Genomic DNA, 57,140 nt, shown 5'->3' with positions numbered 1-57,140 from the left:
CGCCGAGAGCCTGCGCTTTTTCCTGATCGATATCCACTTTAAACTGCGGAGTATCTTCCAGTCCGTTTGGACGCACGCCGGTTAAGACGTCAGGATGCTGCGCGACCATACCAAAGAGCTGGTTACGTGCCTGGGTCAGTTTTTCATGGCCCAGTCCCGCCTGGTCGATAAGCTGGAAGTCAAAGCCTGTTGCGGTACCCAGTTCAACAATTGCCGGCAGGTTAAAGGCGAAGACCATTGCGTCTTTAATCTGCGAGAAATACCCCATTGCGCGACCGGTAATCGCCTCAACTTTGTTCTCTTCGCCCGGACGCTGGCTCCAGTCCTTCAGAGAAACGAACGCGATACCGGTGTTTTGCCCACGACCCGCGAAACCAAAGCCGTTTACGGCGAATACCGACTCAACGTTGTTTTTCTCTTTGGTGAGATAGTAGTCGGTCATCTCATCCAGAACTTTCTGGGTACGCTCCTGAGTTGCGCCAGCAGGCAGCTGCGCCATGCTCAGGAAGACGCCCTGGTCTTCGTCCGGCAGGAACGAACTTGGCAGACGAACGAACAGCCAGGCCATGCCTACCACGATGATCAGGTACAGCACCAGATAACGACCGGTACTGCGCAGGATGTTGCCTACGCTATCGGTGTAGTGATGCGTGCTCTTATCGAACATGCGGTTAAACCAACCGAAGAAGCCGGTGGTGGCGCCATGGCTGCCTTTCTGGATGGGTTTCAGCATCGTGGCGCAGAGCGCCGGGGTCAGAATCAGTGCCACCAGTACCGACAGCGCCATCGCGGAAACGATAGTGATCGAGAACTGACGGTAAATCGCACCGGTAGAACCGCCGAAGAAGGCCATCGGGATAAATACCGCGGAAAGCACCATCGCGATACCCACCAGCGCGCCCTGAATCTGGCCCATTGATTTACGCGTAGCTTCCTTCGGCGGTAGCCCTTCTTCGGCCATTACACGCTCGACGTTTTCTACCACAACGATGGCATCATCCACGAGCAGGCCTATGGCGAGCACCATACCAAACATGGTGAGGGTGTTTATCGAGAAGCCGAACAGCGCGAGGATAGCGAACGTCCCCAGCAGTACGACCGGCACGGCGATAGTCGGAATCAGCGTTGCGCGGAAGTTCTGCAGGAACAGGTACATCACCAGGAACACCAGAATGATGGCTTCAACCAGCGTTTTCACCACTTCGTGAATGGAGATCTGCACGAAGGGGGTGGTGTCATACGGGTAAACAATCTTCAGGCCTGACGGGAAGAAAGGTTCCATTTTCTTCAGTTCGGCACGAATGGCGTTGGCGGTATCCAGCGCGTTCGCGCCGGTCGCGAGCTTAATACCCAGACCGGACGCGGGCTGACCGTTAAACTTCGCAACGACGTCGTAGCTTTCGCCACCCAGCTCAATCTTCGCGACATCGCGCAGACGCACCTGGGAACCATCCTGGTTAACCTTCAGCAGAATGTTGCCGAACTCTTCAGTATTGGTCAGACGGGTCTGCGCCACGATGGAGGCGTTCAGCTGCTGACCTTTCACCGGTGGAGTACCGCCTAACTGTCCGGCTGCGACCTGGGCGTTCTGCGCTTTCAGGGCGCTGATCACGTCAACCGGCGTCAGCTGGAAGTTATTAAGCTTGTTCGGATCCATCCAGATACGCATCGCGTACTGGGAACCGAACAGCTGTACGTCACCGACGCCGCTGGTACGGCTAATCGAATCCTTCATGTTGGCGGCAACATAGTCAGAAATGTCATCCTGATTCATGGTGCCGTTGGTATTGATAACGCCGACAACCATCAGGAAGCTGCTGGATGCCTTTTCAACGCTAATACCCTGCTGCTGAACTTCTTGCGGCAGCAGCGGCGTTGCCAGCGCCAGCTTGTTCTGAACCTGTACCTGGGCGATATCCGGATCGGTACCGGATTCAAAGGTGAGGGTGATGGTTGCTGTACCGGTGGAGTCGCCATTAGAAGACATGTACATCAGGTGATCGATACCGTTCATGTTCTGTTCGATAACCTGGGTCACGGTGTTCTGCACGGTTTCAGCATCGGCACCGGGGTACATGGCTGTAATGGAAATTGCCGGCGGCGCAATCGTCGGATATTGCGCTATCGGCAACTTGAGGATCGATAACCCCCCAGCCAGCATGATGATAATGGCGATCACCCACGCAAATATGGGGCGATCGATAAAGAAATTAGGCATGTCTTAACGGCTCCTGTTTAAGTTAAGACTTGGGTTGTTCTGACTGAGCGTTGCCTGCGGCTTGCTGTTTATCGTCAGAAACGACTTCCTGCGCTTTTACCTGCACGCCTGGTCTGACTTTTTGCAGACCGGTGATGATGACGCGATCGCCCGTTTTCAGCCCTTCGGTGACCAGCCATTTATCACCAATAGCCTGAGTGGCGGTAATCTGGCGAACTTCGACTTTATCACCTTCGCCGACAACCATCGCGCTGGCATCGCCGCGCGGGGTGCGGGTTACGCCCTGCTGAGGAACCAGCAGTGCATCCGGGTTTACGCCTTCTTCCAGACGCGCGCGGACGAACATCCCCGGCAGCAGAGTGTGATCAGGGTTCGGGAAAATGGCGCGCAGCGTGATAGAACCGGTGGTCTGATCAACGGTGACGTCAGAAAACTCCAGCGTACCGTTCTGCGGGTATTTCAGACCGTCGTTCGTCACCAGCTCAACCTTCGCTTTACCGTTTTCCTGCTGCAGCTTGCCGTTGGCCAGCTCTTGTTTCAGACGCAGGAAATCGTTGCTCGATTGCGTCACGTCAACGTAGATAGGATCCAGCTGTTGCACGGTCGCCAGGGCGGTGGTTTGGCCATTTTGCACCAGAGCACCTTCCGTGACCGCGGATTTACCAATGCGGCCTGAGATTGGCGAGGTGACTTTGGTGTAGGCCAGATTAATGCGCGCGGTTTCAACCGCTGCTTTGGCGGCAACCACGGCGGCGTTGCTCTGTTGCGCGGTCGCGACGGCAGTATCGTAATCCTGTTGACTGATGTACTTAGTGCCTAACAGTTTCTGATAACGTTTAACCGTCAGCTGATCCATATTTGCCGCGGCCTGCGCTTTGGCTAAATCGCCTTTCGCGCTTTCATAGGTGGCCTGATAGGTCGCCGGATCGATTTGATAAAGAGACACCCCTGCCTGGATATCGCTCCCTTCGGTGAAGTTACGTTTAAGAATAATGCCACTGACCTGAGGACGAACTTCCGCAACGCGATAGGCGCTGGTACGGCCTGGCAGTTCGGTTGTAATTTGTAGAGGAGCGGATTTGAGCGTCACAATACCGACTTCCGGCATTTGTTGGGCTCCTTGCTGAGCCGGTTTGTCGTCACATCCTGTTAGCGCTAAGCTGCCTGAGAGCATCAGAACGACCGCCAGAGGCGTTAACCCTCTGTTTTTGTTCATATGTAAACCTCGAGTGTCCAATTTCAAATTGTTCAGTGGCTCAATCGACCACAAACCCACTGCTGTGTTTCTATTATGGTCATGCTATGGTACATACATTCACAAATGTATGTAAACGTAACCTCTGTAAACTCATCGACCTATGGCACGAAAAACCAAACAACAGGCGCTTGAGACCCGGCAACATATTCTGGATGTTGCTCTGCGTCTGTTTTCGCAGCAAGGCGTATCATCCACCTCGCTGGCCGCAATTGCAAAAGAGGCCGGTGTGACGAGGGGCGCTATCTATTGGCATTTCAAAAATAAATCAGATTTATTTAATGAAATATGGGTGCTTTCAGAAGCCAACATCAACGATCTCGAAGTTGAGTATCGGGCAAAATTCCCCAACGATCCACTGTCAGTTGTCAGAGAGATCTTAGTGTATATCCTTGAAGCAACGGTGACAGAAAAACGCAGGCGCTTGATGATGGAAATCATTTTCCATAAATGCGAGTTCGTCGGAGAGATGGTTACGCTGCAAGAAGCGCAGCGAAGTTTATGCCTTGAGAGCTACGATCGTATCGAGCAGACATTAAACGAGTGCATTGCGGCGAAGATGCTGCCCGCCAATTTACTCACCCGGCGGGCGGCGATTTTAATGCGCAGCTATCTTTCTGGCCTGATGGAGAACTGGCTGCTGGCGCCCAACGCCTTCGATCTGCAGCATGAAGCGCGGGCATATGTCGAAACGCTGCTTGAAATGTATCAATTGTGCCCCTCTCTGCGCAGTTCTGAAGGCGCGGAAGCTTAAGTATCCTCGCGGACAAAAGGGGTATTTTTCCTGCTGTCCGCCGCTATTCGCGCGATAACAGAAGTGCTATTCTTCGCGCTGCGACGATCCCCGGTATTCTCCGGCTTTTGCAATCACTCATGTTAACACTATGCTGCATACTATCCGTTGGCGAAACGCCATATCCGCTTTTGTTCTTACCCTGATGTTTTTTATCGGCTGTATTAGCGTTAACACGGCGCTGGCGGCTGATTTACCTGAACGTTCCGAGGTACAAAGCCAGCTCACGACGCTGAATAAGCAAAAAGAGCTGACCCCGCAGGACAAGCTGGTTCAGCAGGACCTGACCCAGACCCTGGAAACCCTCGATAAAATCGAACGCATTAAGTCGGAAACGACGCAGCTGCGTCAGCAGGTGGCTCAGGCGCCAGCGAAAATGAATCAGGCTATCGATAGCCTCAACGCGCTAAGCGATGTTCCCGATGATGAGGCGACGCGTAAAACGTTGAGCACGTTATCGCTACGTCAGCTGGAATCGCGCGTCTCTCAGACGCTGGACGATTTGCAAAACGCGCAGAACGATCTGGCAACCTATAACAGCCAGTTAGTCTCCCTACAAACCCAGCCGGAACGTGTGCAGAATGCGATGTACTCCGCTTCGCAGCAGCTGCAGCAGATCCGTAACCGCCTGAATGGCACCTCGACGGGCGAGGAGGCGCTGCGTCCTACCCAGCAGAGTTTGCTGCTGGCGCAGCAGGCTCTGCTGAATGCGCAGATAGACCAGCAGCGCAAAAGCCTGGAAGGTAACACGGTCCTGCAGGATACCTTGCAAAAGCAGCGTGATTACATCACCGCCTACAGCAACCGTCTTGAACACCAGCTTCAGTTATTGCAGGAAGCGGTGAATAGCAAGCGCCTGACGCTGACGGAAAAGACGGCTCAGGAAGCGGTTTCCCCGGACGAAACGGCGCGTATTCAGGCAAACCCGCTGGTGAAGCAGGAGCTGGAGATTAACCACCAGCTTAGCGAAAGACTGATTTCGGCGACGGAAAATGGTAATCAGCTGGTTCAGCGCAACATCAAAGTGAAGACCTGGCTCGATCGCGCTTTGCAATCCGAGCGTGACATAAAAGAGCAGATTTCCGTGCTGAAAGGCAGCCTGCTGCTGTCGCGTATCCTTTATCAGCAGCAGCAAACGCTGCCCTCTGCGGAGGAGCTGAGCGATATGACGAACCGCATCGCCGACCTGCGCCTCGAACAGTTTGAGGTTAACCAGCAGCGCGATGCGTTGTTCCAGAGCGATGCGTACGTCGCGAAGCTGGAGGAAGGGCACAGCAGCGATCTCAATGCCGAAGTGCATAGCGCGCTTCTCGAAATCGTTGATATGCGCCGGGAGCTGCTCGATCAGTTCAACAAACAGCTGGGTAACCAGCTGATGATGGCCATTAACCTGCAGATCAATCAGCAGCAGTTAATGAGCGTGTCGACCAACCTGAAAGCCATTCTGACGCAGCAGATTTTTTGGGTAAACAGTAACCGTCCGATGGACTGGGAGTGGGTTAAAGCCTTCCCGGAAGCGCTGAAAGGGCAGTTTAAGGCGATGAAAATCACCGTAAACTGGGAAAAAGCCTGGCCTGCGGTATTTATCGCTTTCCTTGCCGGCCTGCCGTTGCTGCTGATTGCCGGTCTGATTCGCTGGCGCCTTAACTGGCTGAAAGCGTATCAGGCGAAGCTGGCTTCACAGGTGGGGCAACTGCGCAATGACACTCAGCTTCATACGCCGAAAGCGATTCTTATCGATCTGATCCGCGCGCTGCCTGTGGTGCTGGTGATTCTGGCCATTGGCCTGATTCTGCTGACTATGCAGCTGAATATCAGCGATTTGCTGTGGGCCTATAGTAAGAAGCTGGCGCTGTTCTGGCTGGTGTTTGGCCTGTGCTGGAAGGTGCTGGAAAAAGACGGCGTGGCGGTGCGCCACTTTAATATGCCGTCGCAGTTGACCAGCCACTGGCGGCGGCAGATTGTCCGCGTCAGCCTTGCGCTGCTGCCGCTCAATTTCTGGTCGGTGATGTCGGAGCTGTCGCCTCTGCACCTGATGGATGACGTGCTCGGGCAGTTTGTTATTTTCCTCAACCTGCTGCTGATTGCGGTGCTTGTTCTGCCGATGTGCCGCGAGAGCTGGCGTGATAAAGAGTCCCACAGCCTGCGCCTTATCACCGTCACCGTGCTATCGATTGTGCCCATCGCCCTGATGGTGCTGACGGCAACCGGCTACTTCTACACGACGCTGCGTCTGGCCGGCCGCTGGATTGAAACCGTTTACCTGGTGATGCTGTGGAACCTGCTGTACCAGACCGTTCTGCGCGGCCTGAGCGTGGCTGCCCGGCGTATTGCCTGGCGCCGTGCGCTGGCGCGTCGTCAGCATCTGGTTAAAGAGGGCGCTGAAGGGGCCGAACCCCAGGAAGAACCGACGATTGCCCTGGAGCAGGTTAACCAGCAAACGCTGCGTATTACGATGCTGGTGATGATTGCGCTGTTTGCCGTGCTGTTCTGGGCGATTTGGTCCGATCTGATCACCGTGTTCGCCTATCTCGACAGTATTACGCTGTGGCATTACAACGGTACGGAAGCCGGCGTCAGCGCCGTGAAAAGCGTCACCATGGGCAGCCTGCTGTTCGCGATTGTCGCGTCGATGGTCGCCTGGGCGTTAATCCGCAACCTGCCGGGCCTGCTGGAAGTGCTGGTGCTATCGAGACTCAATATGCGCCAGGGGGCGTCGTATGCAATTACGACCATCCTTAATTACGCCATTATTGTTATTGGCGCGATGACGGTATTTGGCTCGTTGGGCGTTTCGTGGGACAAACTTCAGTGGCTGGCGGCCGCCCTGTCGGTTGGTTTAGGGTTTGGCTTACAGGAAATCTTCGGTAACTTTGTTTCCGGTCTGATTATTCTCTTTGAGCGCCCGGTGCGTATTGGCGATACGGTAACCATTGGTACCTTCTCCGGTACCGTCAGCAAAATCCGCATTCGCGCCACGACGATCACCGATTTTGACCGTAAAGAGGTCATTATCCCGAATAAGGCCTTCGTGACGGAACGCTTGATCAACTGGTCGCTCTCCGACACCGTCACCCGCGTGGTCATCCGCCTTGGCGTGGCCTATGGTTCCGACCTGGATAAGGTTAAAGAAGTACTGCTCCAGGCCGCGCATGAGCATCCGAAAGTGATGCAAGAGCCCGCGCCCTCGGTCTTCTTTACCACCTTCGGCGCCAGCACGCTCGATCATGAACTGCGCCTGTACGTGCGTGAACTTCGCGATCGCAGCTATGCGGTGGATGAGCTTAACCGCGCTATCGATCGTTTGTGCCGCGAGAACAATATTGACATCGCCTTTAACCAGCTGGAGGTGCATCTGCGCAATGAGAAGGGCGATGAAGTGACAGAGGTGAAGCGGGATAAGGGCGACGATGCCTCCCCGGCGATAAGCTAAGCATAACGGGGCGGTGGGTATCCGCCCCGCAGATGTTAATGGCTGAGCGAGGAGAGTTCTTCCTGGCTCAGACCGGTCAGTTCCATCACCATCTTCGGCTCCAGCCCGCAGGCGAGCATTTTCAGGGCAATGCTGCGCGAGATTTCTCTACGGCCCTCCTGCAAACCTTCCTGCAAACCTTCCTGTCTGCCTTCTTTTCTACCTTTTTTACGGCCTTTCTCTTCCAGCCATTCGGCAATTGTCATCAGTAGCTCCTTGTGCCTGGGCGACTGCTTCGCCAGCTCGCGAATCAGGGGCCCGGGTTTTTCCGTGGTTCCCGCCTGCAGCATATAGCTGATGAGGGTATTGATCTGGTTTTCCGTCAGATATCCTTGCGCCAGCAGCGTAATCAGCATCGGTTGCAGTTCGGCCAGATCGCGCTGGCGAATATGCTTTTGCAACAGTTCCAGCATCGCCATACGCTGGTGGCGGAGGATATGATTATCTGGCATAACGGTCAGGTCCACCAGCGGAAAATCTCCGCCGTACAGCGCGCCGGCAAGCTCAGGATGGTCAAAAAGCTGGAGCCAGTTGAGCGTATGTGGCCAGGGGCTGACGGTGCCGTGATAAAACAGAATCGGGACCACCAGCGGCAGCGTATTGTGGCCGGCATCCAGGTGGCGCTGCATGGCGGCCAGCGTATAGCGCATCAGGCGAAAAGCCATCAGCTTATCCGGCGAGCTTTGATGTTCAATCAGCGCGTAGATATATCCCGCGCCGTGCTGCGTTTGCAGGGAGTAGAGAATGTCGGAGTAGCTGGATCGCAGGTCTTCTTCGATAAAGCTGCCGGAAGCCAGCTGCAGCGTATTGAGATCGCAGATACTTAAAAACTGCGCGGGAAGATAAAGCTGTAAAAAATCGCGAGCGACCTCTTTCTGGGCCAGCATTTGACGAAAAATAGCATCGTGCGGCGTACGTGAGAATCTTTCCATGAGCATCTATCCGTTGTGGTAAGGGGCAGGCGACAACTCTGCCACCCCTACCGATCCGCCAACAGGCTACTCCTGTGCGTTTTGCGAGGCCTCTTCCGCACTTTTTACTTTGTTTTCATAGTCTCGACGGATAATTTCCAGCGCAGCTAGCACGGTTTGCGCAGGAACTTTATTCTCCTCAAGCAGCATAATTAAATCGACGGCCAGCTTGACCTCGTCAGGGGCATTTTCCAGCGACATACTTCTTCCTCCCGTTAGCGCGTTAAGCGGGCCAGTCTGTTTTCAATTTTTTCCAGCGCGTCGCGACAGCGGGCCAGGCGCCCGGTATAGGCTTCAACTTCCTTTGCCAGCCGCTGCTGGTCATCAAGGCTAATGGCTTGCGCCAGTCGTCTTTGTCGGTCGCTGCGCATGGCCAGCAGGCGCCGTTCATACTCCTGATGCTGTAGACGTCGGCGCTGCCAGCGGCTAAGCGTTGGCGACGCGCTATCCCAGGCGCGTAATGGCCAGGTCGCCGTTTCCCGATTAATCGCGGCGATTTGAGCAACGAGACGTTCCGCCAGCCAGGCGACCTGCGCAAGCTGCTGGCGTTCGGCCGCCTGTTTTAACGCCGTTAAGCCGTCTCTGGCCTCATTGAGATAAGCCTGCATCTGCGTGCTGCGGGTACGGAACAGCTGACGATCGAAGCGCGGGCTGAGGGTCGCGTGATTGGCCATGGGCGCCACCTGAGCGGCCAGCTCCGCAAGCTGGTTTTCCAGTGAATGTAAAAGCCGGGCGGTTTTCAAATAACTCCTCCATCCCCTGATAAGCAACTGTGCTACATTAGCGTTATCTTCGTGATAACGATTCGCATTATGCCACGTATTATTTTGATCATCATTGGCTGGCTGGCGGTAGCGCTGGGAACGCTGGGCGTGTTTTTACCGCTACTGCCGACGACGCCGTTTATCCTGCTTGCCGCCTGGTGCTTTGCGCGCTCGTCGCCGCGCTTTCACCACTGGCTTTTGTATCGCTCATGGTTTGGCGGCTACCTGCGTCACTGGCAGAAATACCGCGCCATGCCGCCGGGCGCGAAGCCGCGGGCGGTCGCGATGATTTTGCTGACCTTTGCCATTTCGCTGTGGCTGGTTAATCTTACCTGGGTGCGCATCTTGCTGCTGATCATTCTGACCTGTCTGCTGATATTTATGTGGCGCATTCCGGTGGTTGATGCAAAGCAACAAAAGCACTGATGCGCAATAATGATGGTTGCAATTGTCGCTGACAGCCAGTAAATTCTGGCGTTTTCGAGCGCGGGTAAGCCTGGTCAAAGGTTAAACAAAAGTTTCTTTGGCCCATTTGGCATGCCCGTGAGTAACACCGTTTTAATCAGGCATACACTTATGACCGCAACAGCACAGCAGCTTGAATATCTGAAGAACAGCATCCAAAGCATCCAGGACTATCCGAAACCTGGCATCCTTTTCCGTGATGTCACCAGCTTGCTGGAAGACCCGAAGGCCTACGCGCTCAGCATTGAGCTGCTGGCCGAGCGTTATAAAGACGCGGGGATTACCAAAGTGGTGGGCACCGAGGCGCGTGGCTTCTTATTTGGCGCACCGGTTGCGCTGGCGCTGGGCGTAGGCTTTGTTCCGGTACGCAAGCCGCGTAAGCTGCCGCGTGAAACTATCGCAGAAAGCTACGAGCTTGAGTACGGCACCGATCAGCTGGAAATCCATGTCGATGCGATCAAAGAAGGCGATAAAGTCCTGGTGGTTGACGATCTGCTGGCAACCGGCGGCACCATTGACGCCACCGTGAAGCTTATTCGTCGCCTGGGCGGTGAAGTGCACGATGCGGCCTTTATTATTAATCTGTTCGATCTGGGCGGCGAGCAGCGCCTGGAAAAACTGGGAATCAACTGCTATAGCCTGGTCCCTTTCCCGGGCCACTAAGCAAATCCCGCCACATAGCCTCGCTGATTGAGCGGGGCTGTGATAGCATGACCCCTCGTGATTTCACCTTCCAGCGTTTCAGAGCCAGCCCATGAGTTATCAGGTCTTAGCCCGTAAATGGCGCCCACAAACCTTTGCTGACGTCGTCGGCCAGGAACATGTGCTGACCGCACTGGCGAACGGCTTGTCGTTAGGGCGCATTCACCACGCATATCTTTTTTCCGGTACCCGCGGAGTCGGTAAAACCTCTATCGCGCGCCTGTTGGCAAAAGGATTAAACTGCGAAACCGGCATTACCGCCACGCCGTGCGGCGTCTGCGATAACTGCCGTGAAATAGAACAGGGGCGCTTTGTCGATCTGATTGAGATCGATGCCGCCTCGCGCACCAAAGTCGAAGATACCCGCGATCTGCTGGATAACGTCCAGTACGCGCCGGCCCGCGGTCGCTTCAAGGTCTATCTGATCGATGAAGTCCATATGCTTTCGCGCCACAGCTTCAATGCGTTGTTAAAAACGCTGGAGGAGCCCCCGGCGCACGTTAAATTTCTGCTGGCGACGACCGATCCGCAGAAGCTGCCGGTGACTATTCTTTCCCGCTGCCTGCAGTTCCATCTTAAGGCGCTGGACGTCGAACAGATTCGCCATCAGCTGGAGCATATTCTCGGCGCCGAGCAGATCGCTTTTGAACCGCGCGCGCTGCAGCTGCTGTCGCGCGCGGCGGACGGTAGCCTGCGCGATGCGTTAAGCCTGACCGATCAGGCCATTGCCAGCGGCGACGGTCGCCTGACGGCTGAATCCGTCAGCACCATGCTCGGCACCCTTGACGACGATCAGGCGCTTTCGCTGATTGAGGCGTTGGTGGCTGCCGACGGCGAGCGGGTCATGGCCGGCGTCAATGAGGCTGCCGCCCGCGGCGTGGAGTGGGAGGCCTTGCTGGTGGAGATGCAAAGCCTGCTGCACCGTATTGCGATGGTTCAGCTCTCGCCGTCGGCGCTGGGAGCGGATATGGCCGCGATTGAGCTGCGCATGCGCGAGCTGGCGCGGACGGTGCCGCCAACCGATGTTCAGCTGTACTATCAAACGCTACTGATTGGCCGCAAAGAGCTCCCGTACGCCCCGGACAGACGAATGGGCGTCGAGATGACGCTTCTGCGTGCGCTGGCTTTCCATCCGCGTATGCCGCTGCCGGAACCGGAGGCGCCGCCGGTGCAGGCTATTCAGGCCGCACCGGCCCAGCAGGCTGCCCCGGCATCCGCGCCGCCGTCGCCGCCGCCGAATTTGCCGCAGACCACCAGCCAGGTGCTGGCGGCCCGCAGCCAGCTGCAGCGTAGCCAGGGAGCGCCCACCCCAAAAAAGAGTGAACCGGCAGCCGCTTCCCGCGCGCGGCCGGTGAATAACGCTGCGCTGGAACGACTGAGTTCAATTACCGAACGCGTACAGGCGCGTCCGGCGGCGGCTGCGCTGGAGAAAGCGCCGGCGAAAAAGGAAGCCTATCGCTGGAAATCGACGACGGTTGTTGAAGCCGTAAAAGAAGAAGTGGCGACGCCGAAGGCGCTGAAAAAAGCGCTGGAGCATGAAAAAACGCCGGAACTGGCGGCAAAGCTGGCAGTCGAAGCGGCCGAGCGCGATAGCTGGGCGGCGGAAGTCAGCCGGCTTGCGGTACCCAAACTGGTGGAGCAGGTCGCCCTGAACGCCTGGAAAGAGCAGGAGGGCAATCGCGTCTGCCTGCATCTGCGTCCGAGCCAGCGTCACCTGAATTCGGCGGGCGCGCAGCAAAAGCTGGCGGAAGCGCTCGGTATTTTGTACGGTACGCCGGTTGAATTGACCATCGTGGAAGATGATAATCCCGCGATGCGCACGCCGCTTGAGTGGCGGCAGGCAATTTATGAAGAAAAGCTCGCGCAGGCGCGTGAAGCGATTATTGCGGATAATAACATTCAGACGCTGCGTCGATTCTTCGATGCGGACCTGGATGAAGAGAGTATTCGCCCCATTTGATTGCAAGTCTGACTTGCGGTCAGCATCCTTAACGATGACTTACTGAGAGAGAAGCCTATGTTTGGTGGAAAAGGCGGTCTGGGTAACCTGATGAAGCAGGCCCAGCAGATGCAAGAAAAAATGCAGCAGATGCAGGAAGAAGTGGCCCGACTGGAAGTGACCGGTGAATCCGGCGCTGGCCTGGTAAAAGTCACCATCAACGGCGCGCACAACTGCCGTCGCGTTGAGATCGACCCGAGCCTGCTGGAAGACGACAAAGAGATGCTGGAAGATCTGGTGGCTGCCGCGTTTAACGACGCCGCCCGCCGCATTGAAGAGACGCAGAAAGAAAAAATGGCGTCCGTGTCCGCCGGTATGCAGCTGCCGCCAGGCTTTAAGATGCCGTTCTGATGCAGACCAGTCCGCTGTTAACGCAGCTTATGGAAGCACTGCGCTGCCTGCCGGGCGTCGGCCCGAAGTCGGCGCAGCGCATGGCGTTTACCCTGCTGCAGCGCGACCGCAGCGGCGGAATGCGCCTGGCGCAGGCGCTAACGCGCGCGATGTCGGAAATCGGCCACTGCGCCGATTGCCGTACCTTCACCGAGCAGGAGGTGTGCAATATTTGCAGCAACCCTCGGCGCAAGGAAAACGGCCAGATCTGCGTGGTAGAGAGCCCAGCGGATATCTACGCTATCGAGCAGACCGGGCAGTTTTCCGGTCGCTACTTTGTGCTGATGGGCCACCTGTCGCCGCTTGACGGTATCGGGCCGGATGACATTGGGCTCGATCGTCTGGAACAGCGTCTGCGTGACGAATCGATGCAGGAAGTGATCCTCGCGACCAACCCAACGGTAGAAGGGGAGGCGACGGCCAATTATATCGCCGAGCTCTGCGCGCAGTATGGCGTAGACGCGAGCCGTATCGCCCATGGCGTACCGGTCGGCGGCGAGCTGGAAATGGTTGACGGCACGACGCTATCCCACTCGCTCGCCGGGCGGCATAAGATTCGTTTTTAATCAAACGGAGGCGCTTTTCGGGGCCTCCGCTTGAAAACTTCTCCCTCTGTCCCCATCTCACCCTCAACGGTTTTTTTACCATTAACAATGGCATTGTTGAGGTTGATTTAGATGAAAGGACAAGAAACTCGTGGTTTTCAGTCAGAGGTCAAGCAGCTTCTGCACCTGATGATCCATTCTCTTTATTCCAATAAAGAAATTTTCCTGCGTGAGCTGATTTCCAACGCCTCCGATGCGGCCGACAAGCTGCGCTTCCGCGCGCTGTCCCAGCCGGATCTGTACGAAGGCGACGGCGAACTGCGCGTGCGTGTTTCATTTGATAAAGACAACCGCACCCTGACCATCGCCGATAACGGCATTGGTATGAATCGCGATGAGGTCATCGACCATCTCGGCACCATCGCCAAGTCCGGCACCAAAGCGTTCCTTGAGTCCATGGGCTCTGACCAGGCGAAAGACAGCCAGCTGATTGGCCAGTTCGGCGTGGGCTTCTATTCGGCGTTTATTGTTGCCGATAAAGTTACCGTCCGTACCCGCGCGGCGGGCGACAGCGCCGAAAACGGCGTCTTCTGGGAATCCGCTGGCGAAGGCGAATATACCGTTGCCGACATTAACAAAGCCGATCGCGGTACCGAGATCACGCTGCACCTGCGCGAAGGCGAGGACGATTTCCTCAACGACTGGCGCGTGCGTTCGATCATCAGCAAATACTCCGATCACATTGCGCTGCCGGTGGAAATTGAAAAGCGCGAAGACGTTGACGGCGAAACCGTCATTAGCTGGGAGAAAATTAACAAAGCCCAGGCGCTGTGGACGCGCAATAAGTCGGAAATCAAAGACGACGAGTATAACGAGTTTTATAAGCACATTGCCCACGATTACAGCGATCCGCTGACCTGGAGCCACAACCGCGTTGAAGGTAAGCAGGAGTACACCAGCCTGCTGTATATCCCGTCGCAGGCGCCGTGGGATATGTGGAATCGCGATCATAAACACGGCCTGAAGCTGTACGTGCAGCGCGTCTTCATCATGGATGACGCCGAGCAGTTTATGCCGAACTACCTGCGTTTCGTCCGCGGCCTGGTCGACTCTAACGATCTGCCGCTGAACGTGTCACGTGAAATCCTTCAGGACAGCAGCGTCACCCGCAATCTGCGTACCGCGCTGAGCAAACGCGCCCTGCAGATGCTGGAAAAACTGGCGAAAGACGACGCGGAAAAATATCAGACCTTCTGGCAGCAGTTTGGCCTCGTGCTGAAAGAGGGGCCGGCGGAAGATCAGGCTAACCAGCAGGCCATCGCCAAACTGCTGCGTTTCGCCAGCACCCATACCGACTCCGCCGCGCAGACCGTGTCGCTGGAAGAGTACGTCTCCCGCATGAAAGAAGGGCAGGAGAAGATTTACTACATTACCGCCGACAGCTACGCCGCCGCGAAAAGCAGCCCGCATCTGGAACTGCTGCGTAAGAAAGGCATTGAAGTGCTGCTGCTTTCCGATCGCATCGACGAGTGGATGATGAGCTATCTGACCGAGTTCGACGGTAAGCCGTTCCAGTCGGTGGCGAAAGCCGATGAGTCGCTGGATAAGCTGACGGACGAAGTGGATGAAACCACTAAAGAAGCCGAGAAGGCGCTGGAGCCGTTCGTTGAGCGTGCCAAAACGCTGCTCGGCGACCGGGTGAAAGAGGTTCGTCTGACCCATCGTCTGACCGATACGCCGGCCATCGTCACCACCGACGCGGATGAAATGAGCACCCAGATGGCAAAACTGTTTGCCGCTGCGGGCCAGGCCGCGCCGGAAGTGAAGTACATCTTTGAACTGAACCCGCTGCATCCGCTGGTAAAACGCGCGGCGGATACCCAGGATGATGCGCAGTTCGGCGAGTGGGTTGAGCTGCTGCTCGATCAGGCGCTGCTGGCCGAGCGCGGTACGCTGGAAGATCCGAACCAGTTTATCCGCCGCATGAACCAGCTGCTGGCGTCGTAATCTTTACCCTCACTCTACCCCTCTCCCGCTGGGAGAGGGCCGGGGTGAGGGCATCAAACCGCACTCTACGTAAAATATCTCACCATTAACCGTTTCAGCCGCCCCGCCTTCCTTGAGCCATCCGCGTTCTGGTGGTATGGTTTAGCGTTTTTTGAAAAATTGAATCAACTTTTGAGGGGATTTTCGTAATGCGTATTATTCTGCTTGGCGCTCCGGGCGCGGGTAAAGGAACTCAGGCTCAGTTCATCATGGAGAAATACGGTATTCCGCAAATCTCCACCGGCGACATGCTGCGTGCCGCGGTGAAGTCAGGCTCCGAGCTGGGCAAACAGGCGAAAGATATTATGGACGCCGGTAAGCTGGTCACCGACGAACTGGTTATCGCCCTGGTCAAAGAGCGTATTACTCAGGAAGATTGCCGCAACGGTTTTCTGCTGGACGGCTTCCCGCGCACCATTCCGCAGGCTGACGCCATGAAAGAAGCGGGTATCACCGTGGATTACGTGCTGGAATTCGATGTTCCTGACGAACTGATCGTTGACCGCATCATCGGGCGTCGCGTTCACGCAGCTTCCGGCCGCGTTTACCACATCAAATTTAATCCGCCGAAAGTTGAAGGCAAAGACGACGTGACCGGCGAAGAGCTGACCACCCGTAAAGACGACCAGGAAGAGACCGTGCGTAAGCGTCTGGTTGAGTATCATCAGATGACGGCTCCGCTGATCGGCTACTATCAGAAAGAAGCCGAAGCGGGCAATACCCAGTACGCGAAAGTCGATGGCACCAAAGCGGTGGCCGACGTTCGCGTTGAACTGGAAAAAATCCTCGGTTAATTCCGTTAGTTCTCACCCCGCCGCGGCGGGGTGAGAACTCCTCTCATTTTACCTTTTTCTATGATTGGTTCCGTTTAGCGCCATTTCAGCTACAATTGTCAGCGATTCAAATGGTTAAGAGGCGGTAATGCATCAGACGAAAACAGGTATCTTATTAGCCAATTTAGGCACTCCCGATGCGCCCACGCCCGACGCGGTAAAGCGCTATCTACGACAGTTTCTTAGCGATCGGCGCGTGGTGGATACCTCCCGTCTACTGTGGTGGCCGCTGCTGCGCGGCGTGATACTGCCCCTGCGAGCGCCCCGGGTCGCTAAGCTCTATCAGTCCATCTGGATGGAAGACGGCTCGCCGCTGATGGTCTATAGCCAGCAGCAGCGGCAGGCGCTGGCCGCGCGGCTTCCGGATACGCCGGTGGCGCTGGGGATGAGCTACGGTTCGCCGTCGCTGGAGAGCGCGGTTGATGAACTGCTGGAGCAGGGCGTGGATCACATCGTGGTGCTACCGCTCTATCCGCAGTACTCCTGCTCCACCGTGGCGGCGGTCTGGGATGAACTAGGGCGTATCCTTGCCAAAAAGCGCGCCATCCCCGGCATCTCTTTTATTCGCGACTACGCCGATGACGTGGACTATATTCACGCGCTGGCCGCCAGCGTGCGCGCGTCCTTTGCGGTGCACGGTGAGCCAGATTTACTGCTGCTCTCCTATCATGGCATCCCTCAGCGGTACGCCCAGCAAGGGGATACCTATCCTCAGCGCTGCCGCGATACCACCCGTGAGCTGGTTTCAGCCCTGGGGCTGCCGCCTGACCGGGTGATGATGACGTTCCAGTCGCGCTTTGGTCGTGAGCCCTGGCTGACGCCCTACACCGACGAAACGCTGAAAATGCTCGGTGAGAAAGGGGTGAAGCATATTCAGGTTATCTGCCCCGGCTTTTCCGCCGATTGCCTGGAGACGCTGGAGGAGATCGCGGTGCAGAACCGGGAAATCTTCCTCGAAGCCGGCGGCCAGCAATATGAGTACATTCCGGCGCTTAATGCGGACACCGCGCATATTGAAATGATGGTCAACCTGACGGCGAAATATCGCTGATCGCGCGTGCGGCGGGGAGTATGCTACTATTCCCCGCTTGTTCACTGTCAATAAATCGCCACTATGAAATTTCCCGGTAAACGCAAATCCAAACACTATTTTCCCGTCAACGCTCGCGATCCGCTGCTGCAGCAAATTCAGCCGGACAATGAGTCTAACGTCGCCTGGGTGGTCGGCATCGATCAAACCCTGGTCGATATCGAAGCGAAAGTGGATGAGGCGTTTATCGTACGCTACGGCCTGAGCGCCGGGCATTCGCTGGTGATTGAAGACGATGTCGCCGAAGCGCTGTATCAGGAACTGGTTCGCAATGACCTGATTACCCACCAGTTTGCCGGCGGCACCATCGGTAACACCATGCATAACTACTCGGTGCTGGCGGATGACCGTTCGGTTCTGCTTGGCGTCATGTGCAGCAATATTGAAATCGGCGGCTACGCCTACCGCTACCTGTGCAACACCTCCAGCCGTACCGATCTGAACTACCTGCAGGGGGTGGATGGGGCGATTGGGCGCTGCTTTACGCTGATTAGCGACTCCGGCGAGCGCACCTTTGCGATCAGCCCCGGGCATATGAACAAGCTCCGTCCGGAAAGCATTCCGGAAAGCGTCATCGCCGGCGCCTCCGCGCTGGTGCTGACCTCCTATCTCGTGCGCTGCAAGCCGGGCGAGCCGATGCCGGACGCGACGATGCAGGCCATCGCATATGCGAAAAAGCACGATGTACCGGTGGTCCTGACTCTGGGGACCAAATACGTTATCGCCGATAATCCGGCGTGGTGGCAGGCGTTCCTCAAGGAGCACGTCTCTATTCTGGCGATGAACGAAGAGGAGGCGGAAGCGCTGACCGGACTATCCGATCCGCTGCTGGCTTCCGACAAGGCGCTGGAGTGGGTTGACCTGGTACTGTGCACCGCCGGGCCTGCCGGGCTGTATATGGCCAGTTTTACCGAGGATGAGGCTAAGCGCAAAACGCAGCATCCGCTGCTGCCGGGCGCGATTGCCGAGTTTAACCAGTATGAATTCAGCCGCGCGATGCGCCATCAGGATTGCGAAAATCCGCTGCGTATTTATTCGCATATCGCACCCTATATGGGCGGGCCGGAGAAGATCATGAATACCAACGGCGCGGGCGACGGCGCGCTGGCGGCGCTGCTGCACGATATCACCGCCAATAACTATCATCGCAACAACGTGCCGAACTCCAGCAAGCACAAATGCAAGTGGCTGACCTATTCCTCGCTGGCGCAGGTGTGTAAATACGCTAACCGCGTGAGCTATCAGGTGCTGAACCAGCACTCGCCGCGTCTGACCCGCGGCCTGCCGGAGCGTGAAGATAGCCTGGAAGAGGCTTACTGGGATCGCTAAGCCGGTAAGTAAAGCCGGCCCCGAGAAGTCGGGGCCGGAAGCATTAACCGGTAATAAGCTCGCCTGCTGGCGGCGTTTCGAGCAGTTGCAGCATGGCGCGGGCGATTTCCCGCTCGCCCATCACCACCTGGTTGGCGCCGCGTTCAACGATATACTCCACTTCATCGTCGTAGTGGGCGCGCGCGATGATCTCGATATTCGGGCACTTCTCGCGCGCGGAAGCCACGATTTCCCCGGCTTCATAGCCGTTAGGGATGGTCAGCAGCAGCCAGCGGGCGCAGTCAAGATGCGCCAGATTCATAATCTCTTCATTGGCGGCGTTGCCTAATACCGCGCGAATACCGCGTGCGCGCAGTTCGTCAACGCGGGTACGCGAGGTTTCGATAACCACCAGCGGCACGCCCTGCGCCATCAGTTTTTCACCGAGCAGGCTCCCGACGCGACCGAAACCGACCAGCAGCGCGTGGTTACAGATATCGACGGGGATCTGTTTCTCATCTTCAAGCACTTCTTCCAGCGTCTGTTCGTCCAGCGTCTCCGTTTTATCGAGATATTTTTCCAGCAGGGTAAACAGGACCGGGTTGAGCATGATGGAGATAATGGCGCCGGCAAGCACCAGGTTTTGCCCGGCCTGCGGCAGCAGATCCAGCGCCATTCCTAGTCCTGCGAGAATAAAGGCAAATTCACCGATTTGCGCCAGGCTGGCGGCAATGGTCAGCGCGGTGCGCGGCGAGTGGCCGAACATTCGTACCAGGAAGAAAGCGGCGGCCGATTTACCGAAAATAATGATGACCAGCGTCGCCAGCACCGCCAGCGGCTGATCGATCAGGATCATCGGGTCAAACAGCATTCCCACGGAAACAAAGAACAGTACGGCGAAGGCGTCGCGCAGCGGCAGGGTATCGTGGGCCGCGCGATGGCTGAGCTCGGATTCATTGAGCACCATACCGGCGAAAAAGGCGCCGAGGGCGAAGGAGACGTCAAACAGCTCAACGGCGCCGAAGGCGATGCCGAGCGCTAACGCCAGCACCGACAGCGTAAACAGCTCGCGCGAGCCGGTTGCCGCGCTGCGTGACATAATCCACGGCACCAGGCGGCGGCCTACCAGCATCATTATGGCGATAAAGGCAACGACTTTACCGATGGTAATGCCCATATCGAGGGCCAGGGTAGCCAGGCCAACGTCGCCTTTCTCGGTCATGCCGGCGACCGCCGGCAGCAGCACCAGCGTCAGCACCATCACCAGATCTTCCACAATCAGCCAGCCGATGGCGATTTGCCCCCGCTGGCTATCAATAAGCTGTCGTTCTTCCAGCGCGCGCAGCAGCACCACGGTACTGGCGGTAGAAAGACACAGACCAAAAACGATCCCGGTCATTAACGACCAGCCCAGCATGGCAGAGAGCGCCATACCCAACAGCGTTGCCACGGCGATCTGGGCGATAGCCCCCGGAATAGCGATGGCCTTGACCGCCATCAAATCTTTTAAGGAGAAATGCAGACCCACGCCGAACATCAGCAGGATCACGCCAAGCTCTGCCAGCTCCGGCGCCAGCTTGGTATCAGCAACGAAACCAGGGGTAAAAGGTCCGGCCAGCACGCCCGCTAATAAATATCCCACCAGAGGAGAAATACGTAGCTTATTGGCAATCATGCCGAGAATAAAGGCGAGCACAAGGCCGCCGACAATGGTGGTGATTAGCGGTGTTGCGTGGTGCATTCCGTCTCCTTGCAGTGGTGAGCTGATCCATTTTCGGCATATACCCGTCATACTTCAATTTGCATGGGCGTTGGCTTTCCTCGCTCACCCCAGTCACTTACTTCAGTAAGCTCCAGGGGATTTCCTGCGTCGCCGCCTTCCTGCAACTTGAATTATTTAGGGTATAAAACCAAAAAACCGAATAATAGTTTATGACAATTTCAGCGGTTTTGTTTATGAATAATCGTTGAATTTTGCAGAAAAATGGAATTGGCATGCAAAAAAGCACGGACCGCAAAATGGCAGCAGCTTATGCGGGGTAATGCTGGTGGAGTAAGGGATTGAGGCAGCCAAAGTTACACTTTGGCTGCCGAAGAATCAGGACTTTTGGTGGTTGTTAGGCAGAAATATCGTCAGGATGCCGATAAGAGGCAGGAAAGCGCAGATTTTATAGACCAGCTCGATACTGGTATGGTCAGCTAATAGCCCCAGCACCGCGGCGCCAAGGCCACCCATGCCAAAAGCAAATCCGAAGAACAAACCAGAAACCATGCCGATCCGCCCCGGCAATAGCTCCTGAGCGTAGACCAGAATGGCGGAAAAAGCCGACGCGAGGATAAAACCAATTATCACCGTTAAAATGCCGGTCCATTCCAGCGATGCGTAGGGTAAAACAAGAGTAAACGGCGCTACGCCAAGGATAGATCCCCAAATAACATATTTTCGCCCAATCTTATCGCCTACAGGCCCGCCAATCACCGTTCCCGCCGCGACGGCAAAAAGGAAAGCAAACAGATGAAACTGCGCGTTTTGCACCGATAATCCAAACTTTTGCATCAGATAAAAGGTGTAATAGCTGCTGATGCTCGCCATATAGAAGTATTTTGAGAAAATCAGCAGCAAAAGAATGCTAACCGCCAGAATGACTTTGTTTTTCGGCAATGGATTGACAATGACCGCTTTGGGTTTACCTTTGTTCATACGGTGCTGAGCGGCATACCAGCGGCTGATCTGCGCCAGCACGACGATCGCCAGCAGCGCCGCCAGGACAAACCAGCCAACGTTACCTTTGCCGTAGGGCGCGATAATCAGGGCCGCAAGCAGCGGGCCTAACGAACTGCCAAAGTTGCCGCCGACCTGGAATATCGACTGCGCCAGGCCATGGCGACCGCCGGAGGCCATTCGCGCCACGCGTGAAGACTCCGGGTGAAAGACCGAAGAGCCGGTACCGACCAGCGCGGCAGCCAGCAGAACCATCCCGAAGCTCCCGGAAATCGCCAGCAGTACCAGACCGCTTAAGGTAAAGCACATGCCTATCGGTAGCGACCACGGCATCGGGTGTTTGTCGGTCAGATAGCCGACGACCGGCTGCAGCAGCGATGAGGCCAGCTGGAAGGTGAGGGTAATCATCCCTATCTGCACAAAGGTCAGCGAAAACTCGGCCTGCAGCAGCGGGTAGATAGCCAGAATAAGCGATTGGATCATATCGTTTAGCAAATGCGAGAGGCTGATAGCGCCGAGAATGCGAAACGAGGTGCGTGCTTTTTGCGGCGCAGCAGCGGGGCCGGATAAGGGTCGTGCGGTCTGATTCATTGCCATAGGTTCGCTTAAGTATTTTTTATAGAGGATGCAGGTGGAATTATTATCTGCCTAACATACCTGCCCCTAAGGTTTGAAGGAAGTCGCAATTCTGAAAACATATTTGTCTAATCGGCTAACTCGCTATACTTTCGGCACTTGTCATTTCGTCAGGGAGAGAAATATGCACTTTATGAAGCAAGGCGTTGCGCTGGCGCTATTCACGGCGTTATCGCTGGGGAGCCTGTCTGCGCAGGCTTATGAGCAGGATAAAACCTATAAAATTACCATCCTGCATACTAACGATCATCATGGCCACTTCTGGCGCAGCGACTACGGCGAATACGGGCTGTCGGCACAAAAAACGCTGGTGGACGGCATTCGCAAAGAGGTGGCGGCAGAGGGCGGCAGCGTGCTGCTGTTATCCGGCGGCGATATCAACACCGGCGTGCCGGAATCCGACTTACAGGACGCGGAACCCGATTTTCGCGGGATGAACCTGATTGGCTATGATGCGATGGCGGTGGGCAATCACGAGTTTGATAATCCCCTTAGCGTACTGCGTCAGCAGGAAAAATGGGCGAAGTTCCCGTTCCTCTCCGCCAATATTTACCAGAAAAGCACCGGCGAGCGTCTGTTTAAGCCGTGGGCGCTGTTCAAACGCGGCGGGCTGAATATTGCGGTTATCGGCCTGACGACCGACGATACGGCCAAAATTGGTAACCCTGAGTTTTTTACGGATATCGAGTTCCGCAAACCGGCGGAAGAGGCCAAACTCGTTATCCAGGAGCTGCAGCAGAATGAAAAACCGGACGTCATTCTGGCCACCACCCACATGGGCCATTATGACAACGGCGCCCACGGCTCGAATGCGCCGGGCGACGTCGAGATGGCGCGCAGCCTGCCGGCAGGTTCGCTGGCGATGATCGTCGGCGGCCACTCGCAGGACCCGGTATGCATGGCCTCTGAGAATAAAAAACAGGTGGATTACGTTCCGGGCAGCCCGTGCGCGCCGGACAAGCAGAACGGTATCTGGATCGTCCAGGCCCATGAGTGGGGCAAATATGTGGGCCGCGCCGACTTCGAATTCCGCAACGGCGAAATGAAGCTGGTGCACTATCAGCTGATCCCGGTCAACCTGAAGAAAAAGGTCACTTACGACAACGGCGAGAGCGAGCGCGTGCTCTATACGCCGCAAATCGCCGAAAATCCGCAGATGCTCTCCCTGCTGACGCCGTTCCAGAATAAGGGCAAAGCGCAGCTGCAGGTCAAAATCGGTAGCGTAAACGCGCACCTGGAGGGCGATCGCAGCAAAGTGCGTTTTGTGCAAACCAATATGGGACGTCTGCTGCTGGCGGCGCAGATGGCGCGCAGCAATGCCGATTTCGCGGTGATGAGCGGCGGCGGCGTGCGTGATTCGATTGAAGCGGGCGATATCACCTATAAAGACGTGATGAAGGTACAGCCTTTCGGCAACGTGCTGGTGTATGTCGATATGAGCGGTAAGGAAGTGACGGAGTATCTGACCGCCGTGGCGCAGATGAAGCCCGATTCTGGCGCCTATCCGCAGTTTGCCAACGTCGGTTTTGTGGCCAAAGACGGTAAGCTTAATAATTTGACTATCAAAGGCGAACCGGTCGATCCGGCGAAGACCTACCGTATGGCGACCCTGAGCTTTAACGCCACCGGCGGCGATGGCTACCCGCATATTGATACCAAGCCCGGCTATGTGAATACCGGCTTCATCGACGCGGAGGTGCTGAAAGAGTATATCCAGAAAAACTCACCGCTGGACGCGGCAGCTTATGAACCGAAAGGCGAGGTAAGCTGGCAGTAACGTCAGAGCAGCGCCCCGGTGGCGCTGCGCTTACCGGGGCGACAGGTCTGAGCGGTTTTGGATTTTATAGCCCGGACAAGGCGCGTCAGCGCCGCCTCCGGGAGTGTCCTCAGACGAAAAACCGTCAATTAATCGCGACGCGCGATATCGGCGAATTTTGCCTCAAGGATCTTCGCCAGATCGCTGGCCGCCAGCTCAATATCCAGCCCGCGTTTGCCGCCGGAAATATAGATGGTGGCAAACGACTGGGCCGGCGCGTCAATCACCGTCGGCAGGCGTTTTTTCTGTCCAAGCGGGCTGATCCCGCCCACCAGATAGCCGGTGACCCGCTGTGCGACCATCGGGTCTGCCATATCGACTTTCTTAGCGCCTAAAGCCCTCGCCACCTTTTTCAAATCCAGCTGACCCGCTACCGGCGTCACCGCGACGGCCAGATGCTTCATGTCGCCGTTGACGGCGACCAGCAGCGTTTTATAGACCTGGTCCGCGTTGAGCCCCAGCTTACGCACCACCTCATCGCCAAAATTGGTTTCGTTCGGATCGTGATCGTAGCTGTGAATGTGAAAACTAATTTTGTTTTTTTCGAGTAATTTTACGGCGGGAGTCATCGTTATCCTTCTTACCAACCGATTTAATGTGACATAAGCATACGCCCGACGGCTGTCTAAAAAATAGTATCATCTTGCGCAATAGTATTGGCAGTGATGGTCACTTTGAGCGACAATCAGACGATCCGGGGCGCGAACCCCGGAATAATAATAATGATGAAATTCCTCTTTGACGGGCCAATAGCAATATTGGCCATTTTTTTACGTCAGCATGTCCGGCAGATTTCCTTCCCCGTACAAATGAAGCGCCCCTACGGCAACCACGTAGCGCCCCGGCGGCAGCGCCAGCAGCGTTTCGCGCCAGGCGAGATTGCGCTGATGCATCAGCACATCATACAGCGACTGGCTAAACGTTGTCGGCAGCGAGGTTGCGCCCGTTGACGGCGGCTGCTCCAGCCACCAGCCGATCATCACCTGCAGCAGACGCGCATTCGTGCGCCAGTGGGTGAGGGTATCCTCCAGCAGCGCCAGGCCGCCGTCGGGCAGATCCCGCAGCAGCGCTATCTGGCTGTCGGCTCCCTCCAGCTCCATCACGCGGATATTGCTCTCGCGCGCCGCCATCAGCAGTTGATAATCAATGCCGTAATCCGCCCTTAGGCCCAGTTTTTGCGCCTGTGTCGCCTGCAATACCATCGCCACCTGCCACAGCGGCTGGCTGTCGAACAGCGCGATGGACAGCCCCATTTCTCCCGCCCGCTCTTGCAGTTCAGCAAGCAGGGAGGCGCTCAGGCGTTCCGCCAGCGGCGGACAGGAGGGGAGGTTGCTGAACGGCGTTTCGCTGCCGCTAATATCCGCTTCCACAATCAGCGCATCGGCCTGGCGGATCTTTTTTAATAACCTGGCGGGCGGCGGCGACATGTCGCGGGTGCCCATATGAATACTGCCGACCAGGTGCAGATAGCGCTCGCCGGGAAGCGTGATATCCAGCGCGGGCCAGGAATAAGACGAGCCGACGGCGGCTTGCCACAGCATTTTTATTCGGTTTAACAGGCCCATACGTGCTCCGTAGTGTGAGGAAGCCATGCTAGCGCGCGGGGGGCTGGGGCGCAAGGGGACTCAACGTGCGCGACGGAAGAGGCGTTTTGCAATGTCACGAAAATAACAAAAAAATTTGATGTTCTCTTTTTCGTCATTTCTGTAATGGCGTTTTGAAATTAATTATCACTTAAAAAACAATGGAATGGCTATTTATAACGTGAATGACTATGGTGTTTTTTTCTCAAATATTCCTCTGTTGTGATAATAAAATAAAAAATCTGTAACAAAAAATAAACAAAACGCTTCTATATTGGCCCCTTCAATTTTTGGGGGGAGTGACATGCGTAACTGGAGTGAGCCTAAAAAGAATAAAGCCCATATCGAGCTGATCCCGATGATCGATGTGATGATGTTTCTACTGGTTTTCTTTGTCCTGATTAGCCTGAATGTGATCCCGGCTCTGGGCTTGAAAACGCAGCTGCCGTCGGCCGGCAGCGCCCAACAGCTTAAACCGCAAAAAAAAGCCATTATCACCCTCGGCGCCGGCGACCAGCTGCAGCTTGATGGCCAGCCGCTGCCCCTGAATGCGCTGGTCAATACCCTGAAGCAACAGCAGCAGGAAAACCAAACCACCACCATTATCGTGAACAGCGATAAAGAGGTTGCGGTGGAACGCCTGATCGCCGTGATGGATACCCTGCGTCAGGGTGGTTTCTTCTCCATTTCCATTGCCACACGGAAGCAGTGATATGTATCTGCTTTATCGCTCACGTCACGTTGTTAGCTGGCTACCCGCCCTTGTCGTCGCCGGATGTTTACTGTTTGTCAGCCAGCAGGCAGTGCTGCAGGTCAAACCGCATTACGACGATACGGTCATGGAACTGTCGCTGGCTGAACCCGAACCGCCGCAGCCGGAGCCTGTCCCGGAACCGCAGCCGGAAATACCGCCGCAAATTCAACCTGAGCCGGAACCGGAGGCGGTCGCTGAACCCGTCGTTTCTGCGCCAGAACCCATTATCCAGGCCAAACCGGTTGTTAAACCGAAAGCCAAACCCAGGCCCAAACCGGTTGTGAAGGAAAAAGCGCCGAAACCGCAGGCGATCGCGGCTCCGCAGCCCGCCGCCGTTCGTAGTCCGGTGAGTAAACCGGCCCCGCCGCCTTCTCCCCCGGCGCCGAAGGCGAACGCGCAGGCGGTGGAAAACGGCTATCTGCAGGCGCTGCGCCGGGAGCTGGAGCAGCGCAAGCGCTACCCGAGCGGCCGTCAGGCTTCGCTGGAACGTCCGCAGGGCAACGTGGAGGTCTGGCTGGAGGTTGACCGCAGCGGCAGAGTGCTGGCTTCCGGTATTGCCAGCAGGGCGCCGAACATGCTGCTCAATCGCGCTGCGCTTAGTTCCCTGCAAAGCATCAGCCAGCTGAAGCCCTTTCCTGAAGAGGCTTTTGCCGGACAAAGCAGCAAAAAATTTACCGCGACGTTTAATTACCAGGCGCCATAAGCCTAATTAATCATTTGTTTTTACAGGAAAAGAAATGAAAAACTTTAATTATTCTGGGATTGCGTTAGCCGTGGTGTCGGCCCTGTTATCGGGGGCCTCACTGGCGGCGGAAAGCAGCGACGTGGGGGAGATTAACGTTAAGGGGCAATCGCTCGGCGGCGGTCTGATGGTGCAGGAAGACAGCGGCAAAGCGCGTTCCACCCTGACCAAAGAGGCGATGGAAAAAGCCCCCGGCGCCAGCAACGCTATCGACATGCTGAAATATACGCCGGGAATGAACGTCAACAGCAATGACGCCAGCGGCCTGAGCGGTATCGACTACACCATGCGCGGGATGAACTCGGATCAGATCGGCCTGTCGATGGACGGCATCCCGATTAACGACTCGGGCAACTATGCGGTCTACCCCAACCTGCTGGGCGACGCGGAAAACCTTGAGCAGATCTTTGTCACCCAGGGCTCTTCCGAGGCTGACGGCCCGCATATTGGTTCCAGCGGCGGTAATATTGGCCTTGTGACAAAGCGTCCCTCAAAGGAGTTTGGCGGCTTCGTCAAACAAACGCTCGGCAGCCATAACCTCAGCAAAACTTTCGCTCGTCTGGAGACCGGGGAGTACAACGGTTTTAGCAACTGGCTCTCGTACTCGCATACTGAAGCCAAAAAATGGCGCGGGGAGGGGCGTAATTATTCCGATAAGTTCGAAATGAACTCGCTGTACGAGGATGGCAACGGCAACAGCAGCAACCTGATCATGAAGTATAACCGTCAGGATAACAGCAACTATAACACCCTGAGTAAAGCGCAGTTCGAAGAAGACCCGCGTCAGGACTACTCGACCACCCCGGTCTACAACAGCAAAGGTCAACTGAGCAAATATTACAAGCTGAACCGTAATCCGTTTGAAACCTTCACCCTCTCTTTTGCCCAGCGCTTACAGCTGCGCGATAACCTCGCGTTGACCGTTCAGCCCTATTACTACTGGGGTAACGGCGGCAGCTTTACCGGACAAACGGCCTCGGTGCTGTCCAATACGTCTGATACCGCCGGACAGTACGATCTCAGCAACCTGACTTCTAATACCTATTACCGGCCTTCGTGGACCCAGACCTGGCGGCCGGGCGTTACCACGAAATTGAAGTGGGATATTAACGACGAACACAGCCTGGATATTGGCTACTGGTACGAGCGCGCGCGTCAGTCGCAGACCCAGCCGTTTATTAGCATTCAGGACGATGGCAACCCGGCGAACGTTTCCGGCAAACCGGGCGGTTCCGATCAGGTTAAAGATGCGAACGGCAATACGGTACAGGGGCGTAACCAGTACACGGTGACTCCTGCGCACAAAGTATGGCTTCAGGACAGCTGGTTCGTGACGCCGGACTGGACGCTGGTGGGCGGGCTGGCTTATCAGTATGTTGAACGTAAAGGCGATAATAAAGGCAGCCTGTATAGCGCTGCGGAAAAACGCCAGGCGACCTACCATGAATTCCTGCCGAACTTTAGCATCAGCTATAAGCCGGATAGCGAAAATCAGCTGTTCTATAACCTGACGCGCAACATGCGTACGCCACCCAACTACGTACTCTACAACGTCGGCGATTCGATCAGCACCAAACCTGAGCTGAGCTGGAACCACGAGCTGGGCTGGCGTTTTCAGCGCGAAGATATGCTGCTGAGCGCGACGCTCTTCTATATGCGCTATACCGACCGGCAGATTTCGACCACCAATGCGGATGGTGACTACGAAATGATGAACATCGGCAGCGTGGAGAGTAAAGGTCTGGAGCTGGAGTGGAGCGGTAAGCTGCCGTACAACTTCAACTACTACACCTCTTATACCTACACCCATTCCGAACAAAAAGACGACATTGTGAGCAACGGCGGACATCCGCTGCCAACGGCGGGCAAAACGGTGCCAAACGTACCGAAAAACATGCTTAACGCGTCGCTGGGCTATGACGATGGTCTCTACTACGGCAGCTTCGGCGGCAAATACGTCAGTTCGTTCTACGGCGATTTGACCAACGACGAAAAAATCGGCGGGCGCACGGTCTTTGATGTCGCCGCGGGCGTGCATCTGCCGGTGGATAAAAAGATTGTCAAAAGCGCCACCCTGCGCTTTGGCATCGATAACCTGTTCGATAAACAGTACCTGACCTCCGTCCGCTCGACGACTTTTAACGCGGCGGCTTACGACGGCGTGAAGGCCAGTACCCCGTACTACAACGTTGGCGAAGAGCGCACCTTTAGCGTCTCGCTGGAAGCAACCTTTTAATTAACCGGAGGGCACTCTGATGGATGCCAATCTGATTCACGATATTATTTTCTACGTTATGTACGCCGCGCTGGCGATCGCCGTGGTGATACTGGTTGAACGCGGCCTCTATTTTTCGTGGGCCCAGCGTCAGGCTTTGCGCTTTGAAAAGGCGCTGACGCCGGACGTTCGCCGCGCGTCGGATCTGCCGGAATCGCTGACCGGCCGCAGTAGCCTCCCGCTGACCCTCATTCTGCCGGTGCTGGAGAAAAAGCAGACGGCGGAAGACCGTGAGGCGATGAGCGATCTGATCGACGCTCAGTATCTGCTCAGCAAACCGCAGATGTCGCGTGGGCTGTGGATGCTTGAAACCGTTGTCACCGCCGCGCCGCTGCTGGGCCTGCTGGGGACGATCCTCGGTATTATGGATACCTTTAAGGCCCTTTCCGCCTCAGGCGTCTCCGATGCCAGCATGGTTTCTGCGGGTATGGGGACCGCCCTGTATGCCACCGGCCTGGGCATTGCTATTGCGCTGCTGTGCCTGGTGGGCAATAACTATTTGCAAAGCCGCATGGAGCGAATCAACGAACTGCTGAAGGTGCTGCTGATCCGCGCCGGCAGCCCGGTCAGCCGTCCGGAGCAGGGCGGCAAACGCTGGGAAGGCCACGAGGCGCAGCGCTATGCCTGAACATGGTCAATGCGGGTGGCCGGCAGGCCGCCTGATGAGCGCACTGGCGGGGAGCTGGATGCTGTTAAGCCAGCCGGTATGGGCGGCGTTCTCTATACCCGGCTACGAGCTGGTGTATAACGCGCCGCAGGAAACCACCTTACAGGATAACGATTTACGTCATGCCGCCGAAGTCTGGCAGCAGATGTTCGATGCGGCGCGCAGCCATATCGATCTGGCGCAGTTTTACGTGGCGAATGAAAAAGGCTCTCTGCTGGATGGGGTTCTGGCACGTCTGCGGGCCGCCGGGGAGCGTGGAGTAAAAATTCGTTTTCTGATGGAGGAGAAGGGCGTGGGCCTTTCAACGCCGGAAACGCTGACGGCCCTGAAAGCTATCCCCAACCTGGAGCTGCGGGTGATTCCGTTCCATCGGCTGACCGGCGGTATTGTTCACGCCAAGTATCTGCTGGTGGATGGCAAAGAGGCTTTTGTCGGTAGCCAGAATTTTGACTGGCGCGCGCTGGAACAGATCCAGGAGACCGGTCTGCGCATCAGCGATCCGCAAACGGTGCAGCAGATTCAGGCTATTTTCGATCAGGACTGGCAGGCGCAAGCTCTGCTGGCGGAGAGTAAGCCGGTACCGAAGCCGGCGAGGCAGGCGGTAGCGTCGGCCCCGCAGGGCAATTATCTGGTTGCCAGCCCGCGCGATTATAACCCGGGCGGGGTGATTGATTCGCAGGTGGCGCTGCCGCGGCTGCTGGCGAGCGCCAAATCGCGGATCCGGGTGCAGGTGATGGACTATGCGCCGCTGGCGTGGGGAGAAAAGGGGAGCCGGCCCTTTTATGCGCCCATTGATAACGCCCTGCGCAGCGCGGCGGCCCGCGGCGTACAGGTGGAGCTGATGGTGGCGAACTGGAACCTGAAAAAGCCGGAGGTATTCTGGCTGAAGAGTCTCTCTCTGGTGCCAAACGTTCAGCTAAAAGTGGTGACCATACCTCCCGCCAGCCGAGGGTTTATCCCCTTTGCCAGGGTGGTACACAGTAAGCTGATGACCATCGATGGTACGACGGCGTGGGTCGGAACCAGCAACTGGAGCGGAGGCTATTTCGATAACTCACGCAACCTTGAGCTGGTGCTGAATAATGCGTCGATGGCCGCGCGCGTGGACGCGCTTTACAGCCAGCTGTGGAATAGCCGCTATGCGGCGCCGATCAAGGTTGATTTTGATTATCCGGTTCCGCATCCTGGCCGCGAGTTCGAATAGATAAATCGGCTGAGGCTTCCCCTCTCCCGAAGGGGGCGAGGGGAAGCCTGTTTTCGCCCTCGCCAGAGGCTGCCTTATGCTTTGGGCTTATAGCGCAGCAGGCGGTTGGCGTTGCTCACAACGGTAATCGAAGAGAGCGCCATGGCCGCGCCCGCCACCACCGGGTTGAGCAGCGTGCCGGTCAGCGGCCACAGGATCCCGGCGGCAATCGGAATGCCCAGCGAGTTATAAACAAATGCCCCCAGCAGGTTCTGCTTCATATTACGCAGCGTGGCTTTGGCGATGTCCAGCGCATCGGCAACGCCGTTCAGGCTATGGCGCATCAGGGTAATCGCCGCCGTCTCAATGGCGACATCGCTGCCGCCGCCCATGGCGATCCCCACATCGGCCTGCGCCAGCGCGGGCGCATCGTTGATACCGTCGCCGATCATCGCCACCTGATGCCCTTCGCTTTGCAGGCGCTTAATCGCATCGGCTTTCCCGTCCGGCAGCACCCCGGCAATCACCTCATCAATGCCCGCCTCTTTGGCGATAGCTTTGGCGGTGGTGGGGTTATCTCCGGTCAGCATCACCAGACGATAGCCCTGGCGGTGCAGCCTGGCTAATGCCGCCACGCTATCTTCGCGCAGCGGATCGCGGATGGCGAACAGCGCCGCCGCCTGACCATCTACCGCCAGCAGCACCGGCGTGGCACCCTGTGACGCCTGGGCGGTCATGTCGTCTTCTATTTCAGCCGTTGCAATCTTGTGCTCATTAAGCAGCGCCTGGTTGCCGAGCAGCAGACGGCGGCCTTCGGCTTCGCCGCTGACCCCCAGCCCGCGCAGCGTGCGGAAGTTTTCTACCGCAGGCAGGCGTTGGTCCGCGGCTTTGTCGAGAATGGCGCGCGCCAGCGGGTGGCTGGAACCTTGCTCCAGAGACGCCGCCAGACGCAGAGCGGTGGACTCATCCATGGCGGTAAAGGTTTTTATCGCCACCACCTGCGGTTTACCCTCGGTCAGGGTACCGGTTTTATCAAAGACCAGCGTATCGAGAGTGCTGGCGCGCTGCAGCGCATCGGCGTCGCGCACCAGTACGCCGTACTCCGCCGCGCGGCCCACGCCGGAGATAATCGACATCGGCGTTGCCAGCCCCAGGGCGCACGGACAGGCGATAATCAGCACCGTGGTGGCGATCACCAGGGTATAGACAATTTGCGGCGCCGGGCCAAAAAAGTACCAGATCGCGGCGCTGAACAGGGCTATCGCCACAACCGCCGGGACGAACACGGCGGAGATTTTGTCCGCCAGCTGGCCGATTTCAGGTTTACTGCTCTGCGCCTGGCGCACCATGCGGATAATGCGCGCCAGGGTGGTTTGACTGCCGACGGCGCTGGCGGTAAACAGTACGCTGCCGTCCTGCACTACGGTCCCGGCATGAACGGCGTCACCGTCGCCTTTTTGCTGCGGCACCGGCTCGCCGGTGAGCATCGCTTCATCGAACCAGGCTTCGCCCTGGCTAATGACGCCGTCGACCGGTACGCGATCTCCGGTGGTCAGACGCAGGACCATTCCCGCCTGAACCTCAGCCAGCGGCAGATCTTTTTCGCCTTCCTCGGTGACCACCCTCGCTGACGGCGGGGTTAAATCGAGCAGTTTTTCCAGCGCTTTCGAAGAGCGCTGGCGCGCGCGGGCTTCCAGCATATGGCCGAGGTTAATCAGACCGATAATCATCGCGCTGGCTTCATAATAAAGGTGGCGGGCTTCCATCGGAAACCACTGCGGCCACAGGTTGACGCTCATTGAATAGAGCCAGGCGACGCCGGTACCCAGCGCCACCAGAGTATCCATGGTCGCGGTGCCGTTTTTCAGGCTTTTCCACGCGCTGCGGTAGAAATGGCCGCCGGCAAAGACCATCACCGCCAGGGTGACAACACCGATAGCCAGCCACAGGGCGCGGTTATCATCGCTGACCATCATATTGTCGCCGATCATTCCCCAGCCCATGACCGGGATACCTACCAGCAGGGCGACGATAGCCTGCCAGCGGAAGCGCTTCATTGTGGCGACGGCGGTTTCCTGCTGGCGCTCGCGGCGTTCGAGGTCGTCTTCGATAGCTTCCGCGCCGTAGCCCGCTTTCTCTACGGCCTGGACTAATTCTGCGGCGGACGCGCTGCCCATCACCAGCGCAGTGCGTTCCGCCAGGTTGACCCGCGCCTGCGAGACGCCCGGCACCGCGGCGAGCGCGTGTTGTACCCGGGATACGCAGCTGGCGCAGCTCATGCCGTTGATTAACAGCTGCTGGCTGTCATCTTCGTCACGGGCTGCCGGAAGCTCAGAGGTGGCCGCTGTCAGCGCTTCCGGCGGGATTGATGATTCTGCCAGCGGTTTAGCCTTTGGGTGGCTGAGCTCCGCGCCGTATCCGGCTTGTTTAATGGTCTCAATCAGCGCTTCCGCGCTGGCGCTGCCCGTGACGTGGGCTTCGGTAACGGTAACTTCCGCCTGCTCAACGTCGGGACGCTGCTCCAGGCTCTCTTTCACCCGTTTAACGCAGTGGCCGCAGGAGAGGCCATCAAGCGCGAGGTCGATAGTGGTAGACATACATAACTCCTGAATAAATTTCCGGTTAATGATTGACCGAACACACTCTTTCATCGAGTATTAACAAGGTTAAACCTTCCAGCAAGGGGAAGGTCAAGGGGGAAAGATGAATATTAGCGATGTGGCGAAAAAGACCGGCTTAACCAGCAAAGCGATCCGTTTTTACGAGGAGAAGGGGCTGGTGACGCCGCCGCTGCGTAGCGAAAACGGCTACCGCAGCTACAGCCAGCAGCATCTGGATGAACTGACCCTGCTGCGCCAGGCGCGCCAGGTGGGGTTTAATCTGGAAGAGTGTCGCGAGCTGATATTCCTGTTCAACGATCCCTCGCGGCACAGCGCCGACGTGAAACGCCGGACGCTGGAGAAAGTCGCGGAGATTGAGCGCCACATCAGCGAGCTGCAGGGCATGCGTGCACAGCTGCTGGCGCTGGCGGACTCCTGTCCCGGCGATGACAGCGCGGACTGCCCGATCATCGATAATCTCTCGGGCTGCTGTCACCGCAAGGTGCAGGCCTAGCGGCCGTTAGGGAGCTCCCTGATCCGCAGCGTAATCCCCTCGACGGAGACCACTTCAACCTTGCTGCCCGCCGCGAGGTCGTCATCGGCAATAACCGGCCATGAACTGTCGCCCACGCGGACGTGTCCGCGGCCGTTAACCAGCGCCGTTTCCAGCGTAAAGCGGCGGCCAAGCAGCTGCTGCCCGCGCTGATTAAGCTGAGCGTCCGCCGGCTTCTGGCGCTTAACGCGGTTACGCAGCCAGCGCGACCACAGCCAGGCCGCCAGCAGAGTCAGGACGGCAAACAGCGTACCCTGCCACTCCCAGCTCAACGGCAGCATCCAGACCAGCAGCCCGGTTACGACGCCGGCAATGCCGCTCCACAGCAGATAACCGTTGCCGCCGAGCATTTCCGCCGCCAGCAGCAGCCCGCCGAGGCTGAGCCAGAAAATATGCGGGTGGGCGAGAATCAGCGCGATCATGATTTTTTCTGCGCGCCAGCGCCTTCTTTAAGCAGCTCGCCGATCCCGGCGATGGAGCCCATCAGGCTGCTGGCATCGAGCGGCATCAGCACCACTTTGCTGTTATTGGCCGCGCCAATTTGCTGCAGCGCATCGGTATATTTCTGCGCGACAAAGTAGTTGATGGCCTGAATGTCGCCGGAAGCGATAGCGGATGAGACCATCTGCGTAGCGCGCGCTTCCGCTTCCGCGGAACGTTCGCGCGCCTCTGCCTGTAAAAACGCCGACTGACGCTCGCCTTCGGCTTTGAGGATCTGCGACTGCTTCTCGCCCTCGGCTTTTAAAATTTCCGCCTGACGTATCCCTTCGGCCTCAAGAATATAGGCGCGCTTGGTGCGCTCGGCTTTCATCTGGGCGTTCATTGAGGCGATAAGCTCCGCCGGCGGGCGTACGTCGCGGATCTCAACGCGGGTGATTTTGATGCCCCACGGGTTGGTCGCTTCATCGACAATATGCAGCAGGCGGGTGTTGATGCTGTCGCGCTGGGAGAGCATTTCGTCCAGCTCCATGGAGCCCAGCACGGTACGAATGTTGGTCATGGTCAGGTTGATAATCGCCAGCTCGAGGTTGCTGACTTCATAGGCGGCTTTCGGCGCGTCGATAACCTGAATAAAGCACACCGCATCAATGGTGACGTTGGCGTTATCGCGCGAAATCACCTCCTGCGAAGGGATATCGAGCACCTGCTCCATCATATTAATTTTGCGCCCGATACGATCCATAAAGGGCACCACCAGGCTCATCCCCGGCTGCAGCGTTTGCGTATAGCGGCCAAAGCGCTCTACCGTCCACTGGTAGCCCTGAGGAACGATTTTTACCGCCGCTCCGACGATAACCAGCGCGACGAAAATAAGAATGGGGATAAAAATCAGCATCAAAAACCTCCTGTCTTGTTGCCTGTTGATGCGCCGGGAGAGTGGCGCGCGTTTAACCAGAGTATATCTTTCCGCGCATCCGGGTGAAAGAAAAGTGGAGTAAACTAGAGGCGTTGTCGAAAAACTGGGAATAATAATGACCGAAAGTAACGCTATTTTGCGCCTGGACAATGTGGGTTTTCAGGCCGATGGAGTGACCATCCTTAATGAGATGAGTTTTCAGCTCAGGGCAGGGGAATTTAAGCTGATTACCGGCCCTTCCGGCTGCGGAAAAAGCACGTTATTAAAAATAATCGCTTCGCTGCTGAGCCCCACCGCGGGAAGCATTTTCTTCGCCGGTAAAAACATTAATGACTTAACGCCGGAAACCTATCGTCAGCAGGTTTCCTACTGCGCGCAAACCCCGGCGCTGTTCGGCGATTCAGTGTATGACAACCTGGTCTTCCCGTGGCAGATCCGTCATCAACAGCCGGATCCCAACGCGCTGGTCGCCGATCTGCTGCGCTTCGGGCTGGCGGAGAATACGCTGGAAAAGTCAATCAATGAACTTTCGGGCGGGGAAAAGCAGCGCGTTTCGTTGATTCGCAATCTGCAGTTTTTACCGCAGGTGCTGCTGCTCGATGAAATTACCAGCGCGCTGGACGAGAGCAATAAAAAAAACGTGAATGAGATTATCCATCGCTACACAACCGAAAAAAATATCGCCGTTCTGTGGGTCACTCACGATAGCAATGAAATTGCCCATGCGGATGAAGTGATTACCCTAAAGCCTGCCGGCGGAAAAGCGCAGGAGGAGAAAAAAAATGAACGGGCATAATATTACTAACGAATCGCTGGCGCTCTCCATGGTTCTGGTGCTGGTGGCGATCGTGGTCAGCTACCGGGAAAAGCTGGCGCTGGAAAAAGATATTATCTGGAGTATCTGCCGGGCGATTGTGCAACTGATTATCGTCGGCTATGTGCTGAAATATATCTTTAACGTTAATCACGCCGTGCTGACGCTGCTGATGGTGCTGTTTATCTGCTTTAACGCGGCGTGGAATGCGAAAAAGCGCAGCAAATATATCGATAAAGCCTTTGTTTCTTCGTTTATCGCGATAACCACCGGCGCTGGGTTAACCCTGGCGGTACTGGTTTTTTCCGGATCGATTGCGTTTGTGCCGATGCAGGTGATTCCGATTGCCGGGATGGTGGCCGGTAACGCGATGGTGGCGGTCGGGCTGTGCTACAACAACATGGGGCAGCGTTTCAGCAGCGAGCAGCAGCAGATCCAGGAGAAGCTGAGCCTGGGCGCGACGCCGAAGATGGCTTCCGCAAGGCTTATCCGCGATAGCATTCGCGCCGCGCTGATCCCGACGGTAGATTCGGCGAAAACGGTGGGGCTGGTGAGCCTGCCGGGGATGATGTCGGGGCTGATTTTCGCCGGGATTGATCCGGTAAAAGCGATTAAGTATCAGATTATGGTGACGTTTATGCTGCTGTCGACCGCCAGCCTGTCAACGATTATCGCCGGGTATCTGACCTACCTGAAGTTCTTTAATGCTCGCCATCAGCTGGTGGTGACGCAGCTGAAAAAACGCGCGTAAGTTTTTTCCCCGGAGGCGGCGCTGAACGCGCCTGTCCGGGCTACCGTCCCGCAGACGGCGGGGAATCTGTAGCCCGGCTAAGCGCAGCGCGAGCCGGGTTTTTTACGATTAATAAAGCAGAGAGTAGAGCTGGCGGCGGTACTTCGCGGCCAGCGCGTCGCCGGTGCCGAGGGCGGAGAGGATCTCCTGCAGCAGCTTGCGAACCTCGCCGTTTCCGGCGCCTAAATCTTTTTGCAGATGGCTGAACAGCAGCGCCAGCGCCTCTTCGTTACGCCCAACCTGATGCAGCTGTAATGCCAGCTGGGAGGCCAGCGCCGCGTCTTCCGGGTTCTGCTCTACCTGCTGCTGCAGCTGCTGAATTTCCGGCGTGTCGGCGGCTTTTTTCAGCAGCTCGATCTGCGCCACCAGTCCCTGATAGCGGGTATCCTGATCCTGCAGCGGCACGGTTTTCAGCACCGTTTCCGCTTCATCGGAACGGTGGAGGGCAATCAGCGTTTCCGCCAGCAGCAGGCCAATCTGGCTCTCCTGGTTCGACAGCTGCCAGGCGTCTTTCAGCAGCGGCAGCGCTTCGGCGTAGTTCTCTTCCTCCATCAGCGCCAGCGCCTGCTGCGCTTTGAGCTCCTCTTCGCGCGGCAGGAACTTATCCAGCAGCGCGCGCACCGCTTCTTCCGGCTGCGGGCCTTCAAAGCCGTCGACCGGCTGACCGTTCTGGAACAGGTAAACCGTAGGGATTGCGCGCAGGCCAAACTGCGAAGCCAGCATTTGTTCGGCATCGCAGTCAACTTTAGCGAGGGTAAACAGGCCGTTGTACTGGGCGGCGAGGCTCTCCAGCACCGGCGTCAGCTGCTCGCAATGTTGGCTGCGCGCGGACCAGAAATAGAACAGCACCGGCGTTGTCGCGGACTGCTGTAGCGTCTGGTGTAGGTTAGCTTCGGTAATATTGACAATATTCTGTGCGGACATGAGCAAGTCTCTTTAATCGATATTTGTATAGATATATGGGGGCGACGGCAGGCGCTTCAACTTAGCCCTGGATAATTTTGTCCATCGCGCGGGTCGGCAGCAGGCGTTTCAGCAGGGCGACCGCATGCGCCACCAGAGTGACCCGGTAGCGCAGCTTCGGTTTATCGCTGACAAAAGCATGGCGCACTTTTTCCACCACCGCTTCCGGCCCGAGAGTAAAGCGGGCGGCGATGCCGGGGTTTTCCACCGGCTTATCGGTCTGGGTCTGGTTGACGTTGTTGGTGAAGCGGGTGTGGATCGGGCCCGGCTCAATCAGGATGACCTTAATTCCGCTGTGGCGCAGCTCCATGCGCAGCGCGTCTGACCAGGCTTCCAGCGCGAATTTGCTGGCGGCATAGGCGCCGCGGCCGGGGCTGGAGATAATTCCCATCACCGATGAGGTCATCACAATACGCCCTTCGCCGTGCGGCTCCATTGCCGGAAGCAGCAGCATCGTTAGCTGATGGACGCCGAAAAAGTTGGCGGAAAACTGCTGCTCCATCTGCTGGCGGCTGATGGTCGGCAGCGGGCCGTAGACGCCGTAGCCCGCGTTGTTAAACAGGCCGTACAGGCGGTTGTCGGTCAGGGCAATCACCTCGGCGGCGGCGCGTTCAACGCTCTGCGGATCGTCAAGATCCAGCAACACACCGGTCAGCCCCAGCTCCTGCATCCGTGCGACATCTTCCGCTTTGCGGCAGGCGGCCAGCACGTTAAAGCCCTGGCGCTTTAAATCAAGGGCGCTTTCAAGACCAATTCCGCTGGAACATCCTGTAACTAAAACCGATTTTTGCATAACTTTACCTGCAAATGACTCGCTGTTATCAGGAGTCATGATTAACTAAGGGAGCCAAACGCGTCGCCATCCAGTCGGCGATAAACGGCTGGGCGTCGCGATTAGGGTGAATTCCATCGTCCTGCATCCACTGCGGTTTCAGATAAACCTCTTCCATAAAAAAGGGCAGCAGAGGAATATCAAACTCTTTGGCCAGTGCCGGATAAATTGCGCTAAAGGCTTCATTATAACGGCGGCCATAGTTGGCGGGCAGGCGAATTTGCATCAGCAGCGGCTGGGCGTTCGCCGCTTTGATATGCTCAATAATGGTACGCAGCGCCTGCTCCGTCTGCTGCGGCGGGAAACCGCGCAGCCCGTCGTTACCGCCCAGCTCTACCAGCACCCAGCGCGGCTGATGCTGCTTAAGCAGAGCCGGCAGCCTTGCCAGCCCCTGCTGCGAGGTATCGCCGCTGATGCTGGCGTTAACCACCGGCGTTTTGGTCTGCCACTTATCGTTAAGCAGCGCAGGCCAGGCGGTATTGCCCGCCATGCGATAACCGGCGCTCAGACTGTCGCCGAGAACCAACAGCGTGTCGGCCGCCATCGCGCGGCAGGTAAACAGGACCAGAAACAGGAAAGGCAAATGCCAGCGGAAAACATACTTGAAGTTCATCATCTTAAGAAATCCGTCGGTCAGGGTGAGCATCAGCTTTCCATCCTTACCGGAGTTGAGCTGGTTGTCAAACAGGGGCAGACCATCGCCCTGATTGGCGAGTCGGGGTCCGGTAAATCAACGCTGCTGGCGATCCTCGCCGGGCTGGACGACGGCAGCAGCGGGGAGGTTTTGCTGCTCGGACAGCCGCTGCACCAGATGGACGAAGAGGCGCGGGCGAAGCTGCGCGCTAAGCACGTCGGCTTTGTGTTTCAATCTTTTATGCTGATACCCACCCTCAATGCGCTGGAAAACGTTGAGCTTCCGGCGCTGCTGCGCGGCGAAAGCGATAGCCAGAGCCGCGGCAGCGCCCGGGCGCTGCTGGAGCAGCTGGGGCTGGGCAAACGCCTGCATCACCTGCCGGTACAGCTCTCCGGCGGCGAGCAGCAGCGGGTCGCGCTGGCGCGCGCGTTTAACGGCCGCCCGGAGCTGCTGTTCGCCGATGAACCCACCGGCAACCTCGACCGTCACACCGGGGATAAAATCGCCGACCTGCTGTTCTCGCTGAACCGCGAGCACGGCACCACGCTGATCCTCGTCACCCACGACCCGCTGCTGGCGGCGCGCTGCGACCGACGGCTGAGGCTGGTGGATGGCCAACTGCGGGAGGAAGCATGATCGCCCGCTGGTTCTGGCGCGAATGGCGCTCGCCGTCGCTGCTGATCGTCTGGCTGGCGCTGAGCCTGGCGGTGGCCTGCGTGCTGGCGCTGGGCTCGATAAGTGACCGCATGGAGAAAGGACTCAGCCAGCAGAGCCGGGAATTTATGGCCGGCGACCGCACGCTGCGCAGCTCGCGCGAAGTCCCAGGCGCATGGATTGACGAAGCGCGTCGCCTTGGTTTAACCGTCGGCGAACAGCTGAGCTTCGCCACTATGACGTTTTCCGGCGATACGCCGCAGCTGGCGGACGTCAAAGCGGTTGACGACACCTATCCGCTATATGGTCAGCTGCAGACCCAGCCGCCGGGGCTGAAGCCGCACGCCGGCACCGTGCTGCTGGCGCCGCGATTAATGGCGCTGCTGAATCTGAAAACCGGCGACACCATCGACGTGGGCGACGCCACGCTGCGCATTGCCGGCGAGGTGATACAGGAGCCGGATGCCGGATTTAACCCCTTCCAGATGGCGCCGCGGCTGATGATGAATACCGCAGACGTGGCGAAAACCGGCGCGGTGCAGCCCGGCAGCCGCGTCTCCTGGCGCTATAAATATGCCGGAACCCCGCAGCAGCTGGCGGACTACGAAAAGTGGCTGCTGCCGAAGCTGGGGCCTGAACATCGCTGGATCGGCCTGGAGCAGGACGACAGCGCGCTGGGTAAATCGCTGCAACGTTCGCAGCAGTTTTTGCTGCTGTCGGCGCTGTTAACGCTGCTGCTGGCGGTCGCCGCGGTGGCGGTGGCGATGAGTCATTACTGCCGCAGTCGTTACGATCTGGTGGCGATCCTTAAAACCCTCGGCGCCGGGCGGGCGCAGCTGCGCAAGCTGATTGTCGGCCAGTGGCTGATGCTGCTGGCGCTGGCGGTGGTTGCCGGCGGGGCGATGGGCGTCGGGCTGGAGCATATTCTGCTGCTGATGCTTAAGCCGGTGCTCCCGGCGGCGCTGCCGGCGGCGAGCGGCTGGCCGTGGCTGTGGGCGATCGGCGCGATGGTGGTGATTTCCCTGCTGGTCGGGCTGCGTCCTTATAGACTGCTGCTGGCGACGCTGCCGCTGCGGGTGCTGCGCCAGGATGTCGTCGCCAACGTCTGGCCGCTGACGTTCTATATTCCAGTGGTGTGCGCGGTGGTGGTAGCCCTGCTGGCGCTGCTGATGGGCGGCAGCCCCCTGCTATGGGCGGTGCTGGCGGGCGCCGTGGTGCTGGCGCTGCTGTGCGGCCTGGCGGGATGGGGCGTTCTGTGGCTACTGAAGCGTTTGACGTTAAAAGCGCTGCCGCTGCGCCTGGCGGTGAACCGTCTGCTGCGCCAGCCGTGGTCGACCCTGAGCCAACTGGCGGCCTTTTCGCTGTCGTTTATGCTGCTGGCGCTGCTGCTGGTGCTGCGCGGCGATCTGCTTGACCGCTGGCAGCAGCAGCTGCCGCCGGAAAGTCCTAACTATTTCCTGATTAACATTGCGCCGGAGCAGGTGGTACCGGTGAAAACCTTCCTCGCCGAACATCAGACCCGCGCCACCGAGTTCTACCCCATCGTGCGCGCCCGTCTGACGCAAATTAACGGTCAGGTGACGGAGGGCAATAAAGATGAAGCCCTGAACCGGGAGCTTAACCTCACCTGGAGCCGCGAGCGTCCGGATCATAATCCGCTGGTTGCCGGTAGCTGGCCGCCGAAGGCGGGCGAGGTGTCGATTGAAGAGGGGCTGGCGCAGCGTCTGGGCGTCAAGCTCGGCGATAGCGTGACCTTTACCGGGGATACTCAGGACTTTAGCGCGAAGGTGTCCAGCGTGCGTAAAGTCGACTGGGAGAGCCTGCGGCCGAACTTCTTCTTTATCTTCCCGCAGGGGGCGCTCGACGGCCAGCCGCAAAGCTGGCTGACCAGCTTCCGCTGGGATAACGGCAACGGGATGCTGACGCAGCTCAACCGCGAATTCCCCACCGTCAGCCTGCTGGATATCGGCGCGATTTTGCAGCAGATTGGCCAGGTGCTGACCCAGGTAAGCCGCGCGCTTGAGGTAATGGTGATTCTGGTCACCGCCTGCGGCGTTTTGCTGCTGCTGGCGCAGGTACAGGTCGGGATGCGTCAGCGTTATCAGGAGCTGGTGGTCTGGCGCACGCTGGGGGCCGGGAAGTCTCTGCTGCGCACCACGCTGTGGGCGGAGTTCGCGCTGCTGGGCGTGGTGTCCGGCGTCGTGGCGGCGATTGGCGCTGAGGTGGCGCTGGCGCTGCTGCAAAGCAAAATCTTTGACTTCCCGTGGTCTCCGGACTGGCGGCTGTGGGTGATGCTGCCGCTGTGCGGGGCGATACTGCTGTCGCTGTGCGGCGGCTGGCTGGGGCTGCGTCTGCTGAAAGGTAAGGCGCTGTTCCGCCAGTTTAGTCAGGGATAGGGTTAGCTATGTAGCCCGGGTAAGGCGTTATCCGCCACCCGGGGGTTTCACTGTATGCGGGAAAGTAGCCCGGGTAAGGCGTCAGCCGCAACCCGGGGGGTTACCCGGTACGGATGCGCGTTGCTATTGCAGATGACCGTGGTTCAGCGCGGTGAGCGGCTCATTAACATCGAAAATTTTGCAGATAACCTCGTTTACGCCGAGAGATTTCAGACGCGCGGTGTGCTTGTTGAGATAAGCGAGCGCGGTTTCTTCATTCGCAAAAAGATAGATCCCGCCCGCCTCCTGATTTTTTTCGCTTTCCGTCCAGACCTTCCAGATAAACCCCGGCTCCTGATTGATGGACTCGGCCAGCTCCACGAGCTGACGGGACATCTCGCTGCCGAAGGGACCGTTAAAGGCAAAGTGCAACTGCAGTAGTTTTTTCGACATACTTCCTCCATGGATGATGTTTGCGCGGTAATAGACCATTTTAATGACATGGCGATGAAAAGATAACCACAGTTTTTTTAACGGCACAAAATGGTAAGTCACTGATTTTTAACCGCACGAAACATTAAAAACTCAACAACACGCCATACTCGATCGCAGTTAATATTCAACTGGCAAATATAAGGTTGCTTATTAATCAAGGAAAAAGTATGGCACATAAAATAAAAGCGCTGGCGATAACGATCGGCGCAGCCCTGGCGTTAACCTCTTTTGCATCCCAGGCGGAAATTACGCTTTTAAAACAAGATCCGCAGGCGGGCGATCCGTTAAGCCGGCTTAATTTCACCGTCGGCGGGAGCATCCGTCCCCAGTTCAACATGATGTCCGGCGACGGAGACAAAGGCTCTTATAAACGTAACGGCTTCGATGGCGGCACCCGTTTCCGCTTCGCCGCCGACTACTATCTGTTCGATGATATTAGCTGGATCAGCTACTACGAGCTGGGCGTCAATATTCCGGCGCTTTTCGACTGGGATAACCACTACGCCGAAGGCGCGAATAACACCAGCCGCCGTATGCTCTATACCGGCCTGAAAAGCGATACCTGGGGGACGTTAACCTACGGTCAGCAGAACAGCGTTTATTACGACGTGGTCGGGGTAAAAACCGATATCTGGGATTACGACATGATAGGCCAGGCGCCTGGTAACGGCATCAACGGCGACTACGATGGCTCCTACCGCTCACGCAATATGCTGAAATATAAGAAAACCGTTGGCGATGTCGATCTTTACGCCTCTTATCTGTTTGAGGACAGCGAATATCTGCCGGGCAACGGCCTGCGCTACAAGCGTAAAGGCGGCGGCTCCATCGGCGCCGATTACCACATCATGAAGGATTTGACCTGGGGCGCAGCGTGGAACTATACCCGCGCCGATATGCGTAACCCCTCCAGTTCAGACAGCAAATCATACGATCAGAATATCGTCGGTACCGCGCTAAGCTGGACGCCGGATAACTGGACCTTCTCCTTTGGCGGCGGCTGGTATCAGAACTTCCTGACCACCAAAAAAACCGATGTTCATAACTACTTCGCGGGCGATGCCTGGGGTATTGAGTACTTTGCCGGTTATAAATTCCCGATTGGTCAGTATGCGGTGAAATCTATTCAGCCGTACTTTATGGGCGACCGCCTGCAGTACGTGAACGGCCGCAACTATCAGCGGATTGATAACGGCGTCGGCGTGAGCTTCCAGCTGGATTATGGTTTCCGCGTTGACTATGAACACGTCTTCACGTCGAGCACCGACAACCTGGGCGATATGAACCTGGTGCGTCTGCGCTACGACTTCTAAGCGCTGACACTTCCCCGGTGACGCTGCGCTTACCGGGGCTACAGGTTCACCGCCGTCTGCGGACCCGTAGCCCGGCTAAGGCGTTTACGCCGCAAGCCGGGACAGGAGAGGATGTGATTACTCCGCCAGCCAGGCGGCGACGTCCTGCCAGCTGCCGCGAAAAATAATCTTCTCCGCTTTTTTGCCGAGCTGGTAGCGGTACATCGGATCGTAATACTCGTTCAGCAGGGGAACCAGCCAGCTGAAGTGGGCTTCGGTGCTGGTGGTTCGCTGCTGCTCAAGCAGGGCTTCATCAAGCCGGGCGGTGAGCTGGGCAAAACGCTGTAACCCGAGGCGGCGGCGGATCGCGAACAGACCATGATGCAGATATTCGCTATACGCCTGCCAGCCTTGCTCTTCGCCGTAGGCCGCCAGGAAATCATGATGCATGCGCGCAAAATACTCTTCCCGCAGCCGTTCAAGACGGACAGCGAACGGATCTTCCACCACCGCCAGCGGCGACTGCGCCATGCGAAGGCGCATGCACTCCGGCAGGTGATTGGCGCCAATCATATGCCCCTCATCCTCCAGCACCCAGCGCGTCTGCTGCCCTGACTTTTTGAGCATTGCCACGGCCAGGTGATTTTCAAAGGTTGCCTGCTGATGCTGCTCCTGCAGGGTTCGGCCAAATGAAGAGCCGCGGTGATGGGCGAGCCCTTCGAGATCGATACCGTCCGGTTGAGCGCCGACCAGCTGGGTTTTACCGTTACCGGTACAGCCGCCGATCAGCACGATAGGGCGCTGCACCAGCTCTTCGGTAAGCTGTATCGCCGCCTGGCGCAGCGCTTTGTAGCCGCCGACGATCAGCGGGTAATCCACGCCCGCTTCCTTCAGCCACTGCTGGACGATATGTGAACGCTGGCCGCCGCGAGCGCAGCACAGGTAGCCCTCGGGATAGCGCGCGCAGGCCTCTTTCCAGGCGGCGAGGCGGCGGGCGCGAATCTCGCCGTTGACCAGCTGATGACCCAGCGCGAGGGCGGCGTCCGGCCCCTGACGCTTATAGCAGGTGCCGACGGCGGCGCGCTCGTCATCCTTCATCAGCGGCAGGTTGATCGCCGCGGGCATGGCGCTTTGCCTGAATTCAACCGGGGCGCGTACGTCAATCAGCGGCGTATCGCTGGCGAGAATCTGCCGAATATTCTGTGGTACTAATTCCATCATTTAAACCGTTAAGCCATTCAGACGCGTCGCTCGACGCGATAATTCCTCTATTGTACGCGGTGAGCGCCCTGCTGAATTGATTTTTCACGGTGTATCGCTGAATAGCGTCAGGAATGGCTGGATTTAAGCATCCGTGGGGCTGGCAAGTTGGGTAGCCCGGCTAAGGCGCAGCGCGCCGCAAGCCGGGATAAAGGAGAGAGATTACGCCAGCTGCGCCTGCGCCCAGAAGATACCGCTGGCATATTCCGGCGGCAGCAGCGGCTTCAGCGCTTCCAGCGTCGCGCTCAGGCGGTCGGTATCGCTGTCGGTCAGGTTCAGGTGGCCGACTTTACGACCCGGACGTACCTCTTTGTCGTACCAGTGCAGATGCACCAGCGGCAGCTTCAGCCAGTCATAGTTCAGATCGGTACCGATCAGGTTGATCATCACCGACGGGCTGTTTACCACCGGCGGCGGCAGCGGCAGATCGGTAATCGCCCGCAGATGCAGCTCGAACTGGCTAATGGAGGCGCCGTTTTGCGTCCAGTGGCCGCTGTTGTGCACGCGCGGCGCCAGTTCGTTAATCAGCAGGCCATCAGCGGTGACGAAACATTCCATCGCCATCACGCCAACGTAGCCCAGCTCATGCATGATCGCCGACAGCATCTGCTCCGCCTGCGCCTGCTGGCGGGCATTGGCCTGCGGAAAGGCGACGCTGGCGCGTAAAATACCGTCCTGATGCAGGTTGCGGGTCAGAGGATAGAAGACCGTGCTGCCGTCCCGGGCGCGAGCGCCGACCAGCGATACCTCGGCGGAGAAGTTAATGCCCTGCTCAACGATACACTCGCCGTAGTTATCCTCCGGCAGCTGCGCGGTTTCATTTTCCCGCAAACGCCACTGGCCGCGGCCATCGTAGCCGCCGACGCGGCGCTTAACGATAGCCAGCTCCCCGAGGCGGGCGAATACCGCAGGCCATTCGCTTTTATCCGCCAGAAGCTGCCACGGCGCGGTGGCGAGCGCTAGCTTATCGAACAGCTGCTTTTGCGTCAGGCGGTCGGCGATTATCGGGAAAACGTCGCGGTTAACGAAGGCGGAATGACGCGCCAGCTCGCGGGTCAGCGCTGTTTCCGGCCAGCGTTCAATCTCTGCGGTAATCACGCTTTGCTGTACCGGCACCGCTTCCGGGTCGGCTTCCAGACCGACCGGCCAGACCGCAATACCCAGCGGCTCGCCGGCCTGGCGCAGCATCCGGCCTAGCTGACCGTTGCCGAGAACGCAAACCTGCTTCATGCCGCACCCCGCGGATCCGGGTTATCCAGCACTTCATCGGTTTGCGCCTGACGCCAGGCGCTGAGGCGCTGGTGCAGTTCCGCATCGTGCTGGGCGAGGATCTGCGCCGCCAGCAGGGCGGCGTTGGCGGCCCCGGCTTTGCCGATGGCCAGCGTACCCACCGGGATGCCGCGCGGCATCTGGACGATGGAGTAGAGGCTGTCTACGCCGCTCAGTGCCGCGCTCTGAACCGGCACGCCTAACACCGGCACCAGCGTTTTCGCCGCAATCATGCCCGGCAGGTGAGCCGCGCCGCCGGCACCGGCAATAATCACCTGAAAACCGTTTTCTTCCGCGCCTTCGGCGAAGCTGAACAGTTTATCGGGCGTGCGGTGGGCGGAGACCACTTCGACATGGTACGGAACGTTCAGGGCATCAAGGATTTCTGCGGTAAACTGCATGGTAGCCCAGTCGCTTTTGGACCCCATCACGATGGCGATACGCGCCGAATTATTGCGGGAAGACATGCGTCTTAAAACTCCTGTGGGTGTGTTTCACACTGCTTTAGAGGCCACAGAGAATAGCATGAACTACCGGCAAGGAAAACGGTTGCGTGCGCATGGCCAGCCGCCTTTGTGTTGTCGGTATTCGATGAAACGCTCCGGTTATGAGCGGGCAAAAAGTAAAACCAGCCCCCGTCCCCGGGTCAGCATAAGAATGCCCATCACCAGCAGGTAGATTTGCACAACGCGCTCATCGTGCGGCCCGGATAAATCGCGGAAAATAAAGAATCAGCCCTTGCCGGGGGCTAGAAAGGAAAATGAATCAGCTCAACGTCTTCTGGCGTCACTTTGACCATAGAGCCCTGGCTATGCCAGGCGCCGAGCACCACGCGGTACGCGGATTGACCGTTGGCTTCTAGCGGGTGGACGGCGGGGCGGTGCGTATGCCCGTGAATCAGCCACTGAACGCGATGTTTCTCCATGACGTCAACGACCGCCTGGGGATTCACATCCATAATTTCCATCGACTTGCTGCTGTTGGCCGCTTTGCTGTCGGCGCGCATTCTGGCGGCGATACGGCGGCGGATAAACAGCGGCAGGGCCAGAAACAGGCGCTGGATCCAGGGATTGTGAACTTTCGCGCGAAACGCCAGATAGCCTGCATCGTCGGTGCAGAGGGTGTCGCCGTGCATAATCAGCACCTTGCGCCCGTAGAGGTCGAGAAGCTTCTCTTCCGGCAGCAGGGTCATCGCGCTTTCGTGGGCAAAGCGCTTGCCGACGAGAAAGTCGCGGTTGCCGTGAAGGAAGTAGCAGGGGACGCCGGAATCGGCCAGCGCTTTGAGCGCTGAGGCGATTTGCCGATGCAGCGGGTTAGGATCGTCATCGCCGATCCAGGCTTCAAAGAGATCGCCGAGGATATACAGGGCGTCCGCCCTGCGGGCTTCCCCCTGTAAAAAGCGCAGAAAACCGGCGGTAATCGCCGGTTCTTCCGTTTGCAGATGCAAATCCGCAATAAAAAGTGTCGCCACGAATTATTCGCTAACGGTGACGCTTTTGATCACAACATCTTCTTTCGGCACATCCTGATGCATGCCGCTGCGGCCGGTGGCGACCGCTTTGATTTTGTCGACCACGTCCATCCCTTCAACGACTTCTGCGAATACGCAGTAGCCCCAACCCTGCAGGCTTTCGCCGGAGAAGTTCAGGAAGTCGTTATCGGCGACGTTGATGAAGAACTGCGCGGTGGCGGAGTGGGGCGCCTGAGTACGGGCCATCGCCAGCGTACCGCGGGTGTTTTTCAGACCGTTGTTCGCTTCGTTCTGAATAGGAGATTTGGTGGTTTTCTGATTCATGCCCGGCTCAAAACCGCCGCCCTGAATCATAAAGCCGTTGATTACACGGTGGAAAATAGTGTTGTCGTAGAAACCTTCACGACAGTAGTCCAGGAAGTTTTTAACTGTTTCCGGCGCTTTGTCGTCAAACGTCTTGATTACGATATCGCCATGATTGGTGTGGAAAGTAACCATTTTTGCATCCTGTTCCGATGATTGTGGTGCCTGCACCCGGAGTCGGGTGAGATATAGGGGGCTGTTATAGCATAACCGCGGGGTTGGATCACCTTGCAATGTGTGCTGCTTCGGGGTTGAATTAAGGTTAGAATACGCGACTTATATCCACACACGTCTACACGGAATCTTCGATGTTAAAAATTTTTAATACACTGACGCGCCAAAAAGAAGAATTTAAACCTATCCATGCCGGGGAAGTTGGCATGTACGTGTGTGGTATTACCGTTTATGACCTCTGTCACATCGGCCATGGCCGTACCTTCGTCTCATTCGATGTGGTCGCGCGCTACCTGCGTTTCCTGGGCTATAAGCTAAAGTACGTGCGCAATATCACCGATATCGACGACAAAATCATTAAGCGTGCTAATGAAAACGGCGAAAGCTTTGTTGCGCTGGTGGATCGCATGATTGCCGAGATGCACAAAGACTTCGACGCGCTGAATATCCTGCGCCCGGATATGGAGCCGCGGGCCACCCACCATATCGCGGAAATCATTGAGATTACCGAGCAGCTGCTCGCCAAAGGCCACGCGTATGTCGCCGACAACGGCGACGTGATGTTCGATGTGCCGACCGACCCGAACTACGGTCAGCTGTCGCGTCAGGATCTCGATCAGCTGCAGGCCGGCGCGCGAGTTGATGTCGTTGACGTCAAGCATAACCCGATGGACTTTGTGCTGTGGAAGATGTCGAAAGAGGGCGAGCCAAGCTGGCCGTCGCCGTGGGGCGCGGGCCGTCCAGGCTGGCACATTGAGTGTTCAGCGATGAACTGCAAACAGCTGGGCAACCATTTTGATATTCACGGCGGCGGTTCGGATCTGATGTTCCCGCACCATGAAAACGAAATCGCCCAGTCCACCTGCGCCCACGACGGCGAGTACGTCAATTACTGGATGCACTCCGGGATGGTGATGGTTGACCGCGAGAAGATGTCAAAATCGCTGGGCAACTTCTTTACCGTGCGCGACGTGCTGAAGTTCTACGACGCGGAAACCATTCGCTACTTCCTGATGTCCGGCCACTATCGCAGCCAGCTGAACTACAGCGAAGAGAACTTAAAGCAGGCGCGTTCCGCGCTGGAGCGTCTGTATACCGCGCTGCGCGGAACCGACAAAACCGCAGAGCCGGCCGGCGGCGAGGCGTTTGAGGCGCGCTTTATCGAAGCGATGGACGACGATTTTAATACTCCGGAAGCCTATTCCGTGCTGTTCGATATGGCGCGTGAGGTTAACCGCCTGAAAACCGAAGATGCCGCCGCGGCCAACGCGATGGCGGCGCATATGCGCAAGCTCTCTTCGGTGCTGGGGCTGCTGGAACAGGAGCCGGATGCCTTCCTGCAGAGCGGCGCGCAGGCGGACGACGGGGAAGTGGCGGAAATTGAGTCGTTGATCCAGCAGCGTCTGGACGCGCGTAAAGCGAAAGACTGGGCGGCGGCGGATGCCGCGCGTGACCGTCTCAACGAGATGGGCATCGTGCTGGAAGATGGCCCGCAGGGCACCACCTGGCGCCGTAAGTAGTCTCATTCTCTCTTTTTAGCCGGGGCCATCCCCGGCATTTTTTTGCCCCGACTCAGGCTAAGAAACGAAGCGCGGTCCTGATTTCGCCTTCGTACGTTCCCGGCCAGCGGCTGCAGCGTTCGTTGGGAAGAAGAGGTATCAGGCGGAAGTGCAGGTTGCCGGAGGCAGCCAGGGGAGCGGCTGTGCTACACAGGACGTGATATCGGAAGATGGTGGCGCTGACTGAAGTGCAGAAAAACGAGAGATCATCTGTCGGGGTGGGGGGACAGGCGCCGGTTGCGGCGCCTGAACGTTTTACTCGGTAACGGTAACGCTCTGACCTTCAAAGCTCACCGTTTGACCGGCGACGATTTTGCAGCGCTTGCGGGTTTCCACCACGCCGTCAACGTTGACCAGGCCGTCGGCAATAGCGATTTTCGCCTGCGCGCCGCTTTCGCTCCAGCCTTCAAGCTTCAGCAGGTCGCACAGTTCAACGTGCGGGTGTTTGCCTAAAGAAAAATTCGCCATCTCAGGCCTCCTGAATATCGTGATACTCTTCGCACGCCTGCAGCGTGTTCTGAATGAGGGTGGCTACGGTCATCGGGCCGACGCCGCCGGGAACCGGCGTGATGTACGACGCGCGCGCGGCGGCATCTTCATAGACCACATCGCCGACCACTTTGCCGCTTTCCAGGCGGTTAATGCCGACATCGATCACGATCGCGCCTTCTTTAATCCATTCGCCCGGAATAAAGCCCGGTTTACCTACGGCCACGATCAGCAGGTCGGCGTTTTCGACGTGATGACGCAGGTTTTTGGTAAAACGGTGGGTGACGGTGGTGGTGCAGCCTGCCAGCAGCAGCTCCATGCTCATCGGGCGTCCGACAATATTGGAGGCGCCAATAACCACCGCGTTCAGGCCGTAGGTATCAATGTTGTAACGCTCAAGCAGCGTGACGATCCCACGCGGCGTGCACGGACGCAGACGCGGCGCGCGCTGGCACAGACGGCCCACGTTATACGGGTGGAAACCGTCAACGTCTTTGTCCGGCGAAATGCGCTCCAGCACTTTGACATTATCAATGCCGGCGGGCAGCGGCAGCTGGACCAGAATGCCGTCGATGGCGCTATCCGCATTCAGGGTGTCGATGAGTTCCAGCAGCTCCGCTTCGCTGGTGGTTTCCGGGAGATCGTACGAGCGGGAGACGAAGCCTACCTCTTCACACGCTTTGCGCTTGCTGCCGACATAAATCTGCGACGCCGGGTTGCTGCCGACCAGCACGACGGCTAACCCTGGAGCACGAAATCCGGCCGCAACGCGCGCCTTCACTTTTTCCGCAACCTCAGAGCGTACCTGCTGCGCAATCGTTTTACCGTCAATAATTTTTGCTGCCATCAGAGAGAGGATTCCATCTGTATCTTTACGAAAGGGGGATGGCGATATTTTGTCAGAAGCCAGCCCCGCTGTCAGTCTTCGTTTAAGATTTTATCTTTCTTTGGCGTTACGGTGGCTGAAAAACGGGCCTGACCGCGCCGCGAATGGCGCAAAAAGGAGCCCGGGAGCCGAAGAAAAGTTAACGTGCAGAAACATAAGGTTGGATAAACTTTATACTGCTTTTGCGGCATAAGCCGCCAGCCTGCACAGGCAAGCGCAGTTTCGCGGCAAAATACATTGACTCATCAGGCGTGGACCGTATAATTCCGGCGATTGCACATCATGAAGCTCGCTTCTCAATGCGCCCTTAGCTCAGCTGGATAGAGCAACGGCCTTCTAAGCCGTAGGTCACAGGTTCGAACCCTGTAGGGCGTACCATTTTTTTGTTAAGAATCCTCTGCCAAATCCTCTTCCCTTACCTTTTACTCCCTGGAATGAGTCTTTTTCTATGACTGGCTTTATCGAAGCCTACGCAGGTGTAAACGAATCAGGGCGGCGCAGAAGACTTTTACGGGCTTATTTCATTCAGGCGAATAGGGGCGCCCTCAATCCACCAATAAAAGGAACGGCAGAGCCAAATGAGAGATAATACCAACTCATTAATGGTGGCGAATTGCATCGGTTGGTTACAGCAGTAGGTCTTTCGTTGATTGAGGGATGCGTAGTAATATAGGCAGATACAGTCTAAAATATTTGAGTTAGTATATTCGCCATTGAATCACATAATATGCCGGGTCGGATGAAATATATGAAACTATGAGGATGCTATAGCATTCAATCATGGAACATGCCGCTAAGGACAGTATATGAATATAACTGAAGATAATCTCAATGAAACAATTGATTTGCTGAATGATTTAATTTGCGATGAAAATTTGTTAACACGCACGGAACGCCTTGATTTGGTCCGGGCTGTTGCCGCCATCGGGGCGATGAAAGCACGTGTTGCTATACTGTCTTCACAAAAATCTTCGTCGGTAAAAAAGAGTGGAGAAAAGAAAGAAAAGGTTATCGATCCACGGTTTCCAAACGCTGGCATACCCTGGAATGATAATGATGAGTCCATGCTACGGGAAGTATTAGAGCCTATTCCGGAGGAGGAGATAGGAGAGCATCTCTTCTGGCTGGCTGAAAAGCTTGGGCGCACTCCTTATAGCGTAGCTTGTAAGATAGCTCAGATAAAAAAATTACCTGCAGAATGGAAAGATAGCTTCCGTAAAATTTCCGATCGGATTCGCGATTCGAAAATGACGATTAGCGAATATATTCAAGCTAAAGGCCATGAATAGGCGCGGAATAAGATTCGAGCCCACATGGCTTTGAGGCACTTTTTAGTACAGGATCTGCGTGCAAGCTGCAGGCAGATCGACTGTATAACGATTTCTTGTGACGTTACCAAAAAATATTTTCAGAGATATTCGGCACTATTGAGAAAGATCAATATGCTGTTTCTTGCTGCCGCGTAATTTGAGTTGTCCTCTCTCACAAGAGCAATCATTATGGCCGTTAAACGACCCGTTACCGCCGTGTTAGTGTTGCTGTGCACTTTTATCGTCGGCGCTGCTGCTGCTAAAACACCGCAATTAACTGATGATCAAGTTAAGCAGCAAATTATTGAGGCTTCTATCGCTTCTTACCCCGGCGTTTGCGCTTGTCCGTTTAATCGGGCGAGAAACGGCAGTGCCTGCGGCAGGCGCAGTGCCTGGAGTAAAGCAGGAGGCTATGCGCCAGTTTGTTATAAGAAAGAAGTCACTCAAGAGATGATTAAACGCTGGCGTCAATCTCAACAAATATAAATATTTATCTCCGCTGGAAACTCAACGATAGTTTGCGCTGGAACCTGGTTTCAGAGAGTCCAGCAACACGCAGACTCTCTGGAAAAAGGGCAGAGGCACGCTCGTTTTCCTGGCCTCAGGCGCCGGTTTCATTTTTTATTCGCCTGTTAATGTATTCCACGGCCTGAGAGACATCCATAATCCCATTTATCGCGTTCGTCACGCCCTGGCCGATAATAATTTCTGCCTGGCGCAGGTTGAAGGGCTTACCCTGCGTACCCTGCAACTCTCTTATCCCGACCATGCCCTTTTCATTCAATAAATTAAACCATGGATAGAGGTTCAGGACGTTCTGATCGTGACAAACCCCTGACCAGGCGCAGTTTCCTCCGAGCAGAACCAGATGACGCGCAATTTCATCGGAATAAAGCCAGTTGAAGAACTGTTCAACCTGCTTTTTCTTTTTGCTGTAGCGGGACATCCCAATGGATCCCCCTCCCAACTGTGGAAGCTGTCCCGGGACTGAAGCATAGCCGATAGTGGGAGCGATAGGGCTATGCGCGACGTCGTTGAACAAATTGAGATACATGATCAACATGGCGAGGTTGCCGCGCTCAAACTGCTTAACGGCGTCACTCCACCATTCTCCTGAGAGATTCACGGCGACGGAGAGCTGTTGCAGGTATTGTTCAAGCGCCGTAGCGGCAAGCGAAGTCTCCAGTTGAACTGGTTCGCCTTCGCGAACCAGACGTCCGCCGAGCGCGTAGTAACGCAGCAGATATTCCGTGGCGATAAGCCCTGAGCTGCCTAAGGTCACCGCCGTGCCCATCGGGCGCAGCCTGTTATCCGGCTGATGCTGGCGACTGAAGAAAGTCGCTAACTCATCAAATTGCGCAAAGTTTTCGGGTAGCGTTAACTCTTTGCCCGTCGTTTCGTAGAACATCCGTTTTATCGTCGCATCTTCAAAGAGATCGCGTCGGTAAAACAGGAGCTGCATACTGGCATCAAAGGGGATGGCCCACGCGGTGCCATTCACCATGCTGAAGTGCTGTTGAATCTGGTCAGAAAAATGAGTCAGCAGCTGCGGCAGCGCAGGGGAAATCGACTCCAGCGGCAATAACGCTTTTTCTGCAAACCAGGGAAAACAGGCCATATCGATGCGCAGGAGATCGTAATAGGGATGCAGATGAAGATGGGAAAGAATTTCAAACACTTCATCATAAGGATAAACCGCAAGATTTACCTTGATACCGGTCTGACGATAAAAGTGAGGTAACAGCTTTTTCAGCGCATCGGTTGAGGGGCTGGGTAAAATTAACATATTCAACGTCGCCTCAGTCTCAGGCGGCTGGACGGATTGGCCATCTAATGAAAATCCGCTATTTGTCAGAATTCGATGCGTTACCTGTTTTTTAGGCTGGCGAATATGGGAAGCGATGGCGGTACCCAGGCGACCATAGTCCATCTGGTAGTTTGTGACGCCGTCGAAGGCTGCCGGAAGATTATCACTCAACTGCAGTATCTGCGGACAGGACTGCACGCTACCAAACCAGGCTGCCTGCGTCACGGCTCGCGTTTTATCACTATCCTGAGTGATGAAAATATCGGGGGGAACGCCGCGGAAAAAATCAAACGCTACGGTGTTAGACTCGCCCGCCTGCGAGGATAAAACGGTGAGCTTAGTCTGCGGACTTACTGTCCGGCAGGTCTCCTGTATCGCCTGCATAAAACATGCGCTATGAGCATATTCAAGTGGTTCGCAGAAGATACCGATATGGCCCGGCCGCTGCGCGAGCGCTCTTCTCGCAAGGTGTTCACCCGCAGTGACGTAATCGAGGCTGAAATAGTTGTCAGCTCCGGCAGGTTGCCGGTACGCAAAAAGGATCTGTTCCGCGGGCAGCTTAAGCATTTCATAATAAGGTTGGCTATTGCTCAGGCAGCTGACGGTAACAATGGTCTGGTAAGATTTTGCCGCCAGCATTTGCAGAATCTCCAGTTCCAGGCTGGGCAGATCGTTGGTCAGGTAAAGATCCAGCGGTTCGCTTAATGATGGCTGACAGACCTGATGTAAGCCCCGGTAAAGCTGGTAATACTGCTCCGCATTAATGTCTGGCAGCAGTAGCGCCACCCCCTGGCTTTTACTGGCTCTTAACGATTGCGCCTGCGCATTTAACTGATAGCCCACTTCCTTAGCCGCTCGTTGAACCGCTTCAATCTTCTCAACGCTGACATTACCTCTGCCATTAAGTACGTTCGAGACAGTGCCGTGTGACACACCGGCTAGCTTTGCTATGTCTTTGATTGTCGGCATATTTTAATCCTTACCCTCATGCGTTGATGCTAGCACGGCCTACCTCTGAAAACTATCGTTGCCGGTGTTATTTGAACGTTACAAAATAAATTTGTGTGATTTATAGACATTAAAAATATTAATCTTTTCCGGCTTGAGACGAGTAACCATGTAGTAAAGATTACAATTTGTTGAAATTTAACATAAATAAAATAAGTTTTTGAAGGTGATCACTTCTGGGATAAAAGATCATTGTTCCTGTTAAACGGCAGAACCATAATTGACACGTTCCAATTACTTTTGATTACATTTCTGATGATAAAAACAGCAACCTGTTAGTGATAAGAGGAAATCATGAAGATCCATTTTCTGGGAACGGCAGCGTCTGAAGGAATACCTAACCCGTTTTGCCGCTGCGAGCACTGTCAGCAAGCCCGTATACGTAAGGGAAAAGACATTCGTACACACTCTTCCGCGATTATTGATGATGAACTGTTGATTGACGTCGCACCGGAATTTAGCCAGCAGCTGCTGCGCGACGGCATGGACGCAACTGAAATCAGGTCGCTTCTGTTTACCCATACTCATCCCGATCATTTCAACGTCGGCGATCTTTTCAGCCGAATGGAGGGTTACGGATTTGAGATTACCCATCCGCTGAATATCTTTGGGAACGATCGTGCGATTAACGGTGCGGCAGAGGTTTTGCCGGGCTATAGCGCAGAGCGCTTTGCCTTTCATTGCCTGGTGCCCTTCGTCACCGTAGAAACCCGTGGTTATCGGATAACTCCGCTGCTGGCTAACCATGCTAAATGGGAGCTTTGTTATACCTGGTTTATCGAAAAAGAGGGCCAGTCAATATTTTACGGTCATGACTCTGGCTGGTTTCCTGAGCTCACCTGGCAGTGGCTGGAAGGAAAAAAAATCGATCTGGCCGTTCTGGAGTGTACCTACGGCTTTAATGGAGAAAATCGTACCAATAACCATATGAGTCTGGAAACGGTGTTCGCTGCCAG

At 56.6% G+C, this 57,140-nt stretch carries 51 protein-coding genes, 1 tRNA gene, 1 pseudogene and 1 other annotated feature (2 of these 54 running past the window's edge); of the genes and pseudogenes, 28 read left to right on the top strand and 25 right to left on the bottom strand.

Annotation, left to right across the window (positions count from 1 at the left end; translation table 11 throughout):
* On the bottom strand, positions 1-2,218 hold the 5' portion of the coding sequence (gene acrB / locus ABLU96_RS00980; protein ID WP_014228207.1) for a multidrug efflux RND transporter permease subunit AcrB. Its footprint begins 929 nt before the window's first position; only the first 2,218 of its 3,147 coding nucleotides appear in the window; its start codon is at positions 2,216-2,218; the stop codon falls past the left edge of the window.
* 22 nt (positions 2,219-2,240) lie between these two features.
* Positions 2,241-3,434 carry a multidrug efflux RND transporter periplasmic adaptor subunit AcrA gene (acrA, locus tag ABLU96_RS00975; protein ID WP_004136054.1) on the bottom strand — a complete coding sequence of 398 codons (1,194 nt, stop codon included), beginning with the start codon at positions 3,432-3,434 and terminating at the stop codon, positions 2,241-2,243.
* 142 nt (positions 3,435-3,576) lie between these two features.
* Here acrA and acrR point away from each other — a divergent pair, with 142 nt between their 5' ends.
* Together acrR and mscK are read left to right on the top strand one after the other, a co-directional pair.
* Positions 3,577-4,227, top strand: a complete 651-nt coding sequence (gene acrR, locus ABLU96_RS00970; RefSeq protein WP_014228208.1) for a multidrug efflux transporter transcriptional repressor AcrR — start codon at positions 3,577-3,579, stop codon at positions 4,225-4,227.
* Between the two features lie 130 nt (positions 4,228-4,357).
* The gene (gene mscK, locus ABLU96_RS00965) at positions 4,358-7,699 is read left to right on the top strand and encodes a mechanosensitive channel MscK (protein ID WP_064405076.1); all 3,342 of its coding nucleotides are present in this window, start codon (positions 4,358-4,360) and stop codon (positions 7,697-7,699) included.
* Between the two features lie 35 nt (positions 7,700-7,734).
* Here the strand turns inward: mscK and ABLU96_RS00960 are convergent, their stop codons facing one another.
* The 3 genes from ABLU96_RS00960 to priC all read right to left on the bottom strand — a co-directional run bounded on the left by ABLU96_RS00960 (position 7,735) and on the right by priC (position 9,452).
* Positions 7,735-8,670 (bottom strand): Rpn family recombination-promoting nuclease/putative transposase, encoded by a 936-nt coding sequence (locus ABLU96_RS00960; RefSeq protein WP_048261457.1) that lies wholly within the window; start codon positions 8,668-8,670, stop codon positions 7,735-7,737.
* 66 nt (positions 8,671-8,736) lie between these two features.
* Positions 8,737-8,910, bottom strand: coding sequence for a pleiotropic regulatory protein RsmS (rsmS, locus tag ABLU96_RS00955; protein ID WP_014228211.1), 174 nt, complete (start codon positions 8,908-8,910; stop codon positions 8,737-8,739).
* A gap of 14 nt (positions 8,911-8,924) precedes the next feature.
* A complete protein-coding gene (gene priC / locus ABLU96_RS00950; protein WP_048261459.1) occupies positions 8,925-9,452 on the bottom strand; it encodes a primosomal replication protein N'' in 528 nt (175 codons plus the stop codon).
* Between the two features lie 69 nt (positions 9,453-9,521).
* On the opposite strand from priC, the gene ABLU96_RS00945 reads away from it, so the two are divergent.
* From ABLU96_RS00945 to ABLU96_RS00905, 9 genes are all read left to right on the top strand, one after another.
* On the top strand, positions 9,522-9,899 hold the full coding sequence (locus tag ABLU96_RS00945) for a DUF454 family protein (RefSeq protein WP_004848353.1): 378 nt from the start codon (positions 9,522-9,524) through the stop codon (positions 9,897-9,899).
* 150 nt (positions 9,900-10,049) lie between these two features.
* Entirely contained in the window at positions 10,050-10,601 is a 552-nt protein-coding gene (apt, locus tag ABLU96_RS00940; protein WP_004099669.1) for an adenine phosphoribosyltransferase, read from the top strand.
* A gap of 91 nt (positions 10,602-10,692) precedes the next feature.
* Positions 10,693-12,600, top strand: coding sequence for a DNA polymerase III subunit gamma/tau (gene dnaX / locus ABLU96_RS00935; RefSeq protein WP_048261463.1), 1,908 nt, complete (start codon positions 10,693-10,695; stop codon positions 12,598-12,600).
* Positions 11,933-11,997 (top strand) — a sequence feature (DnaX frameshifting element). (Overlaps the previous gene by 65 nt.)
* A gap of 57 nt (positions 12,601-12,657) precedes the next feature.
* The gene (locus ABLU96_RS00930; protein WP_004099673.1) at positions 12,658-12,990 is read left to right on the top strand and encodes a YbaB/EbfC family nucleoid-associated protein; all 333 of its coding nucleotides are present in this window, start codon (positions 12,658-12,660) and stop codon (positions 12,988-12,990) included.
* On the top strand, positions 12,990-13,595 hold the full coding sequence (recR, locus tag ABLU96_RS00925) for a recombination mediator RecR (RefSeq protein ID WP_004129946.1): 606 nt from the start codon (positions 12,990-12,992) through the stop codon (positions 13,593-13,595). Before ABLU96_RS00930 ends, recR begins: the two co-directional genes overlap by 1 nt.
* A gap of 111 nt (positions 13,596-13,706) precedes the next feature.
* Positions 13,707-15,581, top strand: coding sequence for a molecular chaperone HtpG (gene htpG / locus ABLU96_RS00920; protein ID WP_009653565.1), 1,875 nt, complete (start codon positions 13,707-13,709; stop codon positions 15,579-15,581).
* Positions 15,582-15,769: 188 nt separating this feature from the next.
* Positions 15,770-16,414 carry an adenylate kinase gene (gene adk / locus ABLU96_RS00915; RefSeq protein WP_004848363.1) on the top strand — a complete coding sequence of 215 codons (645 nt, stop codon included), beginning with the start codon at positions 15,770-15,772 and terminating at the stop codon, positions 16,412-16,414.
* Between the two features lie 127 nt (positions 16,415-16,541).
* Complete coding sequence (hemH, locus tag ABLU96_RS00910; RefSeq protein ID WP_004129953.1) at positions 16,542-17,504, top strand: ferrochelatase; 963 nt, start codon at positions 16,542-16,544, stop codon at positions 17,502-17,504.
* Between the two features lie 63 nt (positions 17,505-17,567).
* On the top strand, positions 17,568-18,872 hold the full coding sequence (locus tag ABLU96_RS00905) for an inosine/guanosine kinase (RefSeq protein ID WP_004137947.1): 1,305 nt from the start codon (positions 17,568-17,570) through the stop codon (positions 18,870-18,872).
* 43 nt (positions 18,873-18,915) lie between these two features.
* On the opposite strand, the gene ybaL is transcribed toward ABLU96_RS00905, so the two are convergent.
* Both ybaL and ABLU96_RS00895 read right to left on the bottom strand, forming a co-directional pair.
* Entirely contained in the window at positions 18,916-20,592 is a 1,677-nt protein-coding gene (gene ybaL, locus ABLU96_RS00900; protein ID WP_014228214.1) for a YbaL family putative K(+) efflux transporter, read from the bottom strand.
* A gap of 357 nt (positions 20,593-20,949) precedes the next feature.
* Entirely contained in the window at positions 20,950-22,170 is a 1,221-nt protein-coding gene (locus tag ABLU96_RS00895; protein ID WP_064405075.1) for an MFS transporter, read from the bottom strand.
* Positions 22,171-22,333: 163 nt separating this feature from the next.
* Here ABLU96_RS00895 and ushA point away from each other — a divergent pair, with 163 nt between their 5' ends.
* The gene (gene ushA / locus ABLU96_RS00890; RefSeq protein WP_032748309.1) at positions 22,334-23,986 is read left to right on the top strand and encodes a bifunctional UDP-sugar hydrolase/5'-nucleotidase UshA; all 1,653 of its coding nucleotides are present in this window, start codon (positions 22,334-22,336) and stop codon (positions 23,984-23,986) included.
* Between the two features lie 128 nt (positions 23,987-24,114).
* Here the strand turns inward: ushA and ybaK are convergent, their stop codons facing one another.
* On the bottom strand, positions 24,115-24,594 hold the full coding sequence (gene ybaK / locus ABLU96_RS00885) for a Cys-tRNA(Pro)/Cys-tRNA(Cys) deacylase YbaK (RefSeq protein ID WP_025107139.1): 480 nt from the start codon (positions 24,592-24,594) through the stop codon (positions 24,115-24,117).
* A 201-nt stretch (positions 24,595-24,795) separates the two neighbouring features.
* Positions 24,796-25,590: a TraB/GumN family protein gene (locus ABLU96_RS00880; protein WP_014228217.1), complete on the bottom strand. Its 795-nt coding sequence runs from the start codon at positions 25,588-25,590 to the stop codon at positions 24,796-24,798.
* A gap of 322 nt (positions 25,591-25,912) precedes the next feature.
* On the opposite strand from ABLU96_RS00880, the gene ABLU96_RS00875 reads away from it, so the two are divergent.
* From ABLU96_RS00875 to ABLU96_RS00855, 5 genes are read left to right on the top strand one after another with little or no spacing between them, the layout of a single operon-like run.
* A complete protein-coding gene (locus ABLU96_RS00875; protein ID WP_004848379.1) occupies positions 25,913-26,320 on the top strand; it encodes a biopolymer transporter ExbD in 408 nt (135 codons plus the stop codon).
* Position 26,321: 1 nt separating this feature from the next.
* On the top strand, positions 26,322-27,065 hold the full coding sequence (locus ABLU96_RS00870) for an energy transducer TonB (RefSeq protein ID WP_025107136.1): 744 nt from the start codon (positions 26,322-26,324) through the stop codon (positions 27,063-27,065).
* 34 nt (positions 27,066-27,099) lie between these two features.
* A complete protein-coding gene (locus tag ABLU96_RS00865; RefSeq protein WP_004848383.1) occupies positions 27,100-29,340 on the top strand; it encodes a TonB-dependent receptor in 2,241 nt (746 codons plus the stop codon).
* 19 nt (positions 29,341-29,359) lie between these two features.
* A complete protein-coding gene (locus ABLU96_RS00860) occupies positions 29,360-30,007 on the top strand; it encodes a MotA/TolQ/ExbB proton channel family protein (RefSeq protein ID WP_004137930.1) in 648 nt (215 codons plus the stop codon).
* Entirely contained in the window at positions 30,000-31,250 is a 1,251-nt protein-coding gene (locus tag ABLU96_RS00855) for a phospholipase D-like domain-containing protein (protein ID WP_025107135.1), read from the top strand. The genes ABLU96_RS00860 and ABLU96_RS00855 overlap by 8 nt, the downstream gene beginning before the upstream one ends.
* Positions 31,251-31,324: 74 nt before the next feature.
* On the opposite strand, the gene copA is transcribed toward ABLU96_RS00855, so the two are convergent.
* Positions 31,325-33,826, bottom strand: a complete 2,502-nt coding sequence (copA, locus tag ABLU96_RS00850) for a copper-exporting P-type ATPase CopA (RefSeq protein WP_064405072.1) — start codon at positions 33,824-33,826, stop codon at positions 31,325-31,327.
* A 106-nt stretch (positions 33,827-33,932) separates the two neighbouring features.
* Here copA and cueR point away from each other — a divergent pair, with 106 nt between their 5' ends.
* On the top strand, positions 33,933-34,343 hold the full coding sequence (gene cueR, locus ABLU96_RS00845; protein ID WP_032727891.1) for a Cu(I)-responsive transcriptional regulator: 411 nt from the start codon (positions 33,933-33,935) through the stop codon (positions 34,341-34,343).
* On the opposite strand, the gene ABLU96_RS00840 is transcribed toward cueR, so the two are convergent.
* Both ABLU96_RS00840 and ABLU96_RS00835 read right to left on the bottom strand, forming a co-directional pair.
* Positions 34,340-34,804, bottom strand: a complete 465-nt coding sequence (locus ABLU96_RS00840) for an NfeD family protein (RefSeq protein WP_064358005.1) — start codon at positions 34,802-34,804, stop codon at positions 34,340-34,342. The genes cueR and ABLU96_RS00840 overlap by 4 nt on opposite strands.
* Positions 34,801-35,718 (bottom strand): SPFH domain-containing protein, encoded by a 918-nt coding sequence (locus tag ABLU96_RS00835; protein WP_004129981.1) that lies wholly within the window; start codon positions 35,716-35,718, stop codon positions 34,801-34,803. The genes ABLU96_RS00840 and ABLU96_RS00835 overlap by 4 nt, the downstream gene beginning before the upstream one ends.
* Positions 35,719-35,854: 136 nt before the next feature.
* On the opposite strand from ABLU96_RS00835, the gene fetA reads away from it, so the two are divergent.
* Entirely contained in the window at positions 35,855-36,535 is a 681-nt protein-coding gene (fetA, locus tag ABLU96_RS00830; RefSeq protein ID WP_004848402.1) for an iron ABC transporter ATP-binding protein FetA, read from the top strand.
* On the top strand, positions 36,522-37,304 hold the full coding sequence (fetB, locus tag ABLU96_RS00825) for an iron export ABC transporter permease subunit FetB (protein ID WP_004129987.1): 783 nt from the start codon (positions 36,522-36,524) through the stop codon (positions 37,302-37,304). Before fetA ends, fetB begins: the two co-directional genes overlap by 14 nt.
* A 108-nt stretch (positions 37,305-37,412) precedes the next feature.
* Here the strand turns inward: fetB and ABLU96_RS00820 are convergent, their stop codons facing one another.
* The 3 genes from ABLU96_RS00820 to tesA form a co-directional block, all read right to left on the bottom strand.
* Positions 37,413-38,267 carry a co-chaperone YbbN gene (locus ABLU96_RS00820; protein ID WP_014228228.1) on the bottom strand — a complete coding sequence of 285 codons (855 nt, stop codon included), beginning with the start codon at positions 38,265-38,267 and terminating at the stop codon, positions 37,413-37,415.
* Positions 38,268-38,328: 61 nt separating this feature from the next.
* Positions 38,329-39,138 carry an SDR family oxidoreductase gene (locus tag ABLU96_RS00815; RefSeq protein ID WP_162557615.1) on the bottom strand — a complete coding sequence of 270 codons (810 nt, stop codon included), beginning with the start codon at positions 39,136-39,138 and terminating at the stop codon, positions 38,329-38,331.
* Positions 39,128-39,751 carry a multifunctional acyl-CoA thioesterase I/protease I/lysophospholipase L1 gene (gene tesA, locus ABLU96_RS00810; protein ID WP_049079717.1) on the bottom strand — a complete coding sequence of 208 codons (624 nt, stop codon included), beginning with the start codon at positions 39,749-39,751 and terminating at the stop codon, positions 39,128-39,130. Before tesA ends, ABLU96_RS00815 begins: the two co-directional genes overlap by 11 nt.
* Here tesA and ybbA point away from each other — a divergent pair.
* Together ybbA and ybbP are read left to right on the top strand one after the other, a co-directional pair.
* On the top strand, positions 39,722-40,408 hold the full coding sequence (ybbA, locus tag ABLU96_RS00805; protein ID WP_064405240.1) for a putative ABC transporter ATP-binding protein YbbA: 687 nt from the start codon (positions 39,722-39,724) through the stop codon (positions 40,406-40,408). The two genes, tesA and ybbA, sit on opposite strands and share 30 nt — an antisense overlap.
* On the top strand, positions 40,405-42,822 hold the full coding sequence (gene ybbP, locus ABLU96_RS00800; protein WP_064405067.1) for a putative ABC transporter permease subunit YbbP: 2,418 nt from the start codon (positions 40,405-40,407) through the stop codon (positions 42,820-42,822). Before ybbA ends, ybbP begins: the two co-directional genes overlap by 4 nt.
* A gap of 123 nt (positions 42,823-42,945) precedes the next feature.
* Here the strand turns inward: ybbP and ABLU96_RS00795 are convergent, their stop codons facing one another.
* Positions 42,946-43,254, bottom strand: coding sequence for a monooxygenase (locus ABLU96_RS00795; protein WP_014228233.1), 309 nt, complete (start codon positions 43,252-43,254; stop codon positions 42,946-42,948).
* Between the two features lie 209 nt (positions 43,255-43,463).
* On the opposite strand from ABLU96_RS00795, the gene ABLU96_RS00790 reads away from it, so the two are divergent.
* Entirely contained in the window at positions 43,464-44,609 is a 1,146-nt protein-coding gene (locus tag ABLU96_RS00790) for a porin (RefSeq protein WP_004130005.1), read from the top strand.
* Between the two features lie 117 nt (positions 44,610-44,726).
* Here ABLU96_RS00790 and mnmH read toward each other — a convergent pair whose 3' ends face one another.
* The 6 genes and pseudogenes from mnmH to ppiB form a co-directional block, all read right to left on the bottom strand.
* A complete protein-coding gene (mnmH, locus tag ABLU96_RS00785; RefSeq protein WP_064405065.1) occupies positions 44,727-45,806 on the bottom strand; it encodes a tRNA 2-selenouridine(34) synthase MnmH in 1,080 nt (359 codons plus the stop codon).
* 204 nt (positions 45,807-46,010) lie between these two features.
* Positions 46,011-47,078 (bottom strand): 5-(carboxyamino)imidazole ribonucleotide synthase, encoded by a 1,068-nt coding sequence (gene purK / locus ABLU96_RS00780; RefSeq protein ID WP_025107127.1) that lies wholly within the window; start codon positions 47,076-47,078, stop codon positions 46,011-46,013.
* On the bottom strand, positions 47,075-47,584 hold the full coding sequence (gene purE / locus ABLU96_RS00775; protein ID WP_004848424.1) for a 5-(carboxyamino)imidazole ribonucleotide mutase: 510 nt from the start codon (positions 47,582-47,584) through the stop codon (positions 47,075-47,077). Before purE ends, purK begins: the two co-directional genes overlap by 4 nt.
* A 153-nt stretch (positions 47,585-47,737) precedes the next feature.
* Positions 47,738-47,827, bottom strand: a pseudogene (locus ABLU96_RS00770) (hypothetical protein); the annotation flags it as partial.
* Between the two features lie 38 nt (positions 47,828-47,865).
* Positions 47,866-48,588: a UDP-2,3-diacylglucosamine diphosphatase gene (gene lpxH, locus ABLU96_RS00765; RefSeq protein WP_064405063.1), complete on the bottom strand. Its 723-nt coding sequence runs from the start codon at positions 48,586-48,588 to the stop codon at positions 47,866-47,868.
* A 3-nt stretch (positions 48,589-48,591) separates the two neighbouring features.
* Positions 48,592-49,086 (bottom strand): peptidylprolyl isomerase B, encoded by a 495-nt coding sequence (gene ppiB / locus ABLU96_RS00760; protein ID WP_004099775.1) that lies wholly within the window; start codon positions 49,084-49,086, stop codon positions 48,592-48,594.
* A gap of 173 nt (positions 49,087-49,259) precedes the next feature.
* Between ppiB and cysS the strand changes: the two genes are divergently transcribed.
* A complete protein-coding gene (gene cysS / locus ABLU96_RS00755) occupies positions 49,260-50,645 on the top strand; it encodes a cysteine--tRNA ligase (RefSeq protein ID WP_064405061.1) in 1,386 nt (461 codons plus the stop codon).
* A 294-nt stretch (positions 50,646-50,939) separates the two neighbouring features.
* Here cysS and ybcJ read toward each other — a convergent pair whose 3' ends face one another.
* Entirely contained in the window at positions 50,940-51,152 is a 213-nt protein-coding gene (gene ybcJ / locus ABLU96_RS00750) for a ribosome-associated protein YbcJ (protein WP_025107125.1), read from the bottom strand.
* A gap of 1 nt (position 51,153) precedes the next feature.
* Positions 51,154-52,020 (bottom strand): bifunctional methylenetetrahydrofolate dehydrogenase/methenyltetrahydrofolate cyclohydrolase FolD, encoded by an 867-nt coding sequence (folD, locus tag ABLU96_RS00745; protein WP_004099791.1) that lies wholly within the window; start codon positions 52,018-52,020, stop codon positions 51,154-51,156.
* 340 nt (positions 52,021-52,360) lie between these two features.
* Here folD and ABLU96_RS00740 point away from each other — a divergent pair.
* The 3 genes from ABLU96_RS00740 to ABLU96_RS00730 all read left to right on the top strand — a co-directional run bounded on the left by ABLU96_RS00740 (position 52,361) and on the right by ABLU96_RS00730 (position 53,855).
* Positions 52,361-52,437: transfer RNA gene (locus tag ABLU96_RS00740), tRNA-Arg, on the top strand.
* Between the two features lie 428 nt (positions 52,438-52,865).
* Positions 52,866-53,348, top strand: a complete 483-nt coding sequence (locus ABLU96_RS00735; protein ID WP_025107123.1) for a hypothetical protein — start codon at positions 52,866-52,868, stop codon at positions 53,346-53,348.
* Between the two features lie 210 nt (positions 53,349-53,558).
* A complete protein-coding gene (locus tag ABLU96_RS00730; RefSeq protein WP_071846135.1) occupies positions 53,559-53,855 on the top strand; it encodes a hypothetical protein in 297 nt (98 codons plus the stop codon).
* Between the two features lie 115 nt (positions 53,856-53,970).
* Here ABLU96_RS00730 and ABLU96_RS00725 read toward each other — a convergent pair whose 3' ends face one another.
* Positions 53,971-56,145 (bottom strand): extracellular solute-binding protein, encoded by a 2,175-nt coding sequence (locus ABLU96_RS00725; protein ID WP_233933019.1) that lies wholly within the window; start codon positions 56,143-56,145, stop codon positions 53,971-53,973.
* 333 nt (positions 56,146-56,478) lie between these two features.
* On the opposite strand from ABLU96_RS00725, the gene ABLU96_RS00720 reads away from it, so the two are divergent.
* On the top strand, positions 56,479-57,140 hold the 5' portion of the coding sequence (locus ABLU96_RS00720; RefSeq protein ID WP_032748501.1) for an MBL fold metallo-hydrolase. It continues 163 nt past the right edge of the window; the window shows 662 of its 825 coding nt (coding positions 1-662); its start codon is at positions 56,479-56,481; the stop codon falls past the right edge of the window.

The sequence above is a fragment of the Klebsiella sp. CN_Kp106 genome, from assembly GCF_040064575.1.
In the GTDB taxonomy this organism is placed as follows: Bacteria; Pseudomonadota; Gammaproteobacteria; order Enterobacterales; family Enterobacteriaceae; genus Klebsiella; species Klebsiella michiganensis.
Note: the sequence above shows the minus strand (reverse complement) of the source record. Positions and strands in the feature narration are given on the sequence as shown.

Bases quoted from the DNA above. Each gene is read 5' to 3' on its own strand.
- copA (WP_064405072.1), bottom strand. From the start codon at position 33,826: ATGTCTACCACTATCGACCTCGCGCTTGATGGCCTCTCCTGCGGCCAC.
- ushA (WP_032748309.1), top strand. From the start codon at position 22,334: ATGCACTTTATGAAGCAAGGCGTTGCGCTGGCGCTATTCACGGCGTTA.
- ABLU96_RS00820 (WP_014228228.1), bottom strand. From the start codon at position 38,267: ATGTCCGCACAGAATATTGTCAATATTACCGAAGCTAACCTACACCAG.
- purK (WP_025107127.1), bottom strand. From the start codon at position 47,078: ATGAAGCAGGTTTGCGTTCTCGGCAACGGTCAGCTAGGCCGGATGCTG.
- ABLU96_RS00875 (WP_004848379.1), top strand. From the start codon at position 25,913: ATGCGTAACTGGAGTGAGCCTAAAAAGAATAAAGCCCATATCGAGCTG.
- ybbA (WP_064405240.1), top strand. From the start codon at position 39,722: ATGCCAGCGGAAAACATACTTGAAGTTCATCATCTTAAGAAATCCGTC.
- fetA (WP_004848402.1), top strand. From the start codon at position 35,855: ATGACCGAAAGTAACGCTATTTTGCGCCTGGACAATGTGGGTTTTCAG.
- ABLU96_RS00945 (WP_004848353.1), top strand. From the start codon at position 9,522: ATGCCACGTATTATTTTGATCATCATTGGCTGGCTGGCGGTAGCGCTG.
- adk (WP_004848363.1), top strand. From the start codon at position 15,770: ATGCGTATTATTCTGCTTGGCGCTCCGGGCGCGGGTAAAGGAACTCAG.
- cysS (WP_064405061.1), top strand. From the start codon at position 49,260: ATGTTAAAAATTTTTAATACACTGACGCGCCAAAAAGAAGAATTTAAA.
- purE (WP_004848424.1), bottom strand. From the start codon at position 47,584: ATGTCTTCCCGCAATAATTCGGCGCGTATCGCCATCGTGATGGGGTCC.
- ABLU96_RS00865 (WP_004848383.1), top strand. From the start codon at position 27,100: ATGAAAAACTTTAATTATTCTGGGATTGCGTTAGCCGTGGTGTCGGCC.
- cueR (WP_032727891.1), top strand. From the start codon at position 33,933: ATGAATATTAGCGATGTGGCGAAAAAGACCGGCTTAACCAGCAAAGCG.
- apt (WP_004099669.1), top strand. From the start codon at position 10,050: ATGACCGCAACAGCACAGCAGCTTGAATATCTGAAGAACAGCATCCAA.
- ABLU96_RS00895 (WP_064405075.1), bottom strand. From the start codon at position 22,170: ATGGCAATGAATCAGACCGCACGACCCTTATCCGGCCCCGCTGCTGCG.
- acrR (WP_014228208.1), top strand. From the start codon at position 3,577: ATGGCACGAAAAACCAAACAACAGGCGCTTGAGACCCGGCAACATATT.
- ybaK (WP_025107139.1), bottom strand. From the start codon at position 24,594: ATGACTCCCGCCGTAAAATTACTCGAAAAAAACAAAATTAGTTTTCAC.
- acrA (WP_004136054.1), bottom strand. From the start codon at position 3,434: ATGAACAAAAACAGAGGGTTAACGCCTCTGGCGGTCGTTCTGATGCTC.
- ABLU96_RS00905 (WP_004137947.1), top strand. From the start codon at position 17,568: ATGAAATTTCCCGGTAAACGCAAATCCAAACACTATTTTCCCGTCAAC.
- rsmS (WP_014228211.1), bottom strand. From the start codon at position 8,910: ATGTCGCTGGAAAATGCCCCTGACGAGGTCAAGCTGGCCGTCGATTTA.
- ABLU96_RS00815 (WP_162557615.1), bottom strand. From the start codon at position 39,138: ATGACTCCTGATAACAGCGAGTCATTTGCAGGTAAAGTTATGCAAAAA.
- recR (WP_004129946.1), top strand. From the start codon at position 12,990: ATGCAGACCAGTCCGCTGTTAACGCAGCTTATGGAAGCACTGCGCTGC.
- ybaL (WP_014228214.1), bottom strand. From the start codon at position 20,592: ATGCACCACGCAACACCGCTAATCACCACCATTGTCGGCGGCCTTGTG.
- ABLU96_RS00855 (WP_025107135.1), top strand. From the start codon at position 30,000: ATGCCTGAACATGGTCAATGCGGGTGGCCGGCAGGCCGCCTGATGAGC.
- ABLU96_RS00725 (WP_233933019.1), bottom strand. From the start codon at position 56,145: ATGCCGACAATCAAAGACATAGCAAAGCTAGCCGGTGTGTCACACGGC.
- hemH (WP_004129953.1), top strand. From the start codon at position 16,542: ATGCATCAGACGAAAACAGGTATCTTATTAGCCAATTTAGGCACTCCC.
- ABLU96_RS00730 (WP_071846135.1), top strand. From the start codon at position 53,559: ATGGCCGTTAAACGACCCGTTACCGCCGTGTTAGTGTTGCTGTGCACT.
- tesA (WP_049079717.1), bottom strand. From the start codon at position 39,751: ATGAACTTCAAGTATGTTTTCCGCTGGCATTTGCCTTTCCTGTTTCTG.
- ABLU96_RS00735 (WP_025107123.1), top strand. From the start codon at position 52,866: ATGAATATAACTGAAGATAATCTCAATGAAACAATTGATTTGCTGAAT.
- mnmH (WP_064405065.1), bottom strand. From the start codon at position 45,806: ATGGAATTAGTACCACAGAATATTCGGCAGATTCTCGCCAGCGATACG.
- ABLU96_RS00840 (WP_064358005.1), bottom strand. From the start codon at position 34,804: ATGATCGCGCTGATTCTCGCCCACCCGCATATTTTCTGGCTCAGCCTC.
- ABLU96_RS00960 (WP_048261457.1), bottom strand. From the start codon at position 8,670: ATGGAAAGATTCTCACGTACGCCGCACGATGCTATTTTTCGTCAAATG.
- ABLU96_RS00790 (WP_004130005.1), top strand. From the start codon at position 43,464: ATGGCACATAAAATAAAAGCGCTGGCGATAACGATCGGCGCAGCCCTG.
- ybbP (WP_064405067.1), top strand. From the start codon at position 40,405: ATGATCGCCCGCTGGTTCTGGCGCGAATGGCGCTCGCCGTCGCTGCTG.
- folD (WP_004099791.1), bottom strand. From the start codon at position 52,020: ATGGCAGCAAAAATTATTGACGGTAAAACGATTGCGCAGCAGGTACGC.
- ppiB (WP_004099775.1), bottom strand. From the start codon at position 49,086: ATGGTTACTTTCCACACCAATCATGGCGATATCGTAATCAAGACGTTT.
- mscK (WP_064405076.1), top strand. From the start codon at position 4,358: ATGCTGCATACTATCCGTTGGCGAAACGCCATATCCGCTTTTGTTCTT.
- ABLU96_RS00860 (WP_004137930.1), top strand. From the start codon at position 29,360: ATGGATGCCAATCTGATTCACGATATTATTTTCTACGTTATGTACGCC.
- ABLU96_RS00795 (WP_014228233.1), bottom strand. From the start codon at position 43,254: ATGTCGAAAAAACTACTGCAGTTGCACTTTGCCTTTAACGGTCCCTTC.
- ybcJ (WP_025107125.1), bottom strand. From the start codon at position 51,152: ATGGCGAATTTTTCTTTAGGCAAACACCCGCACGTTGAACTGTGCGAC.
- ABLU96_RS00835 (WP_004129981.1), bottom strand. From the start codon at position 35,718: ATGCTGATTTTTATCCCCATTCTTATTTTCGTCGCGCTGGTTATCGTC.
- ABLU96_RS00870 (WP_025107136.1), top strand. From the start codon at position 26,322: ATGTATCTGCTTTATCGCTCACGTCACGTTGTTAGCTGGCTACCCGCC.
- htpG (WP_009653565.1), top strand. From the start codon at position 13,707: ATGAAAGGACAAGAAACTCGTGGTTTTCAGTCAGAGGTCAAGCAGCTT.
- dnaX (WP_048261463.1), top strand. From the start codon at position 10,693: ATGAGTTATCAGGTCTTAGCCCGTAAATGGCGCCCACAAACCTTTGCT.
- ABLU96_RS00880 (WP_014228217.1), bottom strand. From the start codon at position 25,590: ATGGGCCTGTTAAACCGAATAAAAATGCTGTGGCAAGCCGCCGTCGGC.
- ABLU96_RS00930 (WP_004099673.1), top strand. From the start codon at position 12,658: ATGTTTGGTGGAAAAGGCGGTCTGGGTAACCTGATGAAGCAGGCCCAG.
- fetB (WP_004129987.1), top strand. From the start codon at position 36,522: ATGAACGGGCATAATATTACTAACGAATCGCTGGCGCTCTCCATGGTT.